The sequence below is a fragment of the Aeromonas sp. SE22 genome (assembly GCF_038739755.1).
Taxonomy (GTDB): Bacteria; Pseudomonadota; Gammaproteobacteria; order Enterobacterales; family Aeromonadaceae; genus Aeromonas; species Aeromonas jandaei.
Window position 1 is genome coordinate 513241 of the sequence record NZ_JBCGFD010000002.1, and the last position, 57671, is coordinate 570911.

54 protein-coding genes, 1 tRNA gene, 2 pseudogenes and 1 other annotated feature (1 of these 58 running past the window's edge) are annotated in these 57671 nt (G+C 50.5%); of the genes and pseudogenes, 28 read left to right on the forward strand and 29 right to left on the reverse strand.

From position 1 onward, the window contains the following. The 11 genes from AAHA39_RS06215 to AAHA39_RS06265 all read right to left on the reverse strand — a co-directional run. Positions 1-715, reverse strand: the 5' portion of a protein-coding gene (locus AAHA39_RS06215; protein WP_320656682.1) for an NAD(P)/FAD-dependent oxidoreductase. Its footprint begins 545 nt before the window's first position; 715 of the gene's 1260 nt are visible here — the first part of the coding sequence; the start codon lies at positions 713-715; its stop codon lies beyond the left edge, outside the window. Beyond that, positions 712-1446, reverse strand: a complete 735-nt coding sequence (locus tag AAHA39_RS06220; RefSeq protein ID WP_320656681.1) for an SDR family NAD(P)-dependent oxidoreductase — start codon at positions 1444-1446, stop codon at positions 712-714. Before AAHA39_RS06220 ends, AAHA39_RS06215 begins: the two co-directional genes overlap by 4 nt. Next, positions 1443-1871, reverse strand: coding sequence for a nuclear transport factor 2 family protein (locus AAHA39_RS06225; protein WP_042658379.1), 429 nt, complete (start codon positions 1869-1871; stop codon positions 1443-1445). The genes AAHA39_RS06220 and AAHA39_RS06225 overlap by 4 nt, the downstream gene beginning before the upstream one ends. A gap of 1 nt (position 1872) precedes the next feature. Next, positions 1873-3294: a deoxyribodipyrimidine photo-lyase gene (gene phrB / locus AAHA39_RS06230; protein ID WP_320656680.1), complete on the reverse strand. Its 1422-nt coding sequence runs from the start codon at positions 3292-3294 to the stop codon at positions 1873-1875. Beyond that, positions 3291-4178 carry a MerR family transcriptional regulator gene (locus tag AAHA39_RS06235; protein ID WP_320656679.1) on the reverse strand — a complete coding sequence of 296 codons (888 nt, stop codon included), beginning with the start codon at positions 4176-4178 and terminating at the stop codon, positions 3291-3293. The genes phrB and AAHA39_RS06235 overlap by 4 nt, the downstream gene beginning before the upstream one ends. Before the next feature lie 69 nt (positions 4179-4247). Continuing rightward, positions 4248-5195 carry a YbgA family protein gene (locus AAHA39_RS06240; RefSeq protein WP_139394956.1) on the reverse strand — a complete coding sequence of 316 codons (948 nt, stop codon included), beginning with the start codon at positions 5193-5195 and terminating at the stop codon, positions 4248-4250. Between the two features lie 180 nt (positions 5196-5375). Next, entirely contained in the window at positions 5376-6017 is a 642-nt protein-coding gene (locus AAHA39_RS06245; RefSeq protein WP_043851730.1) for an autotransporter, read from the reverse strand. Positions 6018-6191: 174 nt separating this feature from the next. Then, on the reverse strand, positions 6192-6764 hold the full coding sequence (locus AAHA39_RS06250; RefSeq protein ID WP_043851729.1) for a DUF3157 family protein: 573 nt from the start codon (positions 6762-6764) through the stop codon (positions 6192-6194). A gap of 97 nt (positions 6765-6861) precedes the next feature. Further along, on the reverse strand, positions 6862-7698 hold the full coding sequence (locus AAHA39_RS06255) for a 7-cyano-7-deazaguanine synthase (protein ID WP_042032130.1): 837 nt from the start codon (positions 7696-7698) through the stop codon (positions 6862-6864). Between the two features lie 87 nt (positions 7699-7785). Further along, positions 7786-8064: a DUF6482 family protein gene (locus AAHA39_RS06260; protein WP_033114194.1), complete on the reverse strand. Its 279-nt coding sequence runs from the start codon at positions 8062-8064 to the stop codon at positions 7786-7788. Between the two features lie 18 nt (positions 8065-8082). Further along, positions 8083-8694, reverse strand: coding sequence for an HAD family hydrolase (locus AAHA39_RS06265; RefSeq protein ID WP_203977328.1), 612 nt, complete (start codon positions 8692-8694; stop codon positions 8083-8085). 169 nt (positions 8695-8863) lie between these two features. Next, positions 8864-8985 (forward strand) — a sequence feature (Phe leader region). Positions 8986-9023: 38 nt separating this feature from the next. On the opposite strand from AAHA39_RS06265, the gene pheA reads away from it, so the two are divergent. Beyond that, on the forward strand, positions 9024-10196 hold the full coding sequence (gene pheA / locus AAHA39_RS06270; RefSeq protein ID WP_320656678.1) for a prephenate dehydratase: 1173 nt from the start codon (positions 9024-9026) through the stop codon (positions 10194-10196). A 318-nt stretch (positions 10197-10514) separates the two neighbouring features. On the opposite strand, the gene AAHA39_RS06275 is transcribed toward pheA, so the two are convergent. Together AAHA39_RS06275 and AAHA39_RS06280 are read right to left on the reverse strand one after the other, a co-directional pair. Beyond that, positions 10515-10940 (reverse strand): LPP20 family lipoprotein, encoded by a 426-nt coding sequence (locus tag AAHA39_RS06275; RefSeq protein ID WP_041208020.1) that lies wholly within the window; start codon positions 10938-10940, stop codon positions 10515-10517. A 10-nt stretch (positions 10941-10950) separates the two neighbouring features. Next, a complete protein-coding gene (locus AAHA39_RS06280; protein ID WP_320656677.1) occupies positions 10951-11571 on the reverse strand; it encodes a FlgO family outer membrane protein in 621 nt (206 codons plus the stop codon). Positions 11572-11789: 218 nt separating this feature from the next. On the opposite strand from AAHA39_RS06280, the gene AAHA39_RS06285 reads away from it, so the two are divergent. The 7 genes from AAHA39_RS06285 to AAHA39_RS06315 all read left to right on the forward strand — a co-directional run bounded on the left by AAHA39_RS06285 (position 11790) and on the right by AAHA39_RS06315 (position 21703). Beyond that, entirely contained in the window at positions 11790-12944 is a 1155-nt protein-coding gene (locus AAHA39_RS06285; protein WP_320656676.1) for a flagella assembly protein FlgT, read from the forward strand. Positions 12945-13104: 160 nt separating this feature from the next. Beyond that, positions 13105-13178: transfer RNA gene (locus tag AAHA39_RS06290), tRNA-Arg, on the forward strand. Positions 13179-13335: 157 nt separating this feature from the next. Beyond that, positions 13336-14754 carry a tyrosine-type recombinase/integrase gene (locus tag AAHA39_RS06295; protein ID WP_320656675.1) on the forward strand — a complete coding sequence of 473 codons (1419 nt, stop codon included), beginning with the start codon at positions 13336-13338 and terminating at the stop codon, positions 14752-14754. Further along, positions 14754-18161: a hypothetical protein gene (locus AAHA39_RS06300; RefSeq protein WP_320656674.1), complete on the forward strand. Its 3408-nt coding sequence runs from the start codon at positions 14754-14756 to the stop codon at positions 18159-18161. Before AAHA39_RS06295 ends, AAHA39_RS06300 begins: the two co-directional genes overlap by 1 nt. After that, on the forward strand, positions 18158-18802 hold the full coding sequence (locus AAHA39_RS06305) for a hypothetical protein (RefSeq protein ID WP_042010612.1): 645 nt from the start codon (positions 18158-18160) through the stop codon (positions 18800-18802). The genes AAHA39_RS06300 and AAHA39_RS06305 overlap by 4 nt, the downstream gene beginning before the upstream one ends. Before the next feature lie 364 nt (positions 18803-19166). Beyond that, entirely contained in the window at positions 19167-20492 is a 1326-nt protein-coding gene (locus AAHA39_RS06310; RefSeq protein ID WP_320657408.1) for a hypothetical protein, read from the forward strand. A 350-nt stretch (positions 20493-20842) separates the two neighbouring features. Further along, positions 20843-21703 carry a TIGR02285 family protein gene (locus AAHA39_RS06315; protein WP_320657407.1) on the forward strand — a complete coding sequence of 287 codons (861 nt, stop codon included), beginning with the start codon at positions 20843-20845 and terminating at the stop codon, positions 21701-21703. Positions 21704-21759: 56 nt separating this feature from the next. Here the strand turns inward: AAHA39_RS06315 and AAHA39_RS06320 are convergent, their stop codons facing one another. Beyond that, a complete protein-coding gene (locus tag AAHA39_RS06320; protein WP_320657406.1) occupies positions 21760-22719 on the reverse strand; it encodes a sensor domain-containing diguanylate cyclase in 960 nt (319 codons plus the stop codon). A 209-nt stretch (positions 22720-22928) separates the two neighbouring features. Further along, positions 22929-23885, reverse strand: a complete 957-nt coding sequence (locus AAHA39_RS06325; RefSeq protein WP_320657405.1) for a sensor domain-containing diguanylate cyclase — start codon at positions 23883-23885, stop codon at positions 22929-22931. Between the two features lie 176 nt (positions 23886-24061). On the opposite strand from AAHA39_RS06325, the pseudogene AAHA39_RS06335 reads away from it, so the two are divergent. Further along, positions 24062-24486, forward strand: a pseudogene (locus AAHA39_RS06335) (transposase); the annotation flags it as partial. A gap of 63 nt (positions 24487-24549) precedes the next feature. Here the strand turns inward: AAHA39_RS06335 and AAHA39_RS06340 are convergent. The 5 genes from AAHA39_RS06340 to AAHA39_RS06360 form a co-directional block, all read right to left on the reverse strand. Continuing rightward, the gene (locus AAHA39_RS06340; RefSeq protein ID WP_320657404.1) at positions 24550-26628 is read right to left on the reverse strand and encodes a methyl-accepting chemotaxis protein; all 2079 of its coding nucleotides are present in this window, start codon (positions 26626-26628) and stop codon (positions 24550-24552) included. A gap of 662 nt (positions 26629-27290) precedes the next feature. Next, entirely contained in the window at positions 27291-27821 is a 531-nt protein-coding gene (locus AAHA39_RS06345) for a phosphatase PAP2 family protein (protein WP_320657403.1), read from the reverse strand. Positions 27822-28010: 189 nt separating this feature from the next. Then, positions 28011-28196, reverse strand: a complete 186-nt coding sequence (locus AAHA39_RS06350; RefSeq protein ID WP_080631783.1) for a hypothetical protein — start codon at positions 28194-28196, stop codon at positions 28011-28013. Positions 28197-28226: 30 nt separating this feature from the next. After that, on the reverse strand, positions 28227-29012 hold the full coding sequence (locus AAHA39_RS06355; RefSeq protein ID WP_342690006.1) for a COG4705 family protein: 786 nt from the start codon (positions 29010-29012) through the stop codon (positions 28227-28229). A gap of 115 nt (positions 29013-29127) precedes the next feature. Next, the gene (locus tag AAHA39_RS06360; protein WP_033113893.1) at positions 29128-29913 is read right to left on the reverse strand and encodes a COG4705 family protein; all 786 of its coding nucleotides are present in this window, start codon (positions 29911-29913) and stop codon (positions 29128-29130) included. Between the two features lie 134 nt (positions 29914-30047). Here AAHA39_RS06360 and AAHA39_RS06365 point away from each other — a divergent pair, with 134 nt between their 5' ends. The 4 genes from AAHA39_RS06365 to AAHA39_RS06380 all read left to right on the forward strand — a co-directional run bounded on the left by AAHA39_RS06365 (position 30048) and on the right by AAHA39_RS06380 (position 34501). Beyond that, positions 30048-30482 (forward strand): EamA family transporter, encoded by a 435-nt coding sequence (locus AAHA39_RS06365; RefSeq protein ID WP_033113892.1) that lies wholly within the window; start codon positions 30048-30050, stop codon positions 30480-30482. Between the two features lie 205 nt (positions 30483-30687). Beyond that, entirely contained in the window at positions 30688-32310 is a 1623-nt protein-coding gene (mcr-3, locus tag AAHA39_RS06370) for an MCR-3 family phosphoethanolamine--lipid A transferase (RefSeq protein ID WP_320657389.1), read from the forward strand. 66 nt (positions 32311-32376) lie between these two features. Then, positions 32377-34002, forward strand: a complete 1626-nt coding sequence (locus AAHA39_RS06375) for an MCR-3-related phosphoethanolamine--lipid A transferase (RefSeq protein ID WP_320657388.1) — start codon at positions 32377-32379, stop codon at positions 34000-34002. 118 nt (positions 34003-34120) lie between these two features. Beyond that, complete coding sequence (locus AAHA39_RS06380; RefSeq protein ID WP_042865961.1) at positions 34121-34501, forward strand: diacylglycerol kinase; 381 nt, start codon at positions 34121-34123, stop codon at positions 34499-34501. 473 nt (positions 34502-34974) lie between these two features. On the opposite strand, the gene AAHA39_RS06385 is transcribed toward AAHA39_RS06380, so the two are convergent. Further along, positions 34975-35529, reverse strand: coding sequence for an antitoxin Xre/MbcA/ParS toxin-binding domain-containing protein (locus AAHA39_RS06385; RefSeq protein WP_321150894.1), 555 nt, complete (start codon positions 35527-35529; stop codon positions 34975-34977). A 12-nt stretch (positions 35530-35541) separates the two neighbouring features. Between AAHA39_RS06385 and AAHA39_RS06390 the strand changes: the two genes are divergently transcribed. The 3 genes from AAHA39_RS06390 to AAHA39_RS06400 all read left to right on the forward strand — a co-directional run bounded on the left by AAHA39_RS06390 (position 35542) and on the right by AAHA39_RS06400 (position 37035). Then, the gene (locus tag AAHA39_RS06390) at positions 35542-35733 is read left to right on the forward strand and encodes a hypothetical protein (RefSeq protein WP_042032933.1); all 192 of its coding nucleotides are present in this window, start codon (positions 35542-35544) and stop codon (positions 35731-35733) included. A gap of 574 nt (positions 35734-36307) precedes the next feature. Next, complete coding sequence (locus AAHA39_RS06395; protein WP_139741569.1) at positions 36308-36715, forward strand: H-NS family histone-like protein; 408 nt, start codon at positions 36308-36310, stop codon at positions 36713-36715. A 59-nt stretch (positions 36716-36774) separates the two neighbouring features. Further along, positions 36775-37035, forward strand: a complete 261-nt coding sequence (locus tag AAHA39_RS06400) for a hypothetical protein (RefSeq protein WP_139741570.1) — start codon at positions 36775-36777, stop codon at positions 37033-37035. Positions 37036-37114: 79 nt separating this feature from the next. Here AAHA39_RS06400 and AAHA39_RS06405 read toward each other — a convergent pair whose 3' ends face one another. From AAHA39_RS06405 to AAHA39_RS20565, 3 genes and pseudogenes are all read right to left on the reverse strand, one after another. Further along, a complete protein-coding gene (locus AAHA39_RS06405) occupies positions 37115-37942 on the reverse strand; it encodes a Fic family protein (protein ID WP_320657391.1) in 828 nt (275 codons plus the stop codon). A 66-nt stretch (positions 37943-38008) separates the two neighbouring features. Further along, positions 38009-38260: pseudogene (locus AAHA39_RS06410) on the reverse strand (DUF4172 domain-containing protein); the annotation flags it as partial. Between the two features lie 591 nt (positions 38261-38851). Beyond that, entirely contained in the window at positions 38852-38998 is a 147-nt protein-coding gene (locus AAHA39_RS20565; protein WP_265612114.1) for a DUF3289 family protein, read from the reverse strand. Between the two features lie 279 nt (positions 38999-39277). Here AAHA39_RS20565 and AAHA39_RS06415 point away from each other — a divergent pair, with 279 nt between their 5' ends. Beyond that, a complete protein-coding gene (locus AAHA39_RS06415) occupies positions 39278-40150 on the forward strand; it encodes a hypothetical protein (protein ID WP_165576245.1) in 873 nt (290 codons plus the stop codon). Here AAHA39_RS06415 and AAHA39_RS06420 read toward each other — a convergent pair. The 3 genes from AAHA39_RS06420 to AAHA39_RS06430 form a co-directional block, all read right to left on the reverse strand. Next, a complete protein-coding gene (locus AAHA39_RS06420) occupies positions 40136-42637 on the reverse strand; it encodes a DEAD/DEAH box helicase (protein ID WP_320655075.1) in 2502 nt (833 codons plus the stop codon). The two genes, AAHA39_RS06415 and AAHA39_RS06420, sit on opposite strands and share 15 nt — an antisense overlap. Beyond that, positions 42634-43533, reverse strand: a complete 900-nt coding sequence (locus AAHA39_RS06425; RefSeq protein ID WP_080741063.1) for a HamA C-terminal domain-containing protein — start codon at positions 43531-43533, stop codon at positions 42634-42636. The genes AAHA39_RS06420 and AAHA39_RS06425 overlap by 4 nt, the downstream gene beginning before the upstream one ends. Positions 43534-43745: 212 nt before the next feature. Further along, entirely contained in the window at positions 43746-43952 is a 207-nt protein-coding gene (locus AAHA39_RS06430) for a helix-turn-helix domain-containing protein (protein WP_080602645.1), read from the reverse strand. A gap of 118 nt (positions 43953-44070) precedes the next feature. On the opposite strand from AAHA39_RS06430, the gene AAHA39_RS06435 reads away from it, so the two are divergent. The 5 genes from AAHA39_RS06435 (at position 44071) to AAHA39_RS06455 (ending at position 51072) form a co-directional block, all read left to right on the forward strand. Continuing rightward, positions 44071-44637, forward strand: a complete 567-nt coding sequence (locus AAHA39_RS06435; protein WP_320655082.1) for a hypothetical protein — start codon at positions 44071-44073, stop codon at positions 44635-44637. Positions 44638-45232: 595 nt separating this feature from the next. Beyond that, complete coding sequence (locus tag AAHA39_RS06440) at positions 45233-46117, forward strand: DMT family transporter (RefSeq protein ID WP_320655084.1); 885 nt, start codon at positions 45233-45235, stop codon at positions 46115-46117. Positions 46118-46234: 117 nt separating this feature from the next. Further along, complete coding sequence (locus AAHA39_RS06445; protein ID WP_320655086.1) at positions 46235-48172, forward strand: methyl-accepting chemotaxis protein; 1938 nt, start codon at positions 46235-46237, stop codon at positions 48170-48172. Positions 48173-48673: 501 nt separating this feature from the next. Further along, positions 48674-50122 carry an OprD family outer membrane porin gene (locus AAHA39_RS06450; RefSeq protein ID WP_320655088.1) on the forward strand — a complete coding sequence of 483 codons (1449 nt, stop codon included), beginning with the start codon at positions 48674-48676 and terminating at the stop codon, positions 50120-50122. A 122-nt stretch (positions 50123-50244) separates the two neighbouring features. Beyond that, positions 50245-51072: an SDR family oxidoreductase gene (locus tag AAHA39_RS06455; RefSeq protein ID WP_320655090.1), complete on the forward strand. Its 828-nt coding sequence runs from the start codon at positions 50245-50247 to the stop codon at positions 51070-51072. Between the two features lie 34 nt (positions 51073-51106). Here the strand turns inward: AAHA39_RS06455 and AAHA39_RS06460 are convergent, their stop codons facing one another. Then, a complete protein-coding gene (locus tag AAHA39_RS06460; RefSeq protein WP_043852019.1) occupies positions 51107-51439 on the reverse strand; it encodes a DUF1904 family protein in 333 nt (110 codons plus the stop codon). An 86-nt stretch (positions 51440-51525) separates the two neighbouring features. On the opposite strand from AAHA39_RS06460, the gene AAHA39_RS06465 reads away from it, so the two are divergent. The 4 genes from AAHA39_RS06465 (at position 51526) to AAHA39_RS06480 (ending at position 54947) form a co-directional block, all read left to right on the forward strand. After that, complete coding sequence (locus AAHA39_RS06465; RefSeq protein ID WP_320655092.1) at positions 51526-52416, forward strand: TraB/GumN family protein; 891 nt, start codon at positions 51526-51528, stop codon at positions 52414-52416. Positions 52417-52550: 134 nt separating this feature from the next. After that, positions 52551-52700, forward strand: coding sequence for a DUF3149 domain-containing protein (locus AAHA39_RS06470; RefSeq protein ID WP_071912328.1), 150 nt, complete (start codon positions 52551-52553; stop codon positions 52698-52700). A gap of 147 nt (positions 52701-52847) precedes the next feature. Continuing rightward, on the forward strand, positions 52848-53429 hold the full coding sequence (smrA, locus tag AAHA39_RS06475) for a DNA endonuclease SmrA (protein WP_041208008.1): 582 nt from the start codon (positions 52848-52850) through the stop codon (positions 53427-53429). A gap of 39 nt (positions 53430-53468) precedes the next feature. Continuing rightward, positions 53469-54947 carry a carboxypeptidase M32 gene (locus tag AAHA39_RS06480; RefSeq protein WP_320655097.1) on the forward strand — a complete coding sequence of 493 codons (1479 nt, stop codon included), beginning with the start codon at positions 53469-53471 and terminating at the stop codon, positions 54945-54947. Positions 54948-55017: 70 nt separating this feature from the next. On the opposite strand, the gene AAHA39_RS06485 is transcribed toward AAHA39_RS06480, so the two are convergent. Continuing rightward, positions 55018-55419, reverse strand: coding sequence for a VOC family protein (locus AAHA39_RS06485; RefSeq protein ID WP_320655099.1), 402 nt, complete (start codon positions 55417-55419; stop codon positions 55018-55020). Between the two features lie 207 nt (positions 55420-55626). On the opposite strand from AAHA39_RS06485, the gene AAHA39_RS06490 reads away from it, so the two are divergent. Continuing rightward, positions 55627-57171 carry an AlkA N-terminal domain-containing protein gene (locus tag AAHA39_RS06490; protein ID WP_320655100.1) on the forward strand — a complete coding sequence of 515 codons (1545 nt, stop codon included), beginning with the start codon at positions 55627-55629 and terminating at the stop codon, positions 57169-57171. Beyond that, positions 57168-57662, forward strand: coding sequence for a methylated-DNA--[protein]-cysteine S-methyltransferase (locus tag AAHA39_RS06495; protein ID WP_320655102.1), 495 nt, complete (start codon positions 57168-57170; stop codon positions 57660-57662). The genes AAHA39_RS06490 and AAHA39_RS06495 overlap by 4 nt, the downstream gene beginning before the upstream one ends. The last annotated feature ends 9 nt before the right edge of the window (positions 57663-57671 follow it).

A 57671-nucleotide genomic window follows, 5' to 3' on the forward strand; every position in this document is an offset into this window, starting at 1 on the left:
CACTCTGCACCGGACAGGCGAGGCGGATCTGCGACTGCCATCCGGCGGTGAGTGGCCCGATATATTCCCGCGAGCCGCCCGGGATCACGTACCACTGGGGGCGATTGGCCACATCCAGCAGGCCATGGTTGGCAAAAAAGCGCAGGAAGAAGCCAAGGGGGAAGGCGCGCATATCGGCCAGGGTCGATGACCAGATCGCCGCCCCCATCGGCAAGATGTAGTGGCGGGCGAAGTAGTCGCTAAACTCCCCCGCCAGCAGAAAGTCTCCCAGCGTCAGCTCGGGGACTGCATCCTGCTGTTGGCCATCTGCCAGCCAGGCCCGCGCCTCCCGGTTGAAACGCAGGATCTCGGCGACAAAACCGTAGAAGCGCGGACTCAGCAGATTGCTGCGCTGGGCAAACAGGGTGTCGAGATTGTGGCCGTTATACTCCAGCCCCTCCGGACTCTTTACCGAGAAGCTCATCTCGGCCGGTTGCCGCGCCATGCCGATCCGCGCCAGCAACTTCAAGAAGTTGGGGTAGGTGCGATCGTTGAAGACGATAAAACCGGTGTCGATGGCATAACTGCGGCCAGCCTGATTCACATCGACGGTGGCGGTGTGGCCGCCCAAGGTCGGCGCCGCCTCGAACAGGGTGATGTCATGGAGTTTGTGGAGCAGAAAACCGGCGGTGAGCCCCGAGATCCCTGAACCGACGATGGCGATCTTTTTCTTCATGAATGGCTTCCTTTCGATACGAGTGCGCGGCCAAGGCGCAGCCAGAGCCCCACCGGCAGCGCACCAAGCAGGCGCAGCAACCAGATGAAACGGCGGGGAAAGTGGATCTGGTGACGACCAGCGGTCAGCCCGTCCATGATGGCGCGGGAGGCCTGCTCCACCGTCACCAGACAGGGCATGGGAAAATCATTTTTGGCGGTGAGCGGCGTCTGGACAAAGCCGGGGCGGATCAGGGTCACCCCGATCCCTTTGCTGGCCAAATCGAGGCGCAAGGTATCCGCCAGATAGTCGAGGGCCGCCTTGGAAGCGCCATACGCCTCGGCCCGCGGCAGCGGCAGCCAGCTCACCGACGAGCTGACAATGGCCAGCCGAGATCCTGCACCTAGCAGCGGCAAGAAGGCGGCCAGCGCATGACCGGTGGCGATCAGATTGGTCTCAATCACCCGGGCAAACAGCTCGCTGTCAAACCCCTCGCCGACATCCATGTACTCGCAGTTGCCTGCGTTGAGGATCAGCAGATCGAGGGATGGCAGCGTGGCAGCCACCCCGCTCATTGCGGCCAGATCCCGGGCATCGAACTGCAGCGGCGTGACGCCAGCCAGCCCCAGCGCCTGTAGTCGTTCGCCATCGCGACCACAGCCCCACACCTGCCAGCCTGCACGCCGGTAATCGAGCGCCAACTGGCGACCGATGCCGGAGGTCGCCCCGGTAATGAGCACCCGGCCGCTCATGCGCCCAGTCTCCCCTTGATGGCGCGCACCACGGGCCCGAGCAGCGGCAACTGCTCGTAGAGCATGGCGCCCAGGTCAAAATAGTCCCTGTGCTGGCACACCTTGCCCGCCTCGTCGAACTCGAGGCGGGTGGCCCCCTCCACCGTCACCGGCTCACCACCACGCAATCTGGGGTGCGAGAAGGTCATGGTCCAGCCGAGCCAGGCCTGCTGCCCTTGTTGCTGCTGACTGGTGATGACGAAACGGCAGTAGGCGAGGCGCTGATAGAGGGCGGCAAAATAGTCGCCAAGGGCCGCCAGCCCCTCGATACGGTGGGCCGGATCGGTAAAGACCACCTGTTCGGCATAGACCTCGGGCAAACGGTGCAACTGCTGTTTGTCCAGTTGCTGATAGAGGCCAATAAAGCGGGCCAGCGGCTCGTTCATCCTATTTCTCCAGAGAGCGAAACATCTCGATGGCTCTCACCCGGGCAACGGCGTGATCCACCATGGGTGCCGGATAATCCTGCCGCCCCTTGAGCCGCAGCCAGTCGTGGGGCTGATGCACATAAGCGGCGGGAATATCGGCAAGTTCAGTTACCCAGGTACGGATAAACTCCCCTTGTGGATCAAATCGTTGCCCCTGAGTGGTGGGGTTGAAGACCCGAAAATAGGGCGCCGCATCGGCGCCGGTACCCGCCGCCCACTGCCAGCCGCCGTTGTTGGCCGCCAGATCGCCGTCGATCAACCGACTCATGAAGTAATCCTCCCCAAGCCGCCAGTGGATATGGAGATCCTTGGTGAGAAAACTCGCCACGATCATCCGCAGCCGGTTGTGCATCCAGCCGGTAGCATTGAGACAACGCATCGCCGCATCGACGATGGGGTAGCCAGTGCGCCCCTCGCACCAGGCGGCGAAGGCATCCGGATCCCAACTCCACGGCAAGTCCGCCGTCTCGGGCTTGAAGGGGCGATTCATGGAGAGGGTCGGGATCAGCACCAGCAGATGGCGATAGAACTCGCGCCAGACAAGTTCGTTGAGCCAGACAAAGCCGGGCTGGGCCTTCGACTGGGGCCGATAGCCAAGGCGCTGCTGGAGCGCCGCCACACACTGACGCGGGCTGATGATGCCCGCCGCCAGATAGGGGGAGAGCACGGACGTGCCTGCGATGGCAGGAAAATCCCGGGTCTCGCCATAGTCGAGCACCGCCTGCTCCAGAAAATCGTTCAAACGGCGCCGGGCTTCCACCTCCCCCACCGGCCAGCGGGCATCAGCCGTCAGCTCGCCGAGCGTCTCATCAACCCACGCCCGCTCGGCCAGCGGATGCCACGGCAGTGGCTCGCCCCGTGGCGCAGGAGCGCGATGAATGACAAACCCCTCCTCATCGAGTGCCTTGAGCCAGGCACGGCTGAAGGGGGTGAAGACCTTGAACATCTCACCCGAACCGGTCAGCACCCGCCCCGGCGGCAATACGCAACAGCCGTTGAACCAGTGACAACTCACCCCCTGCTCTGCCAGCGCGGCGCTGACGGCGTGATCGCGGCGCTGCTCATCGATCTCGATAGCCTGATTGGCATAGAGCTGGGTCACCCCCAGCTCGCGGCAGAGGTCTGCCAGCGCAGCGGGTGCCTCGGCAAAGGTATCCACTCGCAGCAGATGGAGCGGAATGCCAAGCGCCGCCAGCTCGCGCCCCAACTCATCCACCTGCGCCAACATAAAGCGCTGACGAATCGGGGCCATTTTGTGCTGCTGCCACTGGGTGGGGGAGATGATAAAGAGCGCGGCTACCGGTTCATCACCGGCGCAGGCATGCCGCAGTGCCGGGTTGTCGGCAAGGCGCAGATCGTTACGCAACCAGACCAGCTTCATGATTTTTTCCTCCCGCGTCCGCCGGCGCCAGCCGCCGCAGGCATGCCCGCCATCGCCTCGGCAAGGCTCGCCTGCCAGCCGTGGGCTTGCAGCCACTCGCCATCGTAGAGGCGCCCCAGCTCGCCAAAGAAGCGGGTACCGGCGGGCCAGCTGGCAGCCAGCTCCTGTTTGCCAAGACCGGCTCCCAGCAATACCACCCAGGGGGTAACGGCACGTCCTTCCAGCAGGCTGACATGGCGGGGCTCCACCGCCCCCAGCAGTTGCACCTCATAGCCCTGACCGATCAGCTCGTAGGCGGCCCAGACCAGATCGAGTGGGCCCACCTGTCCCCAGCTCGCCAAGGTGATCGGCACGCCCTTCTCCTGCTCGATCAGGTGGCGGGCGAAGCGGGTATGCAGCCAGCCCAGCCACACCTGTTGCAGCAGCTCGCCATCGGGCCGCTCGCGCCACAGCCCCAGCAGTCGCTCTACCAGCGGTTGCAGTACCCGGCTGCGCACCAGCTCGAACGGGTAGCTCGCCAGCAGATCGTTAAGCTCAGCCTCCGCCTTGCGCTGGTTGAAGGCGAGCAGCGCCTGACTGAACTGCTCCAGGGTCTGCTGCCAGTGATCGCTCACCGGCTGGGCGTGAGGTTCGCTCAAGAGCCCCTTCACCTGCCCGATGCTCACCCCCCGCTCCAGCCAGCTCAGGATCTCGCCGATCTGGCGAATATCCTGCTCGCTGTAGAGGCGGTGGCCCTTTTCGGTACGGGCCGGCTGCACCAGACCGTAGCGGCGCTGCCAGGCGCGCAGGGTCACGGCGTTGACGCCAGTGAGGCGGGAGACCTCGCGAATGGGGTAGATCCCCTCATCAGCCAGAGGAGCAACTTCTTGCGGTAAATCAGACATGACAACGTCCATCAAACAGAGGGGTGAAGCGCCCCGGCGCAAGCCATGCGCCGGGGCAACAGAACGGATTCAGAGCCCGTAACGCAATTTGAGCGTATCGGGGTGCGGATTGAGATAAACCTGCTCGGCAAGGTAGGGATTGGGGTACTCGCGCAGGTAGTGGCGGATCAGGGTGAGCGGTACCAGCAAAGGGAAGATGCCGGTGCGGTACTTGTCGATGGTATCGGCCAACTCCTGCTTCTGGGCCGGGGTCAGCACCCGTTTGAAGTAGCCCTGCAGGTGCATCAGCACATTGGTATGGCTGCGGCGGTTAGCCCGCAGGGTCAGAGCAGCCATCAACCCCTTGATGTAATTGTCGGCTACCTCCTGCAAGTTGGCGGACTTGCCCAGATTGCCGAGCAGCTTGCCAAGCGCCCGGTAGTGGGTGGTGGCGTGGGAGAGCACCAGATACTTGTAGCGGGAGTGGAAGCGGATCAGCGCAGAGGCGGTGATGCCGCGGGCGCAGAGCTGCTGCCAGTCGTGGTAGGCAAAGACCCGCAGCACGAAGTTCTCGCGCAGGATGGGGTCGCACAGGCGGCCATCCTCTTCGACCGGCAACAGGGGGTTGGCCTCCATCAGCGCCCTGGCAAACAGGCCGATCCCCTCCTTGGCGCTCCCCTCGTTGTTGGCACCATAAATTCTCACCCGCTCCATGCCGCAGCTGGGGGATTTGGCACAGAGGATGTAGCCGGAGATAAAGTCGAGCTGGCGTGCTTTCTGCTCGCTGAAGGCAATCAGCTTTTCGGTGACATCGAAGCTGCCGTTGCTCGCCTCGGCGCGGATCTCGCCGTGACGCTTGACCAGCCTGATAGCGGCACGGGGCGCCCCGAGACCAATAGCCATCTCGGGACAGACGGGGTGGTAGTCAAAGTGAGCGCCAAGATCCCGTTCGCAGAAGCTGGAGCGCTTGTGGCCCCCGTCGAAACGCACCTCTTGTCCCAGCAGACAGGCACTGATACCGACTTTAATCTTGTACATGATAACGCTCCTTGTATAAGCATTGATTCAGTTATAGCAGTTATACAAAGAAATGGAAGTTGTATAACTATTGCCAACTGATACGACACAAGGAGAAAAAGAGGATCACCGGAAAAAGAAAAAACCCATGGCAAATGCCATGGGTAAAAATCAAGACACTACGGACTACGGGAAGGGGGATTAGAAGCTGTACTTCACACCCAGGCTGGAGATGGAACCCTGTTGCACATCCCACTTGCGGTAGGTGTAGTCGGCAGTCAGAGCCCAGTTCTGGTTGAGCTTGTAGGCGCCGCCCACTTTGAAGTCGTGCATATCGCCGGTCATGTTGGCGTAGCGGTAGGCAGTGGAGAGCTCGACATTGCCGATGTCGTAGCGCAGACCCACTTCGCCGTACATGCTGCCGCTGTTTTTGCGAGCAACAGCATCCCAGCCTTTGTTAGCGATATCGCTGGCAAGTTCACGCTCAAGCATGTAGCCGGTCACACCGGTTTCGCCGTAGAGGTTCAGACCTGTGCTGAGCGGGGTAAAGACACCGACACCGATGCTGGATATAGACATGCTGTCGTTGCCGCTGCTGCGAGAGGTGTACTCAGTGCTGCCACGACCGTAGAAATTGGAGCCGAAGCTCTTGGAGAGATCCAGGCTCAGACCGCCAAAATCACGGGTGCCTTTACTGTCATTGCTGAAGGTACCGTTGAGATAGTCGGACTTGGTATGAGCCCAGGTAGCCGCGCCCTTGGCGTAGCTGAAAGCATCCTGTGCCAGTGCAGAGGTAGAAGCAAAACCGGCCAGAACCAGAAGGGAAACAGCGCTCTTTTTCATCTCATTAACTCCATTGATAAGCTCGTCGAGCTGGTATGGAGTTATTGTGCGGGGACGGCGTGGCGTTGCCGAGCGGCAAGCTGTTGCCAAATCATGTCAGATGTAAGCAGATATTGCGGATGATGACAGGAGTTACAAATGGCTGGCGTGAGGCTCACGCCAGCCGGTAAACATTCAGCGGAAGACCACCTCGTCGATCTCGACTCGCACCAGCGGCTGACCGGTCAATCCGGCCGGACGGGCAACCTCGAGGGCCAGTGATGGACGCTCCTGCCCCTTGCGCAGATAGGTCTCCGGCAGACGGTTCTCGGCGACCCAGAAACGGGCCTCCTGACGGGAGAGCTGTACCCCCTCCTGACTGAAGAGCGTGACCCAGCCACGGACACCGACCACATTGCGGGTACCGGTATTGCCCACCATAAAGGTAAGCATCAGGGGATCTGTCCCCTCAACCTTGTCGAGCTTGACCACGATCCCGTCACGCGCTGCCTGTGACAGCAATTCGGGGTGTGCCTTGGCCTGATCGGTCAGCACGGGGGCCGATACCGCGACCACGGCGCCTGCTTTCGCCCCTTCGGCCAGCGCCTTGACGGGCTCGGCCGGCTTGACCACCAGATATTCCCAGGTGAAGTCATCGTTCAGTTGCACCTGACGACCATCAGGCAGGGTCACCTGGGTAACAGGAGCGGCCTGCGCCAACACGGGCGAGAGACAGAGAGCAACCAGCAGACGGGAGAAAGATTTCATGGCATGAACACTCGGTAACGGGTGAAAGGGCGACAGTATAAACAGTCGCGCCCCTCCTTGCCTATGACGGGACTCACGTTCCCGCTGTCGCAGGAGTCTAGATAGCCAGGTCGTGGCGCTCTTCCTGCACCATGTCGAGGGTCACCAGATCGAACTCGGTTCCTTTGAGCGCCATCAGGATGTCCGGCTGGAGATCAAAGGCCTGCGCCCGCTGGTGTTCAGGCAGACGCACCCGGGCCAGGGTCATGCCGCAATCGGAGAGGGTGTGAAAAAACACCTGCGCCTCGTCCAGCCCCATGTCGGCCAGCATCTGCTCGGCTTGATCCACCATCCGCAGGTAACGCTGCTCAAGCAGCCGTGGATTGGTGAAGCGATGGCTCAGGCAGCCATTGCCCCCCTTGCCCCAGCGACCAAGCTGGCGCTTGTTGAAGCCATAGCGAAAATCCCGCCGGGTCATCTGGTTGTCGGCAAAGAACCAGATAGTGTGGTCAGGCAGAGAACCGAATTCAGCCAGATACTCATCCCGCTCTTCCAGCGCCGCCGGCACCAGCAGCGGGAGATGGTTCCACTTTGGATGTGCCCCCACATGTTCACGCAAGCGGCGCACCGGATCGATCAGCCCCTCCATATGGGGCAGGCGATCGCAGAAGATCATTTCGTCGGTCTTGATAATCCAGTGATCGATACCGTAGCGCTGGCAGTAACGACGGGCTCGCGCCACTTCACTGCGGCTGCGGGTCGGGTTGTCAAAGGTGATGGCATGGATCTTCACGCCGCTGGCACGGCACATGTCGATGCTGTAACAGGACTCCAGTCGCCCGGAAAAAGAGACCACGACCTCCTCAAACCCGGCCAGCCGCTCAAGCATCTGCTGCTCGCGGGCCAGGAACGCATGATCATATCCCTGATTCAATAGAACGACATTGGCACCCATGACAACAGCTCCGACGGATCAACAACAGGTTCCGGTATTGTGCAACGGGCAAGCTGAATAGACCCTTAAAAAGGTCAGGATTTGTGGTTAAAACTTGATAATGATCTCTTGCGATTCGGCCCCGACATCTTCGTTCTGGGCATCATAAACCCGCAGCCGGGCCTGATGGATCTGGTGAGCACGAAGGAAACCTTCTGCTTGCTCCAGCGAGGTGAAGGTAAGCCGCCCCCCCTCGCTGTCGGTCAGGCAGAGGCACTCCCCTTCCGCTTCTATGCATAGTTGATAACCGCTGCCATCCTTGCAGGCGATCAGCAGGCTCGACTCCGGATAGTGACTGAGCCAATTGCGAAACCGGCCATGCTCCATAACGCTCCCAAAGGGGCATTACCCCTTGCCGGTGGCGGGCAAACAGCCCAGCTCAACCAGCTGCTGGCGGCAACTCGCCGCGTCGGTGAAGACCATGCCCCTGATGCCAAGGGCCTCTGCCGCCGCTACGTTGGCGGGGCTGTCATCGATGAAGATACACTCTGCCGGTTTGAGATCGAACGACACCAGCAGGTAGCGATAGATATCCGGCTCCGGCTTCATCATCCGCACCCGCGCCGAGACCACCTTGCCGCTGAAAAAGCGCCAGAAATCCTGATGCTGCTCCAGCCAGTCGATGCTGGCGTGCCCCATGTTGGAGAGGGCATAGAGCAAATGGCCCGCGCCGTGCAGCTCGGCCATCAAGGTTAGCATAGCGGGATCTGGCAACAGCGACGGAGGCACCGCCTGCAAAATCGCCAGGTTTTCTGCGGCGCTCAGCCCGGTTCTGCGCTCTGCCTGACGAGCCATGGTGTGCAGTGACATGGTGCCTCTGTCCACCTCCAGCCAGTCCTGATGATTGAACAGCCGCTCCGCCAGCTGAGCGGCCCCTTCCGGGCCACGCACCGAGCTCACTATGCCGACCGGATCCCAGCTCACCACCACCCGTCCCAAATCGAAAATAATCGCCATCGCAACCTCCTGCAGCGCTGAATCGCGGGCCAATATTCAGCTTCATATAAAGCCGTTTATACGCTTGCCACTTGACCGGATACCCTGCCCCCATCTCGCGGTGCGGGCAAGTTTTACTTGCATCGCAGCGGCAAATCCCTTAATGGTTATGACGTTACTTCAAGGACACACTTATGCACGCACCATTCTTCTTTGCTTTCTCGTTTATCCGGCCCGCTTGAGGGAAGGCCTGTCGTCGTGTGAACAGAAAGCAAAGACGAATCAAGCCTCCCCTCGCGGAGGCTTTTTTTTGCATCAATATCAATCGATTAATTGGATAGGGAACCATCATGGCAACGCTCGACGAGATCAGACAAGACATCACCCGGTTGGATCAGGAGCTGCTTGCCCTGCTGGCAAAACGCAAGACCCTCAGCATCGAGGTAGCACGAGCCAAGCAAGCCAACCCGCGCCCCATCCGTGACCACCAGCGCGAGCAGGAGTTGCTGGTCGCCCTGATCCAGCAAGGGCGCGTGCTGGGTCTTGATGCCCAATACATCACCCGCATCTATCACACCATCATCGAGGACTCGGTGCTCTCCCAGCAGGCCTATCTGCAGAGCCTGCTCAACCCGGAGCAGCAGGAGCCGATGACCAGCGTCGCCTATCTGGGGCCGCGTGGTTCCTACTCCAGCCTGGCCGCCCGCAAATATCTGGCGCGCTACAAGGATCAGGTGATCGAGGTGAACTGCCAGAACTTCCGCGAAGTGCTGGATGCGGTGGAGTCGGGTCGCGCCGCCTTTGGCGTGCTGCCCATCGAGAACACCAGCTCAGGCTCCATCAACGAAGTCTATGACGTGATGCAGCACACCAGCCTCTCCATCGTCGGCGAGCTGACCTACCCCATCGAGCACTGCATTCTCACCGCCGTGCCGACCGAGCTTGGCCGCATCAAGACCTTCTATGCCCACCCGCAGGTGTTCCAGCAGTGCTCCCACTATCTGAGCAAGCTGGAAGGGGTGCGCCACGAGATCTGCGACTCCTCCTCCAGCGCTATGATGAAGGTGAAAGAGCTGGCGAGCGCGGAGGCCGCCGCCATCGGCAGCGCCGCCGGTGGCGAGCTCTATGGCCTGGACGTGCTGGCCGAGCAGCTTGCCAACCAGAAAGAGAACTACAGCCGCTTTATCGTGGTGGCGCGCAAGCCCATCGACGTGGCGCCGCAGATCCCGGCCAAGACCACCCTCATCATGTCCACCTCCCAGAAACCGGGCTCGCTGGTGGAGGCGCTGCTGGTGCTGCGCAGCCACGAGATCAACATGACCAAACTCGAATCCCGTCCGGTGCAGGGCAACCCGTGGGAAGAGATGTTCTACCTCGACGTCTCCGCCAACCTCAACACCCCGGCGATGCAGGCTGCACTGGTGGAGCTGACCAAGATCACCCGCTACATCAAGGTGCTGGGCTGCTACCCGAGTGAGGATGTCAAACCGACCGCAGTGCCGCCGGTACTGATGGGCAAATAATCGAGCCAAGCGGCAAGAGGCGGGCATCATGCCCGCCTCTGTTTTTTCTGCCACCTGCCCACCTGAAGCGCTGAACAGGCTGTACCCAGGTGCCAAAACTCGCCACCACGGGCTATTTATTGTTCAGCAAAGCTAAATGACTATTCACCATCATCAAGCAAAAATTGACGATAAAGCCCGCTAAAAAGGCCCTTTCTGTGGCTAAATTGCCTGTCCAGAGCCATTTTCCCCTGCCGAACCCCGGATCCTGACTCTTCCCGATAACAAAAAGGCGAGCCGCTGGCTCGCCTTGAACACTCCGCTTTTGACCGGTTCACATCAGAACTGACCGGCCATCAGCTGGTTGATGTTGTAGAGGGCGCGAGTATCGAGCTCCATCTCGGTGGCATAGGTGTTGCCGCGCGGATAGGAGGCCACCACCCGGGCACCACGCACCACGCCAGCGACCGACACATCGAGCGAGTTGGAGGTCTGGGTCAGGTCACGATAGCTGCTCTGGCCGCGCACCTGCTGGCCATTGAGCTGCTCGGCCAGCTCGCGATAGGCATCCATCTTGGAAGCTCGGATCGCCTGCAGCATCTTCTCCGACTGGGAGGGGCCGGGCTGGATGTCGATCACCGCATAGCCCACCGCCTTGAGCACCGGAAAATCATCGGGCTTGCCACCCTGGGTGTAATCCGTCACCCGGTTGTAGCTGCAACCGGTGAGCAAGAGAGCCAGCAGGCAACCAAACAACATCTTCATGACTCGCTCCTTATGGGGTCAGGTTGACCAGATGACCACCCGGTCGGGCCTGACTGTCACGCATCAGATAACCGCGGTTAATCGATGCCCGACCAAACGAGTTGTTGGCACCGAACAGATATTTCTGCGGGATCAGGCTCTGGGCCGTGGTCTCGACCATCTTGGTACGCATGTCGATGATGCGGGCGTTGACCAGAACCCCCTTGCTGTTGCGACTGAAGGTGCCGACCAGAATGCGTGAGATGGGCTGACGGGGAGAGAGCTCCTTGTAGTTGCGGCTCAGCACAAAATCCCCTTGCGGCGTTACCTTGATGCTGCCGGTCAGCTTGAAGTCCACCACCACCTCGCCGCGGCGGTTGAGCTCGTAGATAAAGCTCTCCTCAATCTGCTGCCCCATCCAGTTGGTATCCTGCAGGGTATCGAGATCGACAAAAGAGGCTACCGCGATGGGATCGGTCAGAGTGGAGAGCGATTTGCGCTCCATCAGCTGATCGGTCATGCGTGCCACCAGCCAGTTGAGCTCCATCCCCTGCGCCGCCTGACGCGGATCCCCCTGATCCCGATTGATAGGGTCGGAGCCGCAGCCGGCCAATGCCAGAGCGAGCGCCAACGCCGTGATGAATTTGTTCATGGATACCTTTCCTGTATCTGCACCTGATTTGTTATCGGACGCGTCGGCCAAACCTTGAGCCGGGAATGAGGCATGATTCTTGCTGAAACACTCGCTGTTAAGCCAATCTCTGGCGGATGGTCAGAAAAACGCCATCGAACAACTGTTGTGATCCATGTCGGCCCGCCATGCCCTCTTCAAGAGAAGAGGCTGCGAGTCGCCTAATCAAGGTATCTGCTATGAAATTACCGCTGCTGTTGACCCTGCTGCTGGCCAGCCTGAGTGCCCGCGCCGAGCTTATCGAAGCGCAGGGCAGTGCTGCCATTCTGGGGGGGGATGAAGTCTACGCCCGTGAACAGGCGACTCGCGATGCCCTGCGTCAGGCTCTGCTGGCCAGCGGCGCCGCCGTCTCCAGCGTGCAGCGCCTGGAAAATGGCAGCCTGCGATCCGAGCAGATCCAGATCCGCTCCGGCGGTGACATTCGCCAGTACCGCCTCAAACGGGAAGAGGTGCGCAACGGCCGCATGTACATCACCCTGGTGGCCGACATTCAGGCCGAACGCCAGATCTGCCAGACCCAGCACTTCGCCAAGGATTTGACACTGGTCAGGCTGCGCCTGCGCTACCCCGATCAGGCCAGCTACGGCGCCATGGATGACATGCCGGAAAACCTCTCGCGCCGGCTGTTCGAAACCCTCGCCAACGCCCCGCAAGGGGTCGCGGTGCGCCAGTGGCTGGATGAAAACCTGCGCATCGACCCGCTTCACCTGCAACAGGGGGATCGCAGCGCCCTCGAGGAGATCAAAGCGCTCAGCCTGCGCACCGACAGCCAGTATCTGGTGCTCGGCAGCATCGACGATCTCTCCATCGAACTGCAGGGCAACCAGCTGACCAGCTGGTATCAGGATCCCGTGCGCAATTTTCGCATGCAGCTCTACCTGTTCGACGGCATCAACGGCAGCCTGATCAACCGTAAGGTCTATGAAGGGCGCGCCACCTGGACCTTCGGCAAACGGGATCAGGTGGGCAGCAACAGCGGCCAGTTCTGGCAGTCGAGCTACGGCCAGGAGGTCAACTACCAGCTGCAGCAGGCCGCTCAGGATCTGGTGGCCCAGCTCACCTGTGCCCCGGTCACCGCCCGGGTGGTCGGCCAGAACGAACGCGGTCCCTACATCAATCTCGGCCGACGCAACGGAGTCAAGCTCGGCGACCAGTTCCGGATCCAGCACAACGCCGACTTCATCGACCCCTACGGCAAGTCCCGCATGATGCGCAACCCGGCCGACGGTCTGTTCGAAGTGGTGCAGGTGTTCGACGACGGCGCCATCATTCGCAGCCAGAACAAATATTCACCATTCAACATCCAGAACGGGGATTTGGCAGTATTGGAATAGGAATCAAGGGTTTAAAAGGGAGTTGCTTCTTGTATAATGCCCGCCACAAGGCTCCCGTAGCTCAGTAGGATAGAGCGGTCCCCTCCTAAGGGACAGGCCACTGGTTCTTATGTACTATAGGTTTTAGTGCGATAGAAAACATGATAGAGTAGGTTGTGATCGAGGCGTAGCTCAATTGGATAGAGCATCCCCCTCCTAAGGGGAAGGTTGTGGGATCGTGCCCCACCGTCTCGGAATTTTTCCTCCATAAAACAATAGGTTGTATGGAAAAAGTAAAGGTGATTCGCTTAAGTGCGTATCACCTTTTTTTTATCTATCAACTCATCTATTGCACTAAGAGCGCAAGCAAACTACTATTGCACTCCATAATGATACGTGCAAAGGTGATTTGGTGCGCAAACTTGCAAAGGTCGCAATTGGCATTGGCTCTCTTGGAATGAAGGGGTATGACCTTCTAGACACTGAGACTGGAGAGAGCATCCCTTTCTATGCAGACTATTTGCATACAATAATTTCTGAGCAAGTAGCCAATCAGAAGCGTTCCCAGAACACAATTGACGCAATTGCTGCTGACCTTAAGGTTTTCCTTGAATACGTAATCAACGCTCAGGAGTTGTTCTTTGAGCAAAGTGCGAAGACCAGCAGCACACTACTTGCAGAGATCATACTGTCCTACCCCGATTACCTGACACTCGGCAGCAATTCGTCAGCACCAATCGCACGAGACACGGCTACAGCTACAGGCCATGCCCCAATCAAGCCACAGAGTGCCAATCGCAATCTGAGCTCTGTTAACGGCTTTATTGACGCATCTGCTAACGCTCACCAAAAACTCAAAGAGGCCAAAATGCTAGGTCTCATTGACATAGATGTTCCCTCAGAAAACATCCATGCAGAATTGCTTACACGAAGAAAACTAAGCCTTTCAGAGCGAAAGCGATTACAACAGCAATCCGTTCTTTGCCAGGTAATGCGCGGTGGAGCAAAGTACACAAAAACTCGTTTATTTAGCATTAAAGCCTTGCCAAAAGGCGGACAATCGGCTGAATACAAATACTTCCCTGTATCACATATAGAGCCGCTCCTTGATGCAGCCCCGACCTACCGAGATAGAGCTCTATGGGCACTGATGTTTGGAACTGGTCTGCGGGTTAGTGAAGCGACACAGCTTCTTGTTACAGATGTCGATATTGTGAATGAAACTCTCAACGTTTTCTCTTATCGCAATCGAATCGAGTGCTTCGAAGGCATAAAGGATGAAGATATAAATAGATTATCCTTTAAGGGAAGAGAGACTGAAGAAGCTTATTTCATTTATCCATTCAATAAAATATTTTTTGAGTCCATCACAAAATACCTTCGTCTTGAAAGACCAAAAGGTCTCGAACATAACTACCTATTTGTTACTAACTCAAACCGCAGCCGTGGTAGACCGCTTTTCGCAACATCTAGATCTAATAGAGGGAGTTCGTTTAAAAAGATTCAAGAGACTATAGAATGTCCATTAAAAAACAACATCGATAAAAGATATACATTACATTCACTCCGGCACTTCTACGGATACTGGCTATTAAATTTTCATAGAACAGCAGATGGACACTCTTTTAGTCTTCTCGAAGTCCAAAATATGATGGGACATGCGAATATTGAATCAACAAAAAAATATGCAGTCACAGACAAAATAGTGGCTCAAGAAAAAATGAGATTAGCCAACCTTGTTTTGCAAAACAAATCAAGTAACGGTAACAAAAATATGCTATTGGAACATAAACAAAAAATCATTTCAGATCTGATTGCGGGAACTAAGTAATGAGAGTCGATACAAAAATTATAACAAATATTAATGATGCAACAGCTTGTGCTGAAAAATGGTTGCAGCAAGCATTTGATGAAGATTATGACTATGATTGGAATAACTGTCGTAGTGAATATCTTGCAAAGTTAGTATTGGCAAGCCTTAGAAGATATAACTGGCTTAAACACATTGAAGACGTATCACAGTATTTCAATAAATATGACAGTTCAACAGAAAACAAGACAAATATGGTCAGGTTCATTGACGTGTACCATACTCATGGTCAAAAAGCAGACTCGATGATCTACCTGATCATTAGCTTTCTGTTTATCCATCTATCATTTGAAGGGCATATTTCTCTTCGCTTCGGGCATCAAATACACCTCCCTGCGACACCAAATGTATTTAGGTGGTTCTATGTGCGAGGTTTAATTGTTAACAGTGTAGCTCATGTTTACATGGCATCCACGCCTCCTAGATATGCAGAGCTAAGAGAGTTTTTACCTGAAAAATATAGACCTTTCATAGATGAGTTAAGCAATGATAAGCGCTCAACTAGGCAACGTGCGGCAATGAATATGATAGAGGCGTTAACATACTCTAAAACCAGTTCATTGGATAACATTTCCGTAGATATTCTAATCGAATATTATAATGCTAATGAAGAGGCTGCTAGTTACTACATATCAACCAATGATCTTCAAAACAAAATAAGTACTATCACGTATTTAATTATTTTGGAGATGTTAGATTTAGCAAACGGTTCCACATTGAGAGCTGAGTATGAAAAGGCACTAGCCAAGAACTCATTTGTCATAGAGTCACCTTTGGATAAAAACAAGGGAAAAAATCTCATCAGAGTTACATCAACCGCCAGTGATGTAAAAAAGCTGACTAACCAGTATATTAATGCACAAGAATATGAAATTGAAACAACCCTTCGAGAAATTTCCGTTATTTCATTTGGTGAATATACATTTTCGGTTCGAGATAGTTTGTTGAGCTTTCGGCCATCTGAATTATCACAGGATAATTATTGGAAGAAGACTCAACTAGATTTCGTGGCATCAGCAACCGAATCAGGAACAAAAAAAACACACGAATCTAGACTGGCATACCTAAATTCTTATCTCTTTGACTACCTTCCTACTTTTTTTAGGAGTCATCCAAACACACCGATTAAATACCCCTCCTCTCCGGCAGAATTTCTAAGTTTTGTTTTCGTATCACAATCACAGACAATGGAGCATGCACATTTTGGTGAGCATGAAGGCACAATCTATCCAGTTGGGCTATTGGATTACATCTACGCAATCACAGAAGAAAAGAGCGTATCTAAAGGTTATTTAAAAACCAATGCCGGACGAGATACAATAGCTGGCATTCAGAGATATTTTGACTATGTAATTGCTAAGTTTTCAGGAGTTCCTTCATGTAAATTAGAATCAAACCCAATTTCGGATTTCGATAAAGATTCACATAAGGGTTACTCATATAAGCACACAGTAAAAGAAAAGATTAGTTTAGACTATTGGGTATTACTTCGCATGTATCTCTGTGAAGTAACGAAAGTAGTTCTCGCTAATGCAGAGAATGTCATTTTCAACAAAGGAAAAAACAAACATAACTTCAAGGTAAATAAAACTATCGAGTGGTTAGAGTACAAGGTTCATATAGAAGAATTTAATGCTTCGTGGTTGCAAGATTTTAATATTGAAAACTGGAAAGACCCTGTTAAGTTTACTCAGTATCATGGACTGGTAAACATGACTGTAATGGCATGGAGCGGCTTGAGAGACTCAAATATCCTATGGTTGGATGTTAGAAACTATTCTCAATGCTGCAAGAATGAATATACAGATGACGATTTTGTAGACTTATACGTTAACACCGACAAGGCGAAAACAGAGCCATATACAAGTCAAATTCCAGGTCATGTTATGCGCCTCTTAGATCGAGCAGCACGGCTAAGAATGAAAGTTAATAGAGTGGGTTTTAACGAACCAATCCATTACAATGGAGAGAGCTCTTCAAAGTGGCCTACGATCCTCCCACTGTTACAAAGAACCCCGCTAAATACCTCACATTATCATAACACCCAAAGAGGCCGTGAGAGCAGTTTTCTGTTGCATTTACTGCTTGAGTTTGAAAAGTGCCTACAAGCACATAACAAAAAAATGATGCTGGAAAATCAAGAACCAATATATTTTGAATCTTCACTATATTGGCTTCCATTGTATGCAAACCAGACAACGTTTAGAAACACGAAGAACTTTGTTCATGCGGAACAAGACTACACTGCAACATTGAGAAATAAGTCCACTGGAGTAGGACATGCATTCACTCCACTTAAGCGTGCCGTAATATGGACTCCACATTCTCTCAGGGTCACTTTTGACAGCGTTTGTTCCGTGCTGGCGAGTCCCAAAGCGGTAGGTGAGATTTGTACCGGACAATCAGAAAAAGTTGTAGGATATTACACAATAAACACACATGAAGAATCAGATTTAATCAGATCAATTCATGATGCAAGTGGTCTTAAAAAGCAATTCCCCCCATCAATTCTAGATCAGAGTCGCAATGAAACTGCCAAGATTGCGTCTATCAATGAAATTCAAGTTGATGAAAATGAATACCTAAAAAGGCATGAACAAGGTACAGCCATCAACGACTTCGGTTGCCACAGTATGTCTTCAATCGTAGTTAGCGGTATGCGCTCACCTATTGAGACACTATCTCAAGCATCAGCAAACGAAATATCATTCAACAGAACACACATATGTCCATTTAATAATGAATGCCCTAAAGATGTCATAGCAGCCCTAGCTGGTGAAAAGTGTTGTGCCATCTGTCCTTACGCTATCATCTGCTGTGACCATGCGGTTGCTATTGGCGTTGAATTGAAAAGGCTCGGTGATATTGCAGTAGATTTAACCAAGCAAATAAAAAATGGATCAAATCTCTTGGATGCAGAAAAAGAGAGCCTAAAAAGGGACAGGCAATTAGTTATAAAATCCGTTAGTGGATGGTATGCGCGGCATCAGTTTTTGTCCACCCATATTAACTCTCGTAATTTCTATACTGGCTCAAAAAATGATAAATTGGTGAAACATATATCAGGTTCTTTTTCGGGTCAAAACATCATGGATAGACTCATCGAGTCAGATGGTGTCAGTACAATGACCTCCCCCAAGCTTGAGCGAGAAGCGAGCAAGCTTAATCGCCAACTTACTGCTCTTATGAATAAGAACATTGAAGCTATTGAAATACTGGAAGATAACTCAAATAGCGAAGCAGAAGTAGCCCTTCGGTTAATTAAAATTATATGTGATACGAATAGAATAAATGAAACTCAACTGGCTAAAAAGCTAACAAATCCAGCTTTGATTACCTCAAGCATCAAAATTGGTGAGTTCAAATGAAAATATCGAATAAAGACAAGGCTAAATCACTACAAGCATATTATTCCGAGACCACTGATGCTCGGGCAGAAAGAATCTCAAAAATATTAATGGAGCTGATCCCTCTTAAAGTAAAGTTCCCTAACAGGACAAAACTAAGTGAATATGTTGCTAAAAAACTTAGCGAAGAGGAAGGGCAACCTGTTGCTAGCTCAACTATACGTAGAAATAAAAAATATGACGATTTATTAATTAAATATCTTATGAAAGTCAGCCCTGAAACGGTTGCCCACAAAAAAGACCTTGCAATTGAGTTTAATCTTGTCCAACGTAGCTTACAAAAACAAGTTGAGGAGAAGGAACTCATAATAAAAGAGCTAACAAGGAAGCTTAATGAGGCTGATGCTCTACTTGAAAAACGTTTAGCACTTGAATATTCAGAAAAATATTCGATGCAAAAATCCAGAGTAGAAAAGATAGAAGTTTCAGGAGGGGAAACCTACGAGGACTTATTCAATGAACTTTATAAGTTAATTTTAAAACTTGAATATATAAAATTTGAATTAAAAGATGGCGTTATTTATGACTGGGAGAGTGATGAAGCCATTATTAGCAAATCAAAGTTCCCAAAATTCTTTAAATGGTTAGCGAAGAAAATATAGTCTACAGTCCTCTCTATCGCCAGACACCGGCCTCAAACCGGTGTCTTTTTTACGCTACTTTCGTGCGCCCTTCCTTTTGTATCAATCTCAGAGCCGTCTTCAACATACTGTGGGGTTTCCCTTGCATCATCTTTCCCTGTTTGCCTGCCCCTGCCCCTGCCCATCCTCTACAGCCCAATTAGCTCGCTTGGGGAGTGGTCATATCTCTAAATCCGATTGAATCTTGATTAAGTTCAAAACAATCAAATGGAAGTGTATGATTTTTCATGAAAATGTTGTAGTAACTGATGTGGTGTACGCATCTACGTGGGCTGAATAAACTGATGCGCTTTGATACATAGATCCACTTGTGGGTAGGATAGAGATGGCAAGAATCCTGATGACTCGCGCCCTTGACGACAACGGCCATATCGTTGATGTCAAAGACGTTGTTAGTGGCAAAGGATGCAATTGCACATGCATCGGTTGTCAGGGCGCTGTCTGGGCAATGAAAGGGCCAATTAAAGCCCATTATTTTGCTCATGAGCCTAATTCAATCGAACAGAACTCCTGTACCTGGAAGCCGGAAACGGAAATACATATCCTAGCTAAAGAGGTTTTAGCAACTGACAGGCAGTTGTTACTGCCTATTGGAACTATAAACCCAATACATCAAAATATATCCTTTGATGAGATGGCATGTGAGGTTTATGAAGGTCGAGTTATACCTGATGTAATCGGATTCATCGATGGAGAGAAGGTTCTCATCGAAGTTGCAGTTACGCACTTTTGTGATCGAGGGAAAATTAAAGAATTAAAACGGGTGAATGCAACCTGTGTTGAACTTGACCTGAGTGGATTTCGTGTGAAAGGAGAGATAATCTCAAAAGAAGAGATAAGAGATTATCTAAAAAAATGCCCCAAAAAATGGGTATCTGTGGCCCCTGTTGGCAACTTCTCCGAAATGATGTATACGCACAATAGACAGCAGTTACTATCTTTACAGAATCAGTATTCATCTTTGAGTGCAAAGCATGATGCAGAGGTTAAAAGGCTTAATGCAGAATACAATGCGATAAAAAATACGAGTCAATCTGAGCTGAGTGATATGCAACGAGTCATTCAACAGTCTCGGCATGCAGAAGGCAAGGCTAACGCAATTCTGAGAAGATGGGAGATAGTATTAAAAGAAAAAGAGTCGTGCATTTTAGAGGCACAGGAAAGATTAATCCTATTGGAAGATCAATACAGAAGCTTTGAAATGGAATTAAAAGACCGTCTCTATCATATACAAGATGAGATTGAACAAAAGCAAGACTTACTACGCGACCTTCATAATTTAGATGAACTTAAAACTGAGTTTTATTCACAGGTTGATGATATAAATAGAACCATTAAAGCCAAAGAGGCTCAGCTTGATGCTGGTGAAGTCGAAATGCGTAGGCGTTCAGCCTCCTTAGACCTAATACAGAAGAATTTAAATGATAGCCTCATCTCGCTGCAAGAACGAGAAGAGGCTCTAACAGAAAAATCCAAAGACTTGGCAAGCATCGTTGATATTAAAGCAAGAGAGCAGGCTAAAGTAATGTTTGAGCAGTTGCTAAAAGAAAAATCAAATGAGATAAAAGCACTGGAGGAAAAAGAAAGGAAAGCAAAAAAAGATATTGATGATTTAAGGCGAAGATATAGTTCATACATCAAAATCCCATGATTTTTATATACATACGGATCGTGCAGGTATGGTTCTCACCTGAAAACCACATTCTATTCAACCATAGACTGACAGCACTTGACCTCAAGAGCACACCACATAGCGTACAAGCTCTATGGGCTCTAGGTACAGCAGCAATCAAGTCCCATGCTGCCGCGTATGGCGACAAGCGGGATAGTACGGCGTATCAACGTTCAGCACGATCTTTGAAGATGCAGCAAACCAGCTCTTTCTGCCTTAGTAGGTTTACGAAAGCACTCTCACATGCCAAGCTTTCTCTGTGAAGATGTTAGCGTTATTGACTAATCACCACACTATGAGTTGTATCAAGATAGAGAGGTGGAATAGTAGTGAATAAAATTTTTGTCACATTCATTCTTTTTATTATATCTCTTGATGTGTACTCAAAAGAGACAATCCATTGGGTTCAATATGACATCCCTCCATTTTATGTAAAGGATGGTAGTTATTCAGGTAGAGGTGTGGTTGATGTTACTGACGCAATGATAAGAGCTCAATTGCCCCAATATAACCATGTAATCATATGGGCTAACATCGCCAGGATCCGGCATATGATGGAGCAAGGACAGAAGGTGATTTGTGGTAATATGATAAAGACACCTGAAAGGGAAGCATATCAAATATTCTCAGCCTTTCATAAAAAGCTACCAACAGCGCCACACGTAGTCATACCATCTAGTGAGAGGGATAACTATAAAAAATATATGGTTAATGGAGATACCATTGACCTACTTAGATTGCTTAAATCGAAAGATAAAAAAGGATATTTTATCGCCTCTCGTTCATATGGTGGCAAGTTTGACCCTGCAATCCAGGAACAAAAAAATAAGAGTGTCAGCTACTCCCTTAATGCACCGATGGGGAATACCTTAGATCTCCTCCTAAAAGATAAAAATGGATTTACAATCGCGTATCCAGAAGAAATAGTTTATCACGCAGAAAGTAAGTACGGGTATGGTTCATCTACTGATTCAAAGTTAAATATAAAGTCTTACCGAGGTAAGTTAACGATTATAAACATATACGGTCAGCCAAAGGAAATATTGACCTATGTTGCCGCACCGAAAACCGAGTGGGGTTATAAGATCATGACAGACATTAATGAGGCACTAACAAAACTACAATCAAATCCAGACTACATTAATGAAAACTATATGTGGCGTGATGCAGTTCACCAAGACAAGAATTAACTATGTTGTAAAACTATCCAATACGGGTATTTTCATTATAGAGGCCATAGCATCTCTCACAGTGAATGCTTGCACCGATACATTTCTTCATCAGCTAATTTAAGTAACATATTTAAATCTGGTGGCATTGCTGGGTTATAGCTCACCATACCTATAGAACAAGATAGTGTATAGGGTTTTCCACTATGCACATTAAATTCATCAAATGCGATATTTATCCTACTGTGCATATATTTAAAGTAATCGCTACTTGCTTCAGGTAATAAAACCACATATTCATCACCACCTAACCTTGCACAAACATCTGAATTTCTAAAAATCATATTTATTAGTCTGGCTGCTTGGCACAATGCATCGTCTCCTACATCATGACCAAAACGGTCATTTATAGATTTAAAATTATTCAAATCGATAAATAATAATGTGAGATTTCTCTTTGCTCTAAATGCATGCTGCAAATATTTCTCTGCTAGAAGAATAAAGCCTCGCCTATTCGTTATACCCGTCAGTTCATCTATTGTAGCCATTTGTACGGCTCGTAATTCGCTCTCAACTGTAGATGCTAAGTCAGTAAATAAAATTCTCTCTTTGTCACCAAAAACCCTTGGCTTCCGATCGATAATGCACAAGGAACCAATGTGCAATCCATTCGTTATGACTAATGAGTGTCCAGCGTAGAAGCGAATATAGGGCTCCCCAATGACCAGCGGATTCTCAGCATAGAGAGGATCTTGAGTCGCATCCTCTATAACAAGCATGCTCTTTTTGAGAAACTCGTTCCTACAAAATGAGATATTAGGAATTGACTCATGCATGTTCAGACCATAACAAGGTTTAGCCCAGCCATGCTCATTATCTTCAAAAGATATTAGGGCAATAGGAACGTCGAAAATATTGCGAGCCATTCTTGTTATACGAATGAAACGTTCCTCTGTAGGAGAATCAAGTGCTTGAAGACGGCGTAACGCATCTAGGCGAAGAAAGTCGGGATCTGGGGTTTCATGAAGAGGTTGCATCCTTGCTGCCTTTTTTCATATCAGTTTAAAACGCGAATAGTATGGCATGGTTTTAGATGCAACATAATGTAATGTAGCATTACAGATGACAGATTTTAGCTGTAGTGTGATCGTTAACTCACTAGTCTCTCGTATTGGATTTATCTCGACAAGATACTAGCCCTACCCCACAACAAAGAGGGTTTACTTGAATCCGATCGTCACACAATTCATCTTTTTACTTTGCATGCATACATCTCCTCATCTGCTTGCCGGAGTAGTCGGTCTAAATCAGGTGGCATACTGGCATCGTAAATAACAATACCTAGCGAACATGAAAGCTGGTAAGGCTTACCACTATGACTATTGAAGTCACTCAGTGCATGATGTAGTCGTTCTTTAATTCTCTGACAATTTTCATTACAAGTTCCAGGTAAAAGAACTACGAACTCATCCCCACCCAGACGAGCAAATATATCAGAATCTCGAAATACTCGGCATAATAGTTCAGCCATTTGTTGCAATGCATCATCACCAATATCATGACCAAATTTATCGTTAATCATTTTAAAGTGATTCAGGTCTAAAAATAGCAATGTAGCTGGCGCTTTTATGCGAAACGCAAATCTCAAGCTTTTTTCAGCGAGCAGCATGAATCCTCTACGGTTAGTAATCCCCGTCAATTCATCTATTGTCGCCATCTGCACTGCTCGTAGCTCACTCTCAACCATGGATGCCAAGTCGGCTAACAGAGCTTGATCCCGTGAGCTAAGCACTCTGGGCTTAGAGTCTATGATACACAACGTGCCGAGCTTCAAGCCATTGCCAACTTCCAGTGGATGGCCAGCATAGAAGCGTATGTGCGGTGCTCCTGTAACTAAGGGGTTATCAGCAAATCGTGGATCTCGGGCGGCGTCTTCAACCACGAACAGTTCATCACCAAGAATCGCGTGACCACAGAAAGAAATGTCTCTCGGTGTCTCCAAGACAGGCAACCCACAACATGATTTGAACCACTGTCTATTTTCATCAACCAATGATACCAGCGCGATAGGCACCTCAAACATGTTACGAGCCATCCTGGTAATCCGGTCAAAACGCTCCTCTGCGGGGCTGTCAAGAATGGCTAAACGGCGCAAGGCATCTAAGCGGAGCCGTTCGTTATCCGGTACTACAGGGCTTTGCATCAACATCTCCTTGTTAACTAGAACTCTGCACTCAACAGGTCACTGAAACCATGCTTTTGCTGGCTGTTGTGAAACAGCTCGATATAGTCAAATAGGTCACTCCTAGCTTTATCTATTATCGCTTAAATCTTCCTTTTGGCCCGCTCTCGCTTAGGCAGTTGAAAAAACTACTACCCCACGATGTCGTGGCAGCGGAAATCTCTCTGGAAAATGTCCATGATGCCGAGGTTCTGCCGACTCTGCTCAATCCACTGCTGAGCAAGTAGGGACGTGTTGATGCAGATAGTGCCTATTACAGCAAATCCAGCTATTAGCTGATCTCGCGTAAAGGGGCTACTGCCTATCTCTCACAGCGCAAGAATGCAGGGCTAGGGAAAAAGGGGCGAGGCTATGCTGGTGATGCGCAAGGAAGGGATTGCACACAGGAAGCAGGTATTAGGCTATCACCTTCGCTAGCTAACAGAGCAGCGATGTATCGGTTTAAGCAGTTTCTGGCAGTGGAAATCAGCCTGCGAATATTCAACGGTTCAGTATGGGAAGTGATGGCGTATGTTGGAAACTGAACCACCTTGGCCTGCCTAACAGAAAGCCCCGAGTGTAGCGCTCACAAGGGGCTGGGTTAGTCATGATTTTTGGGTTGATTTAGGCTGCGACACTGAATGTGTCAATGAGTAAAAGTTGGCTCCAAAGCATAATGTCTGAAGCAAGCCTCCAGATTGCTGCGAATTGCCGGCGTCACATTGATGAACTCCAGACCGTATGCTTCTCCATCTTCCTCTTGTTTCGACCACATCACTTTGGCAGTAACTGCCAGCGGCGTCTGACTACGATAGAGATCTATGGACTGTTTGGGGGTGTAGATCTTGAGCTCGACTTGCGACTTTTTGGGCAATTCGAGGGACTGCACGGTGCGCAGACGTAACCCCGTTACACTAAAGTCCTCGGTAATCGATTCGTGGAAGACGCCTCCGGCCCCGATCTTCACCATCATGTGCTGATACATGCGTGGAGCCCTACGCATTTCTCGTTCAGCGCGGTCGGGATTATTGGTTATTTCGAAGCGGAACTGCTCCATGATATCGCGCAACTCGCTCGACTCTTTATAGAGGGTGCGGCTGATGATACCAGTGGTCTGCACCTTCTCGGTGTTTTCGGAGAGGGCATGTAACAGATCATGGAGATGAGCGTTGAGTGAGGTGAGCTTGTCCATCTGCTCGCTACTGGTGGTTCGGATTTGGCCTGCGGCCTCGACACTGCGTTCAATCTCTCCCATTAGGCCATTGATCGACTGACTTGCCTCGTGGGCCTTGTCCATCGTGAGGTGGGTGCGGGCAATTACGCTCTTCACAGTGGCCTCATTCTCGCCGATAAGCTGGCTAAGGGTAGTGACAATGCCATTAATCTCCTTGGTTGCCTGCCCAGCATGAGTGGCCAGTTTGCGCACCTCGTCGGCAACTACAGCAAAGCCACGACCATGTTCACCAGCTCGGGCCGCTTCGATGGCGGCATTGAGTGCTAACAGGTTGGTTTGCTCGGTTATAGCGGTTATTGATTGAGTGATCACCTGGATCTTCTGGCTCGCATCGCTCAGCTGGCGAGTCTTCTGCTCGGCCTGCTGCGCTTCGGCTACTGCACGGCGCATTTCATCGATATTCTCGCTCATCACCTGAGTACTGCGGTTGGCACTCTGATAGGCAAGTTCCGCCTGCTGTCCGACTTGATCAGCAAGCCCTGCTACCGCCTCGGCTGCGTAGGATAGATCGTTACTGGCACGGTTCACTTCACCCGAGTGATGTTGCTCAGTTTGGGCTGCATCAGTGATGGTCTTGGAAATATCGGAGATCTGGTAGGAGGATTGGGCCAGCTGGCGGGTACGCAGGTCAATCTGGCGCATGTGACCACTGAGCTGCTCAGCCATCATGCGCATGGTGCCTAGCACACTGTTGCCACCAACGCGGGCCTCGATCCTGACGGTCAGGTTGCCAGAGGCAATTTCGGAGGCGACCCAAGCAGCATAGCCAGGTTCTCCCCCTAAGGTTCGCATCAGATGACGATATTGGATCAGGTAGGCCATAACCACACAAAGAAGCGAAACCAAACCTGCTCCGAGGCTTATCCAGAGTGACAAGCCCTTGGCCTGATCCCGACTGGCGGTGGCACTGGTTATCCGGTTGTCGAGAGTTCGAGATATCTGATCCAGTTTCCCCGCTGCATCTTCAACCATGGCATCAAAGCCATCAGGGCTTTTCATGATAGCGTTGCCCGCGGCCTGTCCCTCATGGACATAAGCGTTAACCATGACCACACCTTTCTCATGCAGTTGATTTGCCACTTCCTGCAACGGCACGATTTCATTGGTGAGCTCAGGCAGAGTTCGGGCAAGCGTATCCAAATTTTTCAATGCATCATCACGGAACGTTGCTGCATCAGCGATCCCCTCTTCAGTATCACCAGTCACAGATGCATCAGTTAGAAATTGCTGGATCTGTACCAAATCGTAACGGGTTGCTTGGAAGGTGGATTGGGCGCGATCTAGTATTTCAACTTTCTCTTGGGCACGTAGCTGAGTTTGATTACTCCATATGGAGACAATAGAGGCAACCAGCAGTGGTACTGCAACCAGAACACCGCCCTTGATCATCATCCATTTGACAGAGTTGAAACGGAGCGGGCTGCGCGAGGCTACATTAGCGGCGTTCAGTTCGAGAGCATTGTTATCTAAAAGTCCTTGTGCGGTAGCCATGGCATCACCTCATTGACTAGTTACCGAATGGAAGAGCCATTACCAGAAAGGAAGCCAACAACGTGCTACCAAGCGGTTATCCCAACAAAAACAATAAACAGCATAAGCTAGGGCAGTGCGAAAAAACCACTCCTCGAAACAAAAATGACAAAACTATCAAATGTTGATTTTAGGCATAAATCAAACCAACTTCCTCTTCCTCTGTCATTTCTATCAGTGAGGTATCAACCACCTCAGACAATCGTTATCGGTAATCCCAGCGACCGCATACCACAACCCCAAAAGCGCCTAATACCGAGGAGCATTTTGCGTTTATGCGGCGCTGCTTCCCAAATCAGCCATCAAGTTACAACGTCCCCATGTGTAACGATGAGATGGGCGCCCTTAATCAGTTCGGTTGGCTTCATACTTATGCTGGCAGTGACAGCATTCAACTTGGGAAAGCGCGGCTGGAGCACGATCAAAGTCGTTGTGTACGGTTCTGGTTAACTCTTGAAAGAAGCTCTGGGCTCGGTTTAACCACAAGGGAGTGCAGCACCTTAGATTAGCTCCAGAATTTATAAGGAATGGACGAAGATGCCCAGTAACCACAATGGGTTGCTATTAAAAATGGCGATGTGCTTGTTCACATCGCCATGAAGTTAAATTCAGGGGTATCGATATCAATATCGATAACTCATCAAAATGCCCTGAGCACCATCATTCATAATTCCAGGTGCAAACACCAACTGTTGATCATACGGAGTGGTAAACACGTAGCTAAAACCAGTAGCAATCACTGCACTGGCGATTACATCACGCCAGTAATGATTATCTGACTCAACACGAGACCAGCCTACAGCTCCAGCAGCAAGGTATGCAGGAAGCCCATAGCTCCAGCCATAACGCATATGCAGATAGCTGGCACCACTAAAGGCCCAGGCCGTATGACCAGAAGGGAAGCTTTTCGAACCACCATTTGGCCGTGTTGCATCAACCGTATTCTTCAAAATCTCAACAGTTGCTGTAGTTGATACAAAAGAATAACCAAAATCCTTCAACCCTTCATAGTCGTCTTTATACCAGGAGATCCCTGCTGCAATAGCAGGTAAGGCAAATTGCCCGATATCACCATATGTCTCAAATGCACTAGATGCATATACAGGGCTAAAGAAACTACTAATGACAGCTGCGAGAACAATATTTTTATTCATATAAAATCCATTTTATGTTAATTCTTTTTCCATCAGCCTAACGGAACTGACACCTCTATCAATACGATTTGTTCATAAATATGATCTAGCGCATCAATAGAGTTTTAGCTCTATTGATGCGTGGTTTACATTTGTTTGATATTGATTCGATTCGCCCTTTTCCCAATAAGCAGGGCAATGATTTGCTCATTACTTAATCAGCGGTCTGCAATGCTTACCAAGCTCAAGTTCATCCTGACGTAGTTCATGCCCTTTAATTGCTTCACATTTATCAGTTATGGATTCTACCTTTCTTAATGCTGCATCCAACATCACATCTAAAGTGCTTAAGGTTTTTGCACGTCTAAATTTAATAAGCCAATCTATCTTGGTCATTTTCTACCTTAGTGACGTTTGATTAATCTTCTATAAACTATTCTGATTCATTTTATTTCTTATATAGACTTTGTATGACTGATACAATACAAGAACAAAAATAAATACAAAGAAGACGATGCTAGTGCTTGTTACCCCAAATCCAAGCCCACCATGTTTCTCAGATTGTGACAACAAATCACCTATAGATGCACCAAGCGGGCGAGTTAAAACATAAATAATCCAAAAGGTTAACACAACGTTTATTTTTAAAATCAAGTAGGCAGCATATATGATAAATATAAGTCCCCCAAACAAAAAGACAGAATTCATGTATCCTATATCCATACCCTCTGAGACCCAATCTCCCGCAGCGGTTCCCAGTGCAAAAGTCACTAATATAGCACTCCAGTAAAACAACTCCCGCTTAGGTGTATCGATAGACCGTATTGATAATGTCTTTTCCTGGGAGTACCAGAGCCAAAATGTAGCAAGAAGAATAATTGTAAAAACAATTGTTGAAACTTCCAATGGAACACCAACTTGATCTGTTAGGTTATCAGTGACCAAGGTGCCAAAGATACTAACAAGCACTACCGCTAGCCAATACTTCCAGGGAACATATTTATCAGAGTGAAGTTGCATCACCAAGGTGAAGACTAAAATCCCTCCCATGATAATAGATGTAACTGTTAGTCCAAGCCTCATGTTAAATATCAAATAATCAGCTGCCGTTTCACCAACGGTAGTAGACATCATTTTAATGATCCAGAAAGCTATTGTTACTTCTGGAACCTTATTAAATAAGCCCTGTGCTGATACATTGATATTGTTCATATGGCTACCTATTTATCCCACCTACTATAAATCACCACTATCTGTTTTGACTGACTATAATTGGAGCAGGCATATACATCATATGACACTGCTCCAACACTATCATTTAATGCACTTAGTTATCAGTATCTAAATCCAACGCTACAGTGTCATTTTGTTTGCTTCTTGTACTTGATATAAATACCAGCACAGCAATCGCTAATAGTAATGCGGCTGAGGCTGAATAGCGGCTAAGTTCTAACCCACCCTTGCTCAATGGTTTATCTAGGAAATCTCCAACAACAGCGCCAAGGGGGCGTGTGATAATAAAAGCAGCCCAAAACAAGAATGTACGAGAGATCTTAGTCCATAAGTAGGCTGCGACTATGGCCAGCAACATGCCACCGAATACTACGGAACTCCCTGCATACCCGAATCCGGCATCATCGGCAGTCCAGTCACCCAAGGCCGTACCAAGGGTTTGTGAAAACATGATGGTGATCCAGTAGAACATTTCTGTTCTGGGTGACGAAATTACACTGGATGATATCTCTCCTTGCGCTCGATACCACACCCCAAACGAACCAAGTAACAAAAGGAAGAGAATGGTCGAACCACCTGCATAACCAATTCCCAAAGAACGGTCTGCAAAGTCAGCCAACGTTGTACCTACCGTGGTGGTTGCGATGATCGTGACCCAATACAGCGTAGGGTTATAAGACTTGGCGGATATCTGAGCACTGACAGCAGCAAAAAAAATGACTGCAAAAATTGCTGTACTCACCAGATAGCCTAGATCCATCGACATCGATAACGCATCTCCGCCTGTCTCACCAAGCGTTGTTGCTAAAATTTTAATCATCCAAAAGGCCAGTGTGATTTCTGGCACCTTGCTTACGATGTTGTCGGTGTTGCTATGCATAGTTCACCCTATCCTTTGGTTAGACGAATCGCCGTCTATGAAAGAGTGTCAGGGATTTATTAAGAAACACTTAAGCTGGATGGCGCCATGTGAAAAAATTTAACATTGATGCGTAGCGAATGGTGGAGTGTCAAATGGACTCACAAACTGGGTGGTTCTACTGGGCTTTCTTGTCTGCAATTTTTGCTGCTCTGACTGCAATTTTTGCGAAGGTAGGGGTGGAAGGGGTTGATTCTGACCTTGCAACTTTGATCCGCACAGGAGTGATCATCGTTGTTTTATCAGCATTTATTGCTTACACAGGGAAGTGGGCCAATCCTTTTGGTCTAACACCAAAGACTTGGATTTTCCTTACTCTGTCAGGTTTAGCAACAGGCGCTTCTTGGGTCTGTTACTTTCGAGCACTAAAGATTGGTGAGGCTTTTAAGGTTGCCCCAGTAGACAAGCTCAGCCTTGTCTTGGTTGCTATTTTTGCTTTCACTTTCCTTGGTGAACGGCCATCGGTCAGAGAATGGTTGGGGATTGGCATGATCGCTGGCGGTGTCTTGCTATTGGCTTTCAAGCGATAGAAAACTGAACGAAGAGCATCTTAAGACTTCCTTAATTTTGGCTGTGTATCATTTCGGATAAGCGATTCGTGATTGAGATCACATTTTTATCAGTAAATGACAAAATGCCAATTAAGCTCACGTACAGCTTTGTTACCATTCATTTTCAACATACAGACAAGATGTATCGTTAGAAAGTGACTGTTGGGCTATTAATGGAGTAAGTATGCCTTCCCTTATAAAAATAAAAATTGTGCCGCTCATATTTTTTTTGGCACTGTATTTTGCATTTATGCTGAACTGGCGTGGAGTTCTCCATTTTTACGAAATTCTTTATAAATTAGAAGGTTTTAAATTTGGTTTCGCCATTTCATTACCAATATTGCTTGTTGCAGCGCTTAACTTTGTATTTGTTCCATTTTCGATACGGTATTTAGTAAAGCCTTTTTTTGCACTTCTTATCGCACTTAGCGCAATCGTTAGTTACACAATGATGAAGTATAGAGTCTTGTTTGATCAAAACATGATTCAGAATATTTTTGAAACCAATCAAAATGAGGCATTAGCATATTTAAGCTTGCCAATTATAGGATGGGTTACTATTGCTGGCTTTATCCCTGCCATTTTACTTTTCTTTGTTGAAATTGAATATGAGGAAAAATGGTTTAAAGGGATTCTAACTCGCGTCCTATCGATGTTTGCATCCCTTATAGTGATTGCGGTTATTGCAGCACTATACTATCAAGATTATGTTTCAGTGGGGCGCAACAATTCAAACCTCCAGCGTGAAATTGTTCCGGCCAATTTTGTTAATAGTACCGTTAAATATGTTTATAATCGTTATTTTGCAGAACCAATCCCATTTACTACTTTAGGTGATGATGCAAAACGGGATACTAATAAAAGTAAGCCCACGTTGATGTTCCTGGTCGTTGGTGAAACGGCTCGTGGTAAAAATTTCTCGATGAATGGCTATGAGAAAGATACCAACCCATTTACCAGTAAATCTGGTGGTGTGATCTCCTTTAATGATGTTCGTTCGTGTGGAACAGCAACCGCTGTATCTGTCCCCTGCATGTTCTCCAATATGGGGAGAAAGGAGTTTGATGATAATCTCGCTCGTAATAGCGAGGGTTTGTTAGATGTGTTGCAGAAAACGGGGGTCTCCATTTTTTGGAAGGAGAACGATGGCGGCTGCAAAGGCGTCTGCGACCGAGTACCTAACATCGAGGTCAAACCGAAGGATTACCCAAAGTTCTGCGATAAAAACACATGCTATGACGAGGTTGTCCTTCAAGACCTCGATAGTGAAATTGCTCAAATGAAAGGGGATAAGCTGGTTGGCTTCCACCTGATAGGTAGCCATGGCCCAACCTACTACAAACGCTACCCTGATGCTCATCGTCAGTTCACCCCTGATTGTCCACGCAGTGATATCGAAAACTGCACGGATGAAGAGCTCACCAACACCTATGACAACACCATCCGCTACACCGATTTCGTGATTGCAGAGATGATTGCCAAGTTGAAAACCTACGAAGATAAGTACAACACCGCATTGCTCTACGTCTCCGATCACGGTGAATCACTGGGAGCTATGGGGCTTTACCTGCACGGTACACCGTACAAGTTTGCACCGGATGATCAGACCCGCGTACCTATGCAGGTGTGGATGTCACCTGGTTTCATCAAAGAAAAAGGCATGAATATGGAATGTTTGCAGAAAAATGCCGCAGCCAATCGCTATTCTCATGACAACATATTTTCTTCTGTCCTGGGAATATGGGATGTGAAGACAGCTATCTACGAACAAGAATTAGATATCTTTAAGCAATGTCGGAATAATTGAGTTGCGAATCGTGGATATTTTAATGAAGTGGTTTTTACAGAAATAGACGTTTAACAGGTAATTATTATGTTTTCAGCTGTCAGAATAAAAGTTGTTCCATTTGTACTGCTATTGGCTTTGGTCTTCGCATTTTTGCTGAACTGGCCCGTTCTGCTCCATTTCTATCATATATTGTCTAACATCGAGCACTTCAAAATAGGGTTTGTAGTTTCAATCCCATTCCTACTTGTTGCTGCATTAAACTTCGTCTTCATGCCATTCTCGATCCGCTTTCTGATGAAGCCGTTCTTTGCATTCCTGTTTGTTACAGGTTCTATCGCCAGTTACACCATGATGAAATATCGTGTGTTGTTTGATGGTGATATGATCCAGAATATATTTGAAACAAATCAAAGCGAAGCTTTTGCATACGTTAACGTTCCAATAATAATCTGGGTTCTTTTGACCGGTTTGTTACCCGCAGCATTGATATTTTTTGTGAAAATTGAGTATGCATCTACCTGGTACAAAGGTATCGCCCAGCGATTGTTATCTATGTTTTTCTCTTTGGTAATAGTTGGGATAATTGCTGCCTTGTACTACCAAGATTACGCATCAATTGGTCGTAACAATCAGACTCTAAATCGTGAAATCGTTCCAGCTAACTTCATGTATAGCACCAGTAAGTACCTGTATAGACGCTATATGGCAGAGCCCATCCCTTTTGTTACTTTAGGTGATGATGCCACACGGGTTACGAAAAAGGACAAACCAACATTGATGTTCCTGGTTGTTGGTGAGACGGCTCGTGGTAAGAACTTTTCAATGAATGGCTATGAGAAAGATACCAACCCATTCACAAGTAAGTCTGGTGGTGTGATCTCCTTTAATGATGTTCGTTCGTGTGGGACAGCAACCGCTGTATCCGTCCCCTGCATGTTCTCCAATATGGGGAGAAAGGAGTTTGATGATAATCGCGCTCGCAATAGCGAGGGCCTGCTAGATGTGTTGCAAAAAACGGGGATCTCCATTTTTTGGAAGGAGAACGATGGCGGCTGCAAAGGCGTCTGCGACCGAGTTCCTAACATCGAAATCGAACCAAAGGATCACCCTAAATTCTGCGATAAAAACACATGCTATGACGAGGTTGTCCTTCAAGACCTCGATAGTGAAATCGCTCAAATGAAAGGGGATAAGCTGGTTGGCTTCCACCTGATAGGTAGCCATGGCCCAACCTACTACAAGCGCTATCCTGATGCTCATCGTCAGTTTACCCCTGACTGTCCACGCAGTGATATTGAAAACTGCACAGATGAAGAGCTCACCAACACCTATGACAACACCATCCGCTACACGGATTTCGTGATTGCAGAGATGATTGCCAAGTTGAAAACCTACGAAGATAAGTACAACACCGCGTTGCTCTACGTCTCCGATCATGGTGAATCACTGGGAGCTATGGGGCTTTACCTGCACGGTACACCGTACAAGTTTGCACCGGATGATCAGACCCGCGTACCTATGCAGGTGTGGATGTCACCTGGATTTACCAAAGAGAAAGGCGTTGATATGGCGTGTTTGCAGCAGAAAGCCGCTGATACTCGTTACTCACACGATAATATTTTCTCATCTGTATTGGGTATCTGGGACGTCAAAACATCGGTTTACGAAAAGGGTCTAGATATTTTCAGTCAATGTCGTACCGTTCAATAAATTAGATTGTTGGGGGCTCTGGCCCCCAATCATCTGTTAAATAATAGGTTTATTACTATTGCCTGTGTATTTCATGGTTGAAATTTTTTAACGGGCAAAGCAGAAAGAGGAAGCTAAAATGGCAAAGCCTGGTGCAACTGGAATTACCCGAATCATTCATGCCACCAATTATAGTATGAAGGGACTTTCTTCAGCTTGGAGACATGAAGCGGCTTTTCGTCAGGAACTGCTACTCATTGTGCTGTTGATGCCTCTAGCATTTTTTGTCGGAGATAGTTTAAATCAAATACTACTCCTAATGGTTATAAGTTGGCTGGTTGTGATTGTAGAGATCCTGAACTCAGCTATTGAAGCAGTAGTAGACAGAATAGGGTCAGAGCATCATGAGCTTTCTGGTCGAGCTAAAGACATGGGCTCTGCGGCTGTCTTCATTGCTCTGATGCTGAATGCCATAGTGTGGGGTGCATTGACAGGGCGTAATTTATTAGCCTGGTGGTAGTGTTATTATCAATAATATTTTCAATTATTCATGGCAGCCACCATAAATGGTGGTTGTTAAATGAAAATAATAGATGCTAATCATAAGGTGGAACTTTTTGTCTGTTTAGCCCGCACCATAGGTGCGAAAATAACCATATTTTATTATGGTTGCTTTTCTGTCTTGATTCTACTCATAGGAGAATTGACACTTAGTCAGTAATGACTACATGAGGTTTGAACCTGCGTATTAAAGCTTGACATGTTTGCAATGCTAATGCGAGTGTCGCTTCTAATAGAATAGTATGTGGGGAAGCAGTAAAACTGGTTTATCTTCGCTGCGAAGCAGCGGAATGTTTAAAAAATCTTTTGTTCTCATAATTAGTAAATGGACAGTTTTCAGAGTTTTTCAAGTGGCTAAAATGAAAAAATTTGAAAAAAAACTGTCGTGATGTTTTTTTGAACTGAAAGATGAGGCCCTCAGGCTGCCTAAATTTATAAGCACACCCCATGCTGAATTCGTCCCACAAGATCGATAACAGCTTGAACCCCCATCGGGGTATTCAGCAGTTGGGCTGGCGCTACACCACCTAGGCCCCAGGCGGTGCGGTTTAACCACGACAGTGTCTTGACGGTATCGTTCCTGTGAAAGGCGTGAACCGCATCGAGAGCCTGTGCAACTCCGTATACCCTGACACCCTGCGATATTGATAGGGGGGCTGCAATCCGCAGCTTGCGGGTCAGTGTACTCCGGCTAATACCAGCCCATTGGCAAACCGTACCCACATCCGTCTTCATCAATTCAGCGAGCCGATAGAGTATGTCCGGTGATACGCCAGCCACGATCCATTGATGTGCTCCTAGTGGGTCACGAGGAATACCAAGGGCTTCCAGGAGAAAGTTCGCAGTAGCTTCTGCGTCACTACTAGGATGATAGGTTGCATAGGGCATCATGTAGCATTCCTCAATGTACAAACACGATCTCTCATGAGCTATCCTACCCCAAACTGTCGTTTTGAGTGGAAGATTAACAACCAAATGCCCCTGCATTGAGGAGAGCTGATGACCGAGTTGGTCTGTACTGAACCAGGTTTAGGCATTGAGCTTGGGACTACTTTTCAGGTTCTATCGGAGAACGGCTCTGAATGGGAAATCCTGCTGGGGAATGAATACCGCAGGATCAACAAACGCAGCGGGCGCGTTACAGGTTGGAAAACACCTCCAAAATTTGAGTGCAAAGACATCCAAAAATAACATATCAAATGAGTGCTCAATGCTGGTTATGCCAGTAATAATGTTGACTAGCGGCTTCACCTTCTCATAAAATCAAGACATAGGGAGAGTCGCTGCCATAAGTGCGAAGTTGAAACAAGGGTGAGTCGCTACCCTGAGTGCGAAGTTGAAAAATGCTGAAACCCTGCCTCGTTGCGGGGTTTTTTGCTTTCTGGAGACATGGATGTGTAGTGGCCTAGTCATCCAAGACTACCTCTTAAGTTAAGAGGGGCGAATCTATAATTTCTTATCATCGACTCATTCTGTGAGCCAATGATATTGTCCTATCGGCTCATTTCGTGAGCCGATCAAGATCGTTCATCGGCTCATCTGGTGAGGTGGTCTCAACGCTCACTACCACCTAGATTTAATTTTTGGCTACATAGTTTCATATAAGATTGGAGTTTGGTCACCAAGCGACTCCACACGCGATTTCGCTCACGTCTTTTTGAATAATGCTATTTCTATAATCGTCTTGGTGCCAAAAACAGTGGTGCTAATGCTGGGGTTGAGAGATAATTTTCATGATATAAAAATGTGATATATGAGGCTATCAATGAACGAATTTCTGAAAATCCTGCTGAATATCCGTAGCCTTCGTGCTGCATTGCGTGAGCTGTCATTTGAGCAGCTGGTCGAAGTCAGAGAAAAATTCGAAGAGATTTTTGCTGAGCGTGAGCAGCAAGAAACTAAATTGAGGGAGGAGTCTGCCGAGCGCCTGCAAAAACTGGCAGAATTTACTGAGATGCTGAGAACAGCAGGCATCGATCCGAGCGAGCTGGTTGGTACTGCGGCTCCGGCGAAAGCTGAGGGTTCAGCTAAAGCCAAACGAGCTCCTCGTCCTGCAAAATACAAGTATACCGAGGATGGTCAGGAGAAGACCTGGACTGGTCAAGGTCGCATGCCCAAGGCTATCGCGGCAGCCGTTGAAGGCGGCAAAGCTCTGGACGATTTCCTGATCTAATATTGATAGCCCATGCAGTATTGCGTGGGCCTTTCATTATGTTTTTAGTAGGAGCCCTTATGGGGAGAACATTAAAGGACATCATCTCATCCGAATCACCTGAGGTTGTCCAAAGAGCCAAGGCGCTGGCCGAAGAGCAACTGGTACGTCTCAGTGTGACCAAATTACTTTCAAATCTCGGTGCAGGTGATGTTCCTGAAATTGATGCTGATGTTCTCGATAGTTTGTTGTCGCTCAAAAAGTCAGTTGAGAGCCATGACTGTCGGTTGAGTTTATTCGTTCATATGCCTGACGGCACTCATCATGGTGTCAATATTTAACTAAAAATCGTCATTGGTTCGTCAATCTGTACAGATCTCATCTACCAAATGAAATTAACGCCCCCATGGCGATGCTTTTTCAAACTCCCTCGGTGTGCAAGCGGATCTGATAGCGTGTATTGCGTCCGCCACCAGGTAATTTCTCAATGCACCCCCTACCCACCAATTCGGCCAGATGGCGTGTAGCCGTCGCCTTGCTGACTCCAGCGACTTTTTGATATTGACTGGCACTGATGCCATTTTCAAAACCCTGTTCGCCGCCATCCAGTAGGCGGTTAATCACTTTGGTTTGCTCTGGGCTCAGGCCGTCATGACAGTGCCGCTGCCAGAAAAATGCCTTGGCAAGGCTACGGGCGATACTTTGTAATGCCAGCTCTATGGAGAAATCCAGTGTGTCGAGGAACCAACAGATCCAGGAGGTAATATCTAGCGGCCCCCTCTGCGCTGACTCAAGCGCCCGATAGTAGTGCTCCCGCCGTTCGAGAATAGCAACTGACATGGCATATAGCCGAATGCTGTGGCTGTCAGCCTGTGACAGCGCGAGATCGGTCAGTGCCCGCGTGAGCCGCCCATTACCATCATCAACGGGATGCAGGGTCACGAACCAGAAATGGATGATTGCCGCACGAAGAAGGGGATCCATCGTGGGATCATGCCGAGTCTGGTTAAACCAGCGGATGAACTCGGCCAGTTGATCGTCCAGAGTTGCTCTGGGCGGTGCCTCAAAATGCACGGTGGGGCGATCAACACGTCCAGAGACAACCTGCATCGGCTCATCTCCTCGCATCTGACCTACGTTCAGTCGCTGCACCGACCATTCGTTGACGGGGAACAACCAACGATGCCATTGATAAAGCCTCTCAATCGTCAACCGTTGTTCATGGTTGTCGATGGCATCCAGCATCATGGCCGCGAGCCCCTCTGAGCGCTCTGATACTGGATATGACTGAGTTTGTGGCCCACCTAACCGCCGAGCAAGGGAGGAACGCACAGATTGAGCATTGAGGCGTTCGCCTTCGATAGCGGATGAGGAGATGATGTTAGCCAGTAACGTGTCCAACGTTTGGTCGGGGTTCCCCAACCTGGAATGACTACCGATTAGAATTCCCAGCCTGCGTTGCACCTTCCGTAATCTGGGCAATATCTCGCTATCCTGCCAACGAAAATGGGGCCAATCTGCTTGTTGCCAAATCCAAAATGGTTCCATTATTTCCTCATCCAACATGCTAGGGTCTCAATAATGAGCCGACCCAGCCTATCATTCGGCTCAATGTTTGAGCCGAATATAACACATGCAGCAGACCAGCAGAGCTGGTCATGAGGATGGAGATACAGGCTGAAAATCTCAGACCGGAGCTAATGAAAAACTGGATGTATTGCTGCTGTGTGGAGCTACAGCAACCAGTTGATAGACAAGGCGGGAGCTCGTTTTCGTTTCGAATGGTTCTTGTGAGCTTGCAGCTTGCGCTGCATAAAGCCACGCACAAGCAGATGCCGTCTGGTCTGCTCATTCATATGCCTGACGATACTCACTAATATTGGGATGCCAGTCTAAGCCACCAAAAGAGAAGAATTGAACCACCGAGTAGATTACCTGCCAGGTATTTCCAAGAGCGATCTGACAAGAACAAAATCGCCCCCAGTATCGTTATCAAACCCCAGAGATAGGGCATGAGCAGTACATATAGGCCAGTCAGTGAGTATTCATCGTTAAACCAGTCATAGACAGGCTGAATGAATAGGATCGATGCATTCAAGAGGTGATAGAGCATGAACAACACGAATACCCATGTTCTCTCTGTCTTCACTGCTGCGCTCACTTTAGTTCCCCTTGGAATGGATAGCTGAGTTCAATGACGGTCAAAAATGGTTTGTAGGCAAAGCGCTTGTAGTGTTGAAGAACAAACCAGCTTCTGAAACCGGACGCTAGGCCGTAGAACTTGACTCTTCCGGCTACATACATATTTACACATTTCGATGTAAATTGAGAGTATATTCATAGAAACTACACAAGCACTTGATTAAAATAAATGGATGTAAGTGCATTCATGTTTTCATTCTAGCAAAAAGTCTTGAGTAAAATTAGAGGTGTTTTTTGCATAATACTTCAAAGTATAAAAATAGTTATTATATGTTTTACAATCAGCTATACCCATGCTAATATTCACTGTGTATTTATACAGCTCTCGTTTGTTGAGTAATTCATCTTTTTAGAAAGATATATATGTCTGAGGTTAAAGTTATGAGTAAAATGAAGAAGGCTATAAGTGTTCTTTTCTTTTCCATAGAGGCCAAAGACTCTTTTTTTAATAATTTCATTTCGAATGTGATTGCGAATGTGGACAACGCCCTTCCTACAAGGGTATTCAATGTTAGAGATAAAAAGTATCTGCTTAAAACATCCATGCTCCCCGGCTCATCAGGAAGGGATGAATATTTTATAACTGTAGTAAGAGAGAGAAACACTTGGCAAGTTAAAGCAAGTAGAGATGGTAAAATTTCAGGCACTGCATCAAACCAGGGTATAATTGGTGACCCGTATTTTTTCTTTGTCGTCCCAAAGGATAAAATTCTACTTGGATTTACGTCTGGCCCTAATGGCAGCCTAAAAGGGGTCGGAAAGGCTTTATTAGAGCAGTTCAATTATGAACGAGGAAATAGTATAAGGCTGAATTTCATTCCAAAGGAGAAAGAGTTCTCCACACTGAAGGAGTTACCTGAATATAGCAGTCTTCACTTCAAAATAAATTCCTCATCATTATCCGATGTGTCTGATGACGCCCCAAAACTTATCAGAGATTTAAGTTCTGCTCCTTATATCGAGAGCAATATGCAGTTGGCATTAGATCTTGTGTTTGATGAGTCATCAAATTCTGCCTTTTCAAAGGATAACTTGCTTGAGATTGTCAGTTATCTATCCGAGCATGATGGATGCACCGTACTAAAAGTTAAAGGTGTCAGTAGCGATGGCTCCCCAATAAGCTTAGATTTTGGAAACGCATTTTATAACTACCGGACAGAAATTCAAACACGACAAAAATTTATTGATGAAGAATCATCAATAAAAGTGTTAGATGCCGCCATGCTCGACTATCGAAAGTCATTCAGAAGCTAGCAACTTAAGTAATTCCTTCTTTATTATTGGATGAATGGTTGACATCTGGTTAGTATGATAAAGCTCTAGAAGAGCATTTGTTGAATGTAACTCAATATCTCTTGGAAGCACTTGATGAATTTCAATTGCCGCCTCTCTAGATAAACCAAAGTTAATTAGACTTATTATTCTGTCATCACTGGCGCCGACCTCTATGAATGAGTGAAGTTTTACGCTTGATAAGTCTACCCCTTTATTCAACAATACTGTTGAAAGCAATACTTGATAGCAGCGTAGTGCGTTTGAAAGACGAAAGGTTATGTCGTTATTGATAACCTTTATTACATTTCTAACTGATGTGTTAACGCTCGTTGCTTGCTCTTTATTGGCTCTATTCCAATTGATTTGTTCTGTTATAATATCCTTTAATGTTTTTCCCTTAATCCACTTCTTTGTTATTAGGCATATATAATCGAGTGGATAGTTTTCAGTTGGGATGTAGATACCAAACTGCTGTAGCTTACTGCTAACCCTAAGTAATGTGTCATATAACTCTGCTGATTTTGGATGCGGTAAAATCCAGTCATCATAAGACGACAATGCGTTTAGATAATCAAATAGCTTATTTTGTTGAATATAGCCAACAGTAGGGCTAGCCTCAAGTGTAAATGGAGTGATTCGTAACTTACCATACGCCATCTTGATCTCCCGCTCAAGAAGGGATAAATCTTGCCGACTTAACTGAAGTTCATTAGCACTGAATGTTTTATCCAACTCATCCCGAGCATACTCTTTGATTAGTTTATTAGATATCATGTAGTAACGATATTGGTTCTCTTCATCATGAGGATACCTACCCTGAAGAGCGCTAATGACATTATGCAAGTCTTCGTTTAGGGTTTTAAAATATGTTGGAATCTTTTCCTCTTTGCCTTGCTCATCATCAAAATAATCGTCAAACTGCCAATCGTCAGGCTCAACCATAAATACATTGCCAGAAAAGTGTTGCAGCATTCTTCCTGCTCGGCCCGTGATATTGTTAATCTTTACATCTTCAACTCGCTCTGATGGCTGATGCATTATTGGCTGTATTGGATTCTTCATGAAAAGATTTTTAGCTGGCAGATTAACACCCTCAGCAAGGGTACTCGTACATGCTATATATTTTATATGATCATCTTTAGCTAGGTTCTCTACCATAATTCGAATGGAGCTAGGTAATGGGCCATAGTGAAACGCAACCCCCTTCCTTAGATTATTAGCAAGTGAAAAGTCACTATGAATAAAGTTTTCTACGTAGTCAGCAGCCTCACTCAACAATTCATTATCAAGGTTTTGAGGAATCAGTTTGGCAATGTCATCTGCAATTTTCTCACAATCAGCAGTTCTGCTTCTGTATATTATATTGCTATGTCCATGCCCCAACTTAAATACAATATCCGCCAAGTTTTTATCCTTGAATCCTTTGGGTATTGTTTTAACATTATTTGAATTGTGTCTAGATATAACTAAAGACTTCCCCTTTGGCATAACCGATATTAAAATCTTCGACACTGGTGAGTGCTTTGTTATTTCTTTTTTGAATTCAATCTCTCCAAATATTGTAGAAAATGCATCTTGATAGTTTTCAGCTGGCATGCTGATGATTACTTGAGGGAAGCTATCTTCAAGCAACCTCTCTATCGCAAGGTGAAGTAGTACCCCCCTGCTTTTATCTGAGATATTGTGTGCTTCGTCTATAAATAGATAGTTGAAATATATATCACCACGCTGTAGAAGCTCATATAGCCTTTCTTGAGTCATGACAAAAAAAGTCTTGCTCCCAAAGTCACCTTCTTTAGGTACGGAACAGATTTCAATATCGTTCTCTACATTGTTATCTTGGGCTAATTTATAAAGTTTCCCAGCAACTTCCGAAATCAATGCCCTAGTCGGTACGACTATAGCTGCAAATGCACCATCAGACTCAGCGAGCCTCTTTAATAGATAGCTCAGAATAATATGAGTCTTACCAGCAGATGTTGGTGCAACAGTTATAATATCTTCATCTGAAGATAGATTAATCCATAAAGAGCGCTGATAGTCAGTTAAAGGAAAATCGAGGTCGTCGATAGTATTCAAACGCTCTCTGAAATCCATTTGAGCCTCTGAATAAAAGTTGTATGAAAAATTAACACTAGGATGCCTTTTACTCAAGAGCTTGATATTCGGAAAATCCCCAGCGTTAGTGAACATATTTCGTGCGATGGGGACTAAGTCTGGATACTGGTCGGCACAAATATCTAATAAAATTGAAAGTATAATTGCACCTTCATTTCTTATTTTTTCGTCACTAGACTTATAGAATACTTGAGCTGATGTTATAAGTTTTTTTACTTCCTCTCTTTCTACGAGTTCGGTAGTTCCTGTTAACCATAAAACATATGATCCGAACAAACTATTGCTTGCCTCTATATATCCATTACTTCCTTTTATTTTAGCTGCAAGCTTAGTAGAGAAGTCACTCATTTTTTTATCCCGAGATATGCTTTAAAATCATCGACCAATACATCGACACAAGAAAATGGCAGCATGATTAATGCAACCTCTTCTATGTTAGAGCCATGATGCTCAACTTGATGATAAAAATCACCAATATAGGCAAGAGCCAGCTCACTATATTTTATAACAAAATCATCCTCTGTAACCGCTTGACCAATGATCTCCGGCTCAGCAAATCCAATGAAGCAGGGGGAGTGAATAAGTTCTGAAATGTCATTTTCAGAGAACGGATCTAGCAGATTTAGAAGCTTTTCTTCTAGTTCAGAGTCTATATTAGGAAAGTCCATGTAACTTTCTAATAAGTCAAATTCATCACTATATTTATCTTTGGCAGTCTTTATAGATTTAGCTGCCTCTGATGCTGCACTTTTAAAACTTTTATAAAGCTTTGACTCACCTAGATATAATCTGAATTCGCCATTTATATACTGGCCATGTACGGCATCAGCACCGAAAACTGGCATTCTAGGATTTGTTTTTAAGGATATCTTACTTAGTATCTTTGGTGCTTTAAAGTAAACATCCAAAAGAGTAAACAGGATTAGCTCTCCTAATTCACCTTTTGCTGTTTTCTGGCTTATTTTTCTTATCGCACGATCAAATAATCGCTTTGCGCTATTTGTGTCCTCAAGACCAAGCTTCTTCTCTATTTCACGACAAGAAAAAACAAAATTATATAATATGCCATTTTTTATTTTTTCAAAAAACTCGTCATGGCTACTAACACCATTTTTAATTGGTAGGTAGACTAATAGTGTTTTAACTTTTCGCCCATCACTCAGAACATGCGTTACATTTACTTGTTTTAAAATATTTTTTATTTCTTGATGGTTTTTTAATTGTGGTTGAAGGTAAGCGTCCATAACAGTGCCTATCAGCCAGTGATAGAAAAGATACTACCAAGATTGCTATGATTTTCAAACGAATATCGAGACATATATAGATATAGTCTGGTCTTTGATACCGTGCGATCTACAGGTTGTTTGAATACGTTGGGTGTATAAGAAAAACGAGGTAGTTTAGAGAAAACTATGGAGTGATTATCATGGCTACAATGTTCTTCTTGGATGCTTCATTAGGGAAGTAAGTCCCTAATGTCACACCCCAGTACCCTAGCAAGGCAATAAGCTTTCTCCAGGGTGATATTGACCTCACCACGTTCAATCCTTCCTACATAGCTTCTATCAATCTCGGCAACGTGTGCGAGTGCATCTTGTGATACGCCCAATTGAAGCCGTCTTTCACGTACCGCATCACCAAACTTTTTTGCTAAATCTTGCATGTCTCGCCTCTCTCTGGCGAGCACTATCTCTGGTTGTCTGACTTACAGCCACGGACTATAATCCGCAACTTGATTTTAATTTCCACTAATTATTGTCGTTCGAGACTGAGGATTACTTATGGGCTCCCAGACTGTGTGGCTACCAACCGCACTCTACACCGCACTAATTCGATTGCAGTTGGACGATTTCACTGCGACTGGGTGCGTAAGTGCTGTTTTTGGTGCCAAGGCTGAACCGAAGGTACATAGGAAGCGTTATAGCATTATTTATTTGAATCTCATCAAGCTAGTCCGTTTGGGGCTCCTAAAGAGAAAGCACGTTGATGATGGGAAGCGCTTTTCTCATTTCATCAAGACTCCCAAGTTCGATGAAGTGCATTTCAAGGAGGAATTTATTGGGCCGAGTGCGCATGTAACGGAATCAGGTAAGGAGCGTGAGCAGGAAACGTATGAATCCGTTCTGGAAGGACTGATCGCGAGAGCACAGCACTACCGTAAGGGGTTGCAGGAATGTGATTCAATGCTCGCTGAGTACCAGGAGTTAAAAGCGGACTTCTCCATATTGGATCCAGCGATTGAAAGGGCCATCAACAATACCGTTGCAGAGAGTCGCGATTTGCGGGGCAGGCTGGAAGCCGTGGAGAGGCTTTTGAGGGGGTTGATTGCGTTTAGAAGCGCCTCTTGATGTAATCGTTCAGCGTCAGGGGATTGATGCACACAGTTCGGAGGGAATGGGGTAATCCGTTTTCTCGATGCGGGCTCGGACAATGGTATGCAGTCACTCTTGGGGGCAACGTCCCAGTCAAGTCAGGCCACACACTACGTGTGGCCTGACTCAAGTGTGCATACAATAATGCATAAACCCAAACGGCCCGCTGCTTGCCTTAATGGTAAAGCGTTATCGTCAGCTCATTGGCATAGCTATTAGAAGTATGCATTTATGGGGTTCGCACCAACTATTGCACTTAGGGCAATAGCATTTTGCGCCATGATGTGACATCAAAATGCTGATTTTTAAGTTGTTATAAAAAAAATAAAACCTCTAAAAATAACACCTATAGTACATAATGGTTCGACTCCAGTCGGGAGCGCCATACAAAACAAGGGGTTGGCATCATCATGGTGCCAACCCCTTGGTCGTTTCTGACGGTGGTCAATCCCTCCTCCTCTCATCTGTGACACCCTCTGCATTCTTGGCTTGCACTCTCTCTGATAGACTGACTCTCTTTGGCTGGCACCTGCGCCCAAGCCAGCAGCTTCATCTTGCAAAGGAGTGTTGGATGTCCGGTTGTTCCTGGTGGGATAGATCCACCGGTTTTGCCTTGCTGACCATTGTGCTGTGGGCCTCGCTGGCCGCACTGACGTCGCGCATTACCAGTGTTTCGCCACTCGTTCTGGTGGGGCTGGTGCTGTTTTTCTGCGGGGCCGGGGCATTACCCTTTTGGCGCCAGTGGCGGGCCAGCCCGCTCACCTGGCTGATTACCATCACAGCCCTGCTCTTTTATCATCTGCTGCTTTTTATGAGCTTTCGCCACGCCCCGGTGCTTGAGGCCAACCTCATCAACTACCTCTGGCCGCTCTGCATCATACTCTTCACCCCGCTGTTGCTGCCAAATCATCCCCTCCACCTTCGCCACATTCTGGCGGGGATCTGCGGACTGGCTGGCTCCATGCTGGTGATGGTCGATGGCGAGCTGCAACTGCAGCAAGACTATCTGCCCGGCTATCTGCTGGCGCTGGGTGCAGCCATCATCTGGGGCGCCTACTCGGTACTGTCGCGCCGTCTGCCACCGGCGCCTGCCGTGGTCACTGCAGCAGCCTGTCTGCCCGCCGGCGTGCTGGCGCTTTTGCTCGCCCGTCTGCTGGAGGGGCCTCTGCCACTGGCACAGATCCCCACCAGCGACTGGAGCCTCATCATCGGACTGGCCCTTGGTCCCATGGGGGCAGCCTTTGTTACCTGGTATCTGGCGCTGCGAGACGGCGATCCACGCCGGATCGGCGCCCTTGCCTACCTGACCCCGCTGCTGAGTACCTTGCTGCTGGTGACATTGAACGGAGAGGCGCTGACCTCTCGCCATCTGCTGGCCGGAGCCCTGATCATGGGCGGCGCCCTGCTTGGCATGCGGAGCAAAAAAGCCCCTCCAGCCATCGCTGCCGCAAGCTAGCCCCTGCCACACTGGCAAAAATCGATGCGGTAAAGATGGTGTCATAAAAACGCCATCACTCCCCGTTAGGCTCAGGCCATGCCCCATGGATGGCCTACCGCTGACAGGAACCACATCGTGAAAATTGCCCACTACGTCACTCTCTCCTCCCTCGTTCTACTGCTGGTCGCGGGAGGCGAGGCGCTGGCGCTCTACCGGGGGTGGCAACAGCTGGCGCAGACCGAGCAGACTCAGCGACAGCATGAGGCGTTGCAGCAACAGGTCACGGTCGCGTTGCAAAACAGCTTGCGTGACTACCTCGCCGCAGGTGATCCCCAGCAACTGGCCGCCGCAGAGAAGATCCGCACACGGGTTCTGGTTGCGCTGGAAAATCAGCCACAAGAGATAGCCGCCCCTCTGCAGCATCAGCTGGAGGAGATGGGCAAGCGCATCGAGCACGACTATCAGGCGGCGGGCAAGCTCTCCGGCAACAGCCAGTTGCTGTTGCAAAATGCAGAGAACGAGATCGCCAGTCAGGCGCTGGCTCTGCTGCGCTACGGAGAACAGGGCGAAGGCGGTGAGCAGGCCGATGCAGCCCGGCAATACCGCTTGGCAGCCTCGGAAATTCTCGCCAGCCTGTCGCAGCTCGGCCACCAGCGTCAAAGCTACATGGAGCAGGGAAACGGCAAACTGCTGGAAGGGCTCACTCTCGAGCTGGAAGGGATGGCGAAGCAGGCGAACCAGCTGCAAGCGCTGCCACTACTCGGCATCTATGAACAGCCAGCGGCGGACGAATTCACTCTGGGAGAGCCTGAGCGCAAGGAGATAGGTGATCAGCCGCGCAGCGAGGTGCAATCACTCATCAAGCGCTATCCACAGGAGCTCGCTAACAGCCGCATGGCGCTGCAACAACAGCAGACTGCCCGCCATGCCGTACAGCAGGATATTACCCGGATGGTGCAGCTCACCCGCGAGATGGGCGACACGATTGCCAGCGAACGGCAGGCCGTCAACCAGAGACTGGCCACCATACTCGGCACGCTGGCGCTGATCCTGGTGGCGGTAGCCCTCCTTTTTGCGCTGGTGCAGCGACGCTGGCTGCTTGTCCCCTTGTTGCGCTTGCGTCACGCCTTTTTGCAGCTGGATAACACCGGACAGGCGGAGCCCTTGCCTGCTGCTCGCGAGCGCAACGAGCTGGGGGACATAGTTACCAGCTACAACCGTCTGATTGGCCGCCTGCAACAGGATCAGCAGCAGAAAGCGGGGCAACTCTCGGCGGTCTCCACCAGCCTGCAGGGCATGGTGAGCCAGGTGGAGGAGATCCACCAGAGCACCCGCACCACCGAGCAGGTCGTCGATGAAAGCGGCCAGATGATGGGAGAACTCAATCAGCTGGCTGGCGAGGTGCATCAGGTCGCTGCGGAGATAGCCCGCCATGCCAGCCACAACGAACAGGCCATGAGCCAGAGTGAAGGGCTGGTTGGCAACATGCTGCATGCGACCACCCAGACCGGGCTTGCCATCGACGAGAGCGGCGAAGCGCTGCAGGCACTCAAACGCTCGGTCAGCGACGTGACCGCCATCGTCGACGTGATTGGCCACATTGCCCAGCAGACCAACCTGCTGGCCCTCAATGCCGCCATCGAAGCCGCCCGTGCCGGCGAGCAGGGGCGCGGTTTTGCCGTGGTTGCAGACGAGGTGCGCCATCTCTCTGCCAACACCCAGCGCTCGCTCAACCAGATCACCGAGATCCTCGGGCGACTGACCCAGTCAGGCGACCAGCTTGGAACCGTGCTCGACCGCATCACCAGCGAGGCAAACAGCCAGCGCGAGCAGGCCGAGCGACTGCGGGAAACAACCCGGGCGGTGCGGGAGATCGCGCGCAATACCGCGGTGATCGCCCTGCAGGGCGCCGACAATGCCAAAAGTCAGGAACACAAACTGGCCAGCTTTGCCGACCTGATCGCCCGCATTCACCAGCATGCCCGTCAGGTCAACCAGCTCTCGGTGCAGGTCTCCTCCCACATTCACCATCAGGCCCGCCAAATCCCGCTGATCCTGGGCCAGCCAAATTGAATATTGCGTGCTAACAGCCCCGCCCCCTCTCCCGCCTGTCAGAGAGAGAGTTTTTTTGTTGCGCAAAATTATCTGTTACCTGCAGGTTAATATCGACCACAGACAGGCCATCGTTCTGCTCGCCCCCCACCTCCTTCTGCAACCCATTGAAAACGCTCTCATGGCCGCATGACGTGGAATGAGAGCCCTTCGCCTTCACGCAATGAATATTTGCACTCTGTCATACTTTTGAAACTTGGCGGGAACTTTTCATTGATATTTCGCACCGCGAACGTACTCTTGTGATTGTCCGATAGCCAAGAATCGGAACATAAAAAACAAAGAGTGATGAACAGAACTGCACTGCCACAGATGTGCCAAGACATCGGGATTGCAGAGATCAAACTGAACGATTTTTTGCCCTGCGGGGTTTTGATTGCAATGCCAATACCGAGCGGTGGGCCAGATACCGACTGCCGGAACAAAAAAAAGCTAAGTCCATAAAATCAGGAGCAATACAAAATGGAAAAAGTGATCTTCAAGCGCGCCGCGTTGAGTGCCGCTGTGGTAGCCGCTCTGGTAGCACCCGGTATGGCATTGGCAGCTCAGGACATGATGAGCCCAACCTACGGCAAATCCTACGAAAACTTCGTCAATGACGCCAAACTGACCGGCGGCCTCTTCTACTTCCAGCGTGACCGTCAGCGTATCGATGGTGACCCGACCGCCAAGGTCAAGGAAGGCAAATACCAGTCCAACCTGAGCCACGCCACTACCCAAGTAGCTCTGAACTTCAACTCCGGTTATGCGTGGGACACCGTTGGTCTGGATCTGGGTGGCTTTGGCGCCTATGACCTGGCTGTGACCGAGAATCATCCGGTCAACCAGGAGAACGAATTCTCCTTTGCTGGCAACACCTGGGGCAACAACTACAAAGATGGTTCCCCTGAGGGTGGTTTCAGCCTCTCCAACGCAGCGCTGAAGCTGAAATTCCTGGATGGCGGCATAACTGCCAAGGGCGGTTATACCCAGCTTTACGTACCGGGCGTCATCGGTGTGAACTGGTCCTATCAGCCGGGTACCTATCGTGGTGGCCAGGTTGAAGGCAACTTTGGTGGTCTCTACCTGACCTACGCCATCGCCGACGAGTACAAGGCCCCCTGGTACAAAGAGACTCAGGTATTCTCCCGCGCCAAGGCTTGGATGGACCCGTTTGCTGACGAGAACGTCATCGACTACATCCACGGTATTGCTGCTCGCTACACCTTTGAGAATGGCACTGCCGTTACCGGCTCTTTCGGTCAATCCGAAGGCTATATGGATAGCTACCACTTCAAACTGGCTCACAAATTTGACGTAATCGGCGGCCTCTCCACCAGCTATCAGTTCTATGGCTCCGAAACCGACACCTATACCAAGGGCGGTTCCCAGATCCAGACTTACGACGGCCTGGCATGGCAGCAAGCGCTGACCGCAGCCTGGAACTATGCCCAGTACGGCTTCCGTCTGGAAGGTCTGTGGACCAAGGCTGAAGGTGCAGAAGGCAACTACCTGCCCCGTCTGACCCGCGGCTACGCCAACTCCCAGGGTGCCAACGAAATTTGGTGGGATTCCCGCTCTGACTGGAACGCCAACAACGAGAAAGCCGTTTACTTCGGCGTAACTCGCTCGCTGGATGATCTGGTGGGTGCACCTGGCTGGTCTATCGGTGTATCCGGTGCCTACGGTTGGGATATTGAAGATGGCTTTGGCAAGAAAGCCGCCAACGGTGAAGATACCGAATGGGCTGCCAACTTCGATGTCAGCTACACAGTGCAAGATGGCAAGCTGAAAGGCACCCTGTTCAAGCTGCACTATACCGACTACAACAACGACATCAGCCAGGGCGGCGGTTGGACTTACTACCCCAACATCTTCGCCTCCGAGCACGACGTCAAGTTCCACATCATCATGCCGCTTACCTTCATGTAATCAGGCAATGCAATGTCAGCAAACCGGGCCACTTGGCCCGGTTTTCTTTTACCCGATCAGCAGGTTAACATGCTGACAGACTCCCACTTTCCATCCGTCTCTCCTCTCACAAGGATCTCCCTATGCCCCGATTTGTTCTTGTCACCGGATGTTCCAGCGGGATTGGTCTGGCTGCCGCCCAGGCGCTGGGTCAGCACGGCTTTACCGTGATCGCCTCGGCACGCAAGGCAGAGGATGTGGCCCATTTGCAGCAGCAGGGGTTGCTGGCAGTACAGCTGGATCTGGCGGAGCCCGCCTCCATCGAGCTGGGGGCCAGTGCGGCACTCCATCTTGCTGGTGGTCGCCTCTATGGCCTGTTCAACAACGGCGCTTATGGCCAGCCGGGGGCGCTGGAAGATCTGCCCACCGAGGCGCTGCGCGAGCAGTTCAACACCAACCTGTTTGGTTGGCATCACCTCATTCGTCAGGTGCTGCCCGCCATGCTGGAGGCCAAAGAAGGGCGGATCGTCCAGAACAGCTCGGTGCTGGGACTGGTCGCCATGAAATATCGCGGCGCCTACAACGCCAGCAAGTTTGCGCTGGAGGGTTACTCGGATACCCTGCGTCTCGAGCTGGCCGGCAGCGGTGTCCATATCAGCCTGATTGAACCCGGCCCCATCGATACCCGCTTTCGCGCCAACGCTCGCGCCGCCTTTCTGCGCCATATCGACCCGACCAGGAGCCGCCATCAGGCGGCCTACCAGCAGACCCTCAACCGGCTGGAGCGAGAGGGTGGCGCTCGTGGCTTTACCCTGCCGAGCGAAGCCTGTCTGCCGCCGCTGATCCATGCACTGACCAGCGCTCGCCCCAAGGCGCGCTATCCGGTCACCACCCCGACCAGAATTTTTTCCCTGCTAAGACGGATCCTGCCCACTCGCTGGCTCGACAAGCTCTTGGCAAAGTCAGCCTGATCCCTTGCGCTGGCGACGACCGGCGTCGCCTCGCTCAATAGTGCTCACCATTGCTGTAGTAGGCGCTTTTATCGATGGGGAAAACCTGCACCACCACATAGGTTTGTTCCCCCAGCGCCGCCTTCAGATGGCGGGTGATAAGGTCAGCCGCCGCATCCTGAATCTCCTGCGGCCTGGCAAACCAGTGCAGCTCGACAAACGGAAAACCGGACTCCAGCTCACCGTCACGAACCCGGTGGCTCTCGACCCGCTCCATGGTGACGAACTCCGGCTTGCCACCGGTCAGGGCACAGAGATCCGCAAGCAGCGGCGCGCTGATCTCCTTGAGGGTATCGAGTGAAACGGCGCGAAAACGAAGATGGGGCATGGCAAACCTCTTGGCTATCAGAAATGAGCACTTATCATAGAGTCTCCTGCGATGAAAAGAAGTCACCAGCCCGGATAAGGATCACCATGAAATTCCAGCGCTCCCTGTTTGCCTTTCTGCTCTGCCTGCTGCTGCCGCTCAGCGCCTTTGCCGATCCCGCCTTCTACAAGATCAGCAAGGGCAACCAGCAACACTGGCTGCTGGGCTCCATTCATGCGGGCAAGCCCTCCCTCTATCCGCTACCGGAGCCGGTCGAACGGGCCTGGCTGCAGAGCCGCGCACTGGTGATGGAGGTCGACATGAACAGCATCACGCAGGCGCAGTGGCAAGAGATGGGCTCTCTCACCCGCCTGGTAGATGGCAAGGCACTCAAGGAGCATCTGCCTGCCGAGCTCTACCAGCGCACCCTGATGGCTGGCGCGCGTCTTGGCCTCAATGAAGCTGCGCTCGCCCCGCTGCGCCCCTGGTTTGTTGCCATCACCCTGACTCAGGCCGCCATGGCCCGCTCCGACTTCAAGAGCGAGCTCGGGATCGATCAACACTTTGCCGCAGTGGCCGCCAAAGAGGGCAAACCAGTGGTGGGCTTCGAGACCCTGCTGGAGCAGCTCGGCTATCTTGCCAGCGTGGGTGACAACCAGACCCTGATGCTCTCCAGCACCCTCGACGAGCTGCCGATGCTCGACACCGGCTTTGCCGCCGTGATGAAGGCATGGCAGCAAGGGGACGAGGCAACGCTTATCAATCTGCTCAAGGAGGAGATGGCACCGCCCGCTCTGCAGAGCTGGATGGAGCAAACCCTGCTGGCCGAACGCAACCACAACTGGCTGGCCAAGTGGCAGACCCTGCCCAACGAGAGCTTTATTGTGGTCGGCGCGCTGCATCTTTACGGCGAGCAGGGACTGCTGGCGCTGCTGGAGCAGCAGGGGTGGCGCGTCACTCTGCTGACCACGCCCACCGTGCTGCAGAGCACCAAATAAGGATTCGAGTGAGAGCTATCACAATTTGCGACTGGTCATAAAACAATCTCACGGGGAGTTGATCGGGATCATCTCCCTGCAGATAAAGGGGTATTTATGATGCCTGTCATCCACCGGGTGACAGGAGCAATGAAATGGACTTTTGGCTGGATCTGATGTTTGGCAACAGCGTGGGCTTGATGTCGATGATGGTGATTATCGGCACCTTCATCCTGATCAGCTCTTACGCTGCCTACTTCATCTACAAGGTGATGCACTCGCAACCACCCAAAGCAGAGAAGTAACCCCCACAGGCGGCAGCAACTGGCCGCCTGTTTCGTCTCCGGCGCCCCGGTTCATCCCTCCCTGCGCGATTGAACCGGACGATCGTTTTGCGGATCGGCTGGCACCGCTATAATGGCCCCCACTTTGTTTCATATGGGGAGCCTGCCGTGTCACATAGCGACGAACTCTCGCTTTTTCTGAATGAAGTGGCCGATGTCAGGCCCATTCGCAGCGACAATATCCATCCCCAGGGGGTGAAATCCGCCCCGACAGAAGCCCAGCTGGCCCGCCGTCAGGCTGCCACTGCCGAGCAGCTGGCGCTCGATCACCTCACCATGGAGGCGATCGAGATGCTCGACCCGCACGAGATCACCGGCTTCAAGCGCGATGGCGTACAAGAAGGGGTCTACAAGAAGCTGCGGCTCGGCAAGTACGAGCTGCAGGCAAGCCTGGACTTGCACCAGAAGACGCTCAATGAAGCGCGTCAGACGCTGGTGCAGTTCATCGCCGATTGCGAGCAGCGCGATATCCGCTGCCTGCTGATCCTGCACGGCAAGGGGGAGCGCAGCACGCCGCGCGCCCTGCTGAAAAGCTATGTCAGCGCCTGGCTGCCGCAGTTGCCGGCGGTGATGGCCATCCACAGCGCCGAGCGCCGCCACGGCGGCAGCGGCGCCCTCTATGTACTGCTGCGCAAGAGCGAGCGCAAGAAAGCGGAAAACCGCGAACGCCACCAGAAGCGCCTCGGCTGATCCCGGGCGCCCGTCAGGGACGATCACAAGGACAACACCATGTCATACCAGAAACTTGAACAGCACCAGCAACAGCTGCACCGCCTCAACCACCTCTCCGCCATCTGTGGCTGGGATCGCGCCGCCATGATGCCGGAAGGGGGCAATGAGGCGCGTGCCGAAGCACTGGCCGAGCTCGGCCTCATCATCCACCACAAGCGCACCGCCCCCGAACTTGGCGACTGGATTGCCAAGGCAGAGAGCGAGCAGCTGGATGAGGTGCAGCGCGCCAACCTGCGCGAGATCAAGCGCCAGTGGCAGGATGCCAGCCTGCTGCCAGGCGAGCTGGTCGAGGCGCTGTCGCTCGCCGGTAGCAAGTGCGAACACGCCTGGCGCAGTCAGCGCAAAAACAACGACTGGGCGGGTTTTGCCCCCAATCTCGAAGAGGTGGTGAAGCTCTCCCGCGAGGTGGCACGTTTACGGGCAGACAAGCTCGGCGTGTGCCCCTACGACGCCATGCTGGCACTCTATGAGCCGGGCATGACCAGCGAACGGCTGGATCAGATCTTCGGCGATCTCGCCAACTGGCTGCCGCCCCTTATCCAGCAGGTCAGCGAGCGGCAGAAGGAAGAGTCCGTACTGCTGCCGCAAGGCCCCTTCCCCATCGCGGCCCAGCAGGCACTCGGTCAGGAGGTGATGGGGCTGCTCGGTTTTGACTTCGCCCATGGCCGGCTCGATGTGAGCAGTCACCCCTTCTGCGGCGGTGTACCGACCGATGTGCGCATCACCACCAGATACAACGAGCAGGAGTTTATCTCCAGCCTGATGGGCATAGTCCATGAAACCGGCCACGCCCGTTACGAGCAAGGCTTGCCACGCCAGCTGTCGGGACAGCCGGTTGCCGAGGCACGCTCCATGGCGATTCACGAGAGCCAGAGCCTGTTTTGCGAGATGCAACTCGGCCACGATCCCGCCTTCCTCTCGTTGCTGGCGCCCCATATCCGCGCCCACTTCGGCGATCAGCCGGCGCTGAGCCCGACCAATCTCGCCAGACTCTACAGCCGGGTCGAGCCCGGTTTTATCCGGGTCGATGCGGATGAGGTGACCTATCCTGCCCACGTCATCCTGCGCTACGAACTGGAGCGCGATCTGATAGAAGGGCGGCTCGAAGTAGCAGATATCCCCGAACTGTGGGATGCGAAGATGCAGCAGTGGCTGGGACTCTCCACCAGAGGCAACTACCGCAATGGCTGCATGCAGGATATCCACTGGACTGACGGTTCGTTCGGCTACTTCCCGAGCTACACGCTCGGCGCCATGTATGCCGCGCAGCTGCGCTTTGCGCTGGAGAAAGAGCTCGGCAGCATGAGTGAGGTGATCGCCGCAGGCCGCCTGCCGGAGATCTTCGCCTGGCTCGGCCGCCATATCTGGTCGCAGGGTAGCCGCTACAGCACGGATGAGCTGATCAGCCGCGCTACCGGCGAGGCGCTGAACCCGCACTGGCTGCGCCAGCATCTGGAACAGCGCTATCTGAAGTGATCCGTGCAATACGGGTAAAACATGACGGGGCTATGACAGGCCCCGTTTTTTTATTGGTAAACGATCCGTGTCAGAGCGGATCCTGCACGCTTAAAAACTCGCGCAGTTGCAAGATATTGCCCTCCGGGTCAAACGCATTGCGCACCACGAAACCGGGCCCGGACCACTGCTGCGGCAGCAGGCCACCACCAAGATCCGCCGCTTTCGCCTCCGCCCACGCAAGGCTTGGCACGGTAAAGAAGAGCTTGATGACCCCCTGTTCACGCAGAGCCGGCGGCGTCGTGACAACGACCTGTCCGATATAGGGCTCGGGGATGGCATGCACAAGCAGCTGGATGTCACCGTTCTCCAGCACGATCAGCTGCTCGCTCTGACTGCGGATCTCCATCTGCAGCAAGGTTCGGTAAAAGTGGCTCAGCAAGCCCGGTTCCCTGGCATAGATCAGGGCGCCGGCACGGGCGGGACCTGGCATAATGCAATCCTCGGTGATAAAGGCTCATCCACCTTCGCACAGTTGCGCATGACCTTCACCTTTTTCAGCGCACATTCCGCGCAAACTTAATTGCTATCCCTGTCCGTTTCTGGCTAGTCATCCCCCGCGATCCTGCTTAGTCTCTCACTCATCCCTTTTGTGCCGCATCAGCAAACACCCGGCACCCACCAGCAAGAGAGCCATGCTATGACGCCGCAGCACGAGCGTGACCAGTCACAGGATCACCAGATCAACGCCCTCAGCCGCGAGCAGTGCCACGCCGCACGGCTCGCCCGCGACGCTCGCTTTGATGGCCGCTTCTTTACCGGCGTGCTCTCGACCGGCATCTACTGCCGGCCAGTCTGCCCGGCACGTCCGCCGCACGAGCACAATGTACGCTACTTCCAAAGCGCCGCAGCTGCCGAGCAGTATGGGCTGCGACCCTGCCTGCGCTGCCGCCCGGAGCTGGCCCCCGCCGCCCGTGGCGATCTGCCGGTTGAGCTGACACGGCTGCTGGCGCGTATCGATCGCGGCGAGCTGGCAGACAGCACACTCGCCGAACTGGCGGCCGAGAGCGGTATCAGTGAGCGCACGCTACGCCGCCAGTTCGAGGCATACCTTGGCGCCTCGCCAAAGCAGGTGGAGCAGACGCGCCGCCTGCTGCTCGCGAAACGGCTACTGACCGAGACCCGGCTCCCCATCACTGATATCGCGTTTGCCGCCGGTTTTGCCAGCATCCGTCGCTTCAATGACGCCTGGCTCAACGCCTATGGACTGGCCCCGCGCACCCTTCGTCAGCAGGAAGGTTGTGACGATATGGCCGACCACAGTGTTTCAGGCCAGCGTGGGGCAACGTTGACGCTGCAACTGCCCTACCGCCCTCCGTATAACGTGGCGGCCATGCTGGCGTTCTATCGGCTGCGTGCGATCCCCGGGCTGGAGCGGGTGGATGGCGAGGTGTATGAGCGGCGCTATCTGGTTGGCGATCAGGTTGCACTGGTGCGCATCGCACAGGGCAAGGGGCACTGCCTCCAGCTCACCGTCCATGATCTGCCGCTCGCGGCGCTGCCTGATCTGCTCTATCGGGTGCGCCGGATGTGGGATCTCGATGCCGATATGCAGCGGATCGGCGATCTGCTCGGTCAGGATCCGCTACTGGCCCGTTTGCAAGCGCGCTGGCCCGGCGTACGGCTGCCGGGTGGTTGGGACGAGTACGAGGTGATGCTGCGCGCCATCGTGGGCCAGCAGGTCTCGGTCAAGGGAGCCATCACCATACTCGGGCGACTGGTGGCGCGCACCGAGGCCCAATTCGGGGTGGCGCAACTACCGACCCCCGCCCAGTTGTGCGAGCTCGATCTCGACGGTATCGGCATGCCCGGCAGCCGCATTCGCACCCTGCGGGGCGTAGCGCATGCACTGGCCAGCGGCGAGCTGACCCTCACTACAGCCAGTGATGAACAGTTGCTGGCACTACCGGGCATAGGTCCCTGGACGGTCGCTTACTGGCGTCTGCGCTGCGGGCTCGATACCGATGCCTTCCCCGCCTCCGATCTGGTGCTGCAAAAAGCGCTTGGAGGCGGTGCCAAGCTGCCGGTGAAAGATGTATTGGCGCAAAGCGCCGCATGGCAACCGTGGCGCAGCTATGCGGCAAGCTGGCTGTGGCACACCATGAGCGAAGCGCCTGCCTTGCTTACCGATACCGGTAGCAATGCAGCGCAGTCCGGTAACCAACAACAGGAGATAACATCATGATCCGCTACGATATTCTTCCGACCCGCTGCGGCGATCTGCTGGTTGCCATCAACGAGCATGGTCTGGTGCATGTGGACTTTGTCAGGGGCCTGCGGGCGCTGCCCGATATGAGCGGCTGGCAGCAAGACGCCGCAGCGCTGGCCCCCTTCCTCGCCGAGTTTGACGCCTATTTCGCCGGTCGCGAGCAGCGTTTCTCCCTGCCCCTTGCCGCCCGTGGCACCGCCTTTCAGCAGGCGGTGTGGCAAGCGCTGTGTGACATCCCCTATGGCGAGACCCGCAGCTACAGCGATATTGCCCGTGCCATCGGCAACCCCGATGCGGTGCGGGCAGTGGGCGCGGCGAACGGCCGCAATCCGCTCTCGATCATCGTCCCCTGCCATCGGGTGATCGGCCAAAACGGCAGCCTGACCGGCTATGCGGGGGGATTGGAGATTAAAAAGGTGCTGCTGGCGCTGGAGAAGCAAGAGAGGGAGCTAGCCACAGCGCAATAGTGCACAGGC

Bases quoted from the DNA above. Each gene is read 5' to 3' on its own strand.
- AAHA39_RS06220 (WP_320656681.1), bottom strand. From the start codon at position 1,446: ATGAGCGGCCGGGTGCTCATTACCGGGGCGACCTCCGGCATCGGTCGC.
- AAHA39_RS06225 (WP_042658379.1), bottom strand. From the start codon at position 1,871: ATGAACGAGCCGCTGGCCCGCTTTATTGGCCTCTATCAGCAACTGGAC.
- phrB (WP_320656680.1), bottom strand. From the start codon at position 3,294: ATGAAGCTGGTCTGGTTGCGTAACGATCTGCGCCTTGCCGACAACCCG.
- AAHA39_RS06235 (WP_320656679.1), bottom strand. From the start codon at position 4,178: ATGTCTGATTTACCGCAAGAAGTTGCTCCTCTGGCTGATGAGGGGATC.
- AAHA39_RS06240 (WP_139394956.1), bottom strand. From the start codon at position 5,195: ATGTACAAGATTAAAGTCGGTATCAGTGCCTGTCTGCTGGGACAAGAG.
- AAHA39_RS06245 (WP_043851730.1), bottom strand. From the start codon at position 6,017: ATGAAAAAGAGCGCTGTTTCCCTTCTGGTTCTGGCCGGTTTTGCTTCT.
- AAHA39_RS06250 (WP_043851729.1), bottom strand. From the start codon at position 6,764: ATGAAATCTTTCTCCCGTCTGCTGGTTGCTCTCTGTCTCTCGCCCGTG.
- AAHA39_RS06255 (WP_042032130.1), bottom strand. From the start codon at position 7,698: ATGGGTGCCAATGTCGTTCTATTGAATCAGGGATATGATCATGCGTTC.
- AAHA39_RS06260 (WP_033114194.1), bottom strand. From the start codon at position 8,064: ATGGAGCATGGCCGGTTTCGCAATTGGCTCAGTCACTATCCGGAGTCG.
- AAHA39_RS06265 (WP_203977328.1), bottom strand. From the start codon at position 8,694: ATGGCGATTATTTTCGATTTGGGACGGGTGGTGGTGAGCTGGGATCCG.
- pheA (WP_320656678.1), top strand. From the start codon at position 9,024: ATGGCAACGCTCGACGAGATCAGACAAGACATCACCCGGTTGGATCAG.
- AAHA39_RS06275 (WP_041208020.1), bottom strand. From the start codon at position 10,940: ATGAAGATGTTGTTTGGTTGCCTGCTGGCTCTCTTGCTCACCGGTTGC.
- AAHA39_RS06280 (WP_320656677.1), bottom strand. From the start codon at position 11,571: ATGAACAAATTCATCACGGCGTTGGCGCTCGCTCTGGCATTGGCCGGC.
- AAHA39_RS06285 (WP_320656676.1), top strand. From the start codon at position 11,790: ATGAAATTACCGCTGCTGTTGACCCTGCTGCTGGCCAGCCTGAGTGCC.
- AAHA39_RS06300 (WP_320656674.1), top strand. From the start codon at position 14,754: ATGAGAGTCGATACAAAAATTATAACAAATATTAATGATGCAACAGCT.
- AAHA39_RS06305 (WP_042010612.1), top strand. From the start codon at position 18,158: ATGAAAATATCGAATAAAGACAAGGCTAAATCACTACAAGCATATTAT.
- AAHA39_RS06310 (WP_320657408.1), top strand. From the start codon at position 19,167: ATGGCAAGAATCCTGATGACTCGCGCCCTTGACGACAACGGCCATATC.
- AAHA39_RS06320 (WP_320657406.1), bottom strand. From the start codon at position 22,719: ATGCAACCTCTTCATGAAACCCCAGATCCCGACTTTCTTCGCCTAGAT.
- AAHA39_RS06325 (WP_320657405.1), bottom strand. From the start codon at position 23,885: ATGCAAAGCCCTGTAGTACCGGATAACGAACGGCTCCGCTTAGATGCC.
- AAHA39_RS06340 (WP_320657404.1), bottom strand. From the start codon at position 26,628: ATGGCTACCGCACAAGGACTTTTAGATAACAATGCTCTCGAACTGAAC.
- AAHA39_RS06345 (WP_320657403.1), bottom strand. From the start codon at position 27,821: ATGAATAAAAATATTGTTCTCGCAGCTGTCATTAGTAGTTTCTTTAGC.
- AAHA39_RS06350 (WP_080631783.1), bottom strand. From the start codon at position 28,196: ATGACCAAGATAGATTGGCTTATTAAATTTAGACGTGCAAAAACCTTA.
- AAHA39_RS06355 (WP_342690006.1), bottom strand. From the start codon at position 29,012: ATGAACAATATCAATGTATCAGCACAGGGCTTATTTAATAAGGTTCCA.
- AAHA39_RS06360 (WP_033113893.1), bottom strand. From the start codon at position 29,913: ATGCATAGCAACACCGACAACATCGTAAGCAAGGTGCCAGAAATCACA.
- AAHA39_RS06365 (WP_033113892.1), top strand. From the start codon at position 30,048: ATGGACTCACAAACTGGGTGGTTCTACTGGGCTTTCTTGTCTGCAATT.
- mcr-3 (WP_320657389.1), top strand. From the start codon at position 30,688: ATGCCTTCCCTTATAAAAATAAAAATTGTGCCGCTCATATTTTTTTTG.
- AAHA39_RS06375 (WP_320657388.1), top strand. From the start codon at position 32,377: ATGTTTTCAGCTGTCAGAATAAAAGTTGTTCCATTTGTACTGCTATTG.
- AAHA39_RS06380 (WP_042865961.1), top strand. From the start codon at position 34,121: ATGGCAAAGCCTGGTGCAACTGGAATTACCCGAATCATTCATGCCACC.
- AAHA39_RS06385 (WP_321150894.1), bottom strand. From the start codon at position 35,529: ATGCAGGGGCATTTGGTTGTTAATCTTCCACTCAAAACGACAGTTTGG.
- AAHA39_RS06390 (WP_042032933.1), top strand. From the start codon at position 35,542: ATGACCGAGTTGGTCTGTACTGAACCAGGTTTAGGCATTGAGCTTGGG.
- AAHA39_RS06395 (WP_139741569.1), top strand. From the start codon at position 36,308: ATGAACGAATTTCTGAAAATCCTGCTGAATATCCGTAGCCTTCGTGCT.
- AAHA39_RS06400 (WP_139741570.1), top strand. From the start codon at position 36,775: ATGGGGAGAACATTAAAGGACATCATCTCATCCGAATCACCTGAGGTT.
- AAHA39_RS06405 (WP_320657391.1), bottom strand. From the start codon at position 37,942: ATGATGCTGGATGCCATCGACAACCATGAACAACGGTTGACGATTGAG.
- AAHA39_RS20565 (WP_265612114.1), bottom strand. From the start codon at position 38,998: ATGTATGTAGCCGGAAGAGTCAAGTTCTACGGCCTAGCGTCCGGTTTC.
- AAHA39_RS06415 (WP_165576245.1), top strand. From the start codon at position 39,278: ATGAGTAAAATGAAGAAGGCTATAAGTGTTCTTTTCTTTTCCATAGAG.
- AAHA39_RS06420 (WP_320655075.1), bottom strand. From the start codon at position 42,637: ATGAGTGACTTCTCTACTAAGCTTGCAGCTAAAATAAAAGGAAGTAAT.
- AAHA39_RS06425 (WP_080741063.1), bottom strand. From the start codon at position 43,533: ATGGACGCTTACCTTCAACCACAATTAAAAAACCATCAAGAAATAAAA.
- AAHA39_RS06430 (WP_080602645.1), bottom strand. From the start codon at position 43,952: ATGCAAGATTTAGCAAAAAAGTTTGGTGATGCGGTACGTGAAAGACGG.
- AAHA39_RS06435 (WP_320655082.1), top strand. From the start codon at position 44,071: ATGGGCTCCCAGACTGTGTGGCTACCAACCGCACTCTACACCGCACTA.
- AAHA39_RS06440 (WP_320655084.1), top strand. From the start codon at position 45,233: ATGTCCGGTTGTTCCTGGTGGGATAGATCCACCGGTTTTGCCTTGCTG.
- AAHA39_RS06450 (WP_320655088.1), top strand. From the start codon at position 48,674: ATGGAAAAAGTGATCTTCAAGCGCGCCGCGTTGAGTGCCGCTGTGGTA.
- AAHA39_RS06455 (WP_320655090.1), top strand. From the start codon at position 50,245: ATGCCCCGATTTGTTCTTGTCACCGGATGTTCCAGCGGGATTGGTCTG.
- AAHA39_RS06460 (WP_043852019.1), bottom strand. From the start codon at position 51,439: ATGCCCCATCTTCGTTTTCGCGCCGTTTCACTCGATACCCTCAAGGAG.
- AAHA39_RS06465 (WP_320655092.1), top strand. From the start codon at position 51,526: ATGAAATTCCAGCGCTCCCTGTTTGCCTTTCTGCTCTGCCTGCTGCTG.
- AAHA39_RS06470 (WP_071912328.1), top strand. From the start codon at position 52,551: ATGGACTTTTGGCTGGATCTGATGTTTGGCAACAGCGTGGGCTTGATG.
- AAHA39_RS06480 (WP_320655097.1), top strand. From the start codon at position 53,469: ATGTCATACCAGAAACTTGAACAGCACCAGCAACAGCTGCACCGCCTC.
- AAHA39_RS06485 (WP_320655099.1), bottom strand. From the start codon at position 55,419: ATGCCAGGTCCCGCCCGTGCCGGCGCCCTGATCTATGCCAGGGAACCG.
- AAHA39_RS06490 (WP_320655100.1), top strand. From the start codon at position 55,627: ATGACGCCGCAGCACGAGCGTGACCAGTCACAGGATCACCAGATCAAC.
- AAHA39_RS06495 (WP_320655102.1), top strand. From the start codon at position 57,168: ATGATCCGCTACGATATTCTTCCGACCCGCTGCGGCGATCTGCTGGTT.